This window comes from Roseovarius tolerans (assembly GCF_900109855.1).
In the GTDB taxonomy this organism is placed as follows: domain Bacteria; phylum Pseudomonadota; class Alphaproteobacteria; order Rhodobacterales; family Rhodobacteraceae; genus Roseovarius; species Roseovarius tolerans.
Window position 1 is genome coordinate 1 of sequence record NZ_FOBO01000003.1, and the last position, 57671, is coordinate 57671.

Here is a 57671-nt window from a genome sequence, read left to right on the forward strand (position 1 = left end):
ACCTTGCCAATCCCGGTCATAACCTCGCGCTCCGGCAGAAACCCGTGGCGCACCAAACGCTGGCGGCCCTCGTCGTCCAAAAGGTGCGCGTGACCGCCCATGAATTCGGACACCTCCGCGCGCACCGCAGTAGCCAGAAGTTCCTGCGCACCTGCTCGCAGAAGATCCGTCAGCGGATCAGGTGAAAAATCGCTTGGTTTTGCGAAGTCGATAACTGTATTCTTGGTCATGTGGCATATCCTTTTCTCAATGAGAATTGCGGCGCTTCAACAACGCCATGATATGCCGCCCATTCGGGCCGTCACCAACTTTCGGTTATAACTCAGTTAGCCTTCCTCTCCCCATTACTCTTTCATTTCATAACGAATATGTTGAACGAACTGCGTTCAACATGTCGTATACTTTTCTCAACAAAATCGTTATGCAGCTCAAGAATTTTGTCACTTCCTGCAGCGACTAGGGCCTTCTGTGGCTGCCGTCCGTAGTGCAAGTAGCTTTTGACCCGATTGGCATGTGATCGAATGCAGTCTTCTGTAAGGCCTTTCAACGCGGCGCTATCAGAAGCCGCTGGCAGATATGGTGATCCACGGAACGGGTCCAAATCTGTAGAGGGAGCTTTGAGCTCGTAGGCCCTATCTGGTTTTCCCATCCCGGTTCCGGTCTTCGTGACCACTATTCAATAGGTGTGTGTTGTTTGGCCTCTCAGCGCCGACAACAACCGCCATCTGTGATGATTTATATCTCAGACATAAGCACGTACTTAAGGCTATCATTAAGCCTTCCTGATCAGGCCAAGGTGTCCGGTCGAAATGGGCGCCAGTTCACAAACTACCTCACGACCCTGTGAGCCATAGAATTGACTTCTATACCTCAAACGCGGTCTATTAGTGAGTTATAGAAAAGGATTCTATAACTCATGGCATGGAACTGGCAGATATCCGGTTGGCCGGAATTCCGGTATGACGAGGCCGCACTGGCACCGCTCGAGCAGCGCTTCCTGATGTCGTCGGGCGAAGTCCTGGGGGCCCTCCACCATGTGAACCCGTCCGAGCGTGATCAACTCTGCATCGACCTTCTGAGCGATGAAGCCATGAAGACCAGTGCCATCGAGGGCGAGATGCTGGACCGGCGCAGCGTGCAATCCTCACTCCGTCGGCACCTTGGATTGGAACCTGACAGCTATCCGAACAAACCTCGCGAGCAGGGTGTGGCCGAGATGATGGTCGATGTTTACTCAACCTATGCGGAGCCGCTCGAGCATGGCACGCTTTTTCGGTGGCATGAGATGCTTCTGGCCTTCGACAAGAGCCTGGAGGCCATCGGGTCATACCGGCAGCACGAGGATGCCATGCAGATCGTCTCTGGCCGTCTTGATCGTCCGGTTGTACATTTTGAGGCCCCGCCATCCGCGCAGGTTCCAGATGAGATGGACCGGTATGTTGACTGGTTCAATCGGACAGGGCCGGGTGCCGTAGAGCCCTTGCTGGCACTGACGCGTGCGGGTCTCAGCCATCTCTACTTTGAGAGCATTCATCCGTTTGAAGATGGGAATGGTCGCTTGGGTCGGGCCTTGGCCGAAAAATCCCTGGCTCAGAATATCGGCCAACCTAGCCTGATCTCGCTCGCCTTCACCATCGAGCGAAAGCGGAAGGACTATTACGATCAGCTTGAGTGGCACCAGAAAACACTGGATGTCACGCCTTGGCTGGTGTGGTTTGCAGAGATCGTTCTGGAAGCGCAGCAGGTCACCCTGGACCGCGTGGGCTTCTTCATTGCCAAGGCACATTTTTATGACAGGCATCGTGAGCACCTAAACGTCAGGCAGTCCAAGGTGATCGAGCGAATGTTCCGCGAAGGGCCAGATGGCTTCAAGGGTGGACTAAGCGCCGAGAACTATATCTCGATCACGGGGACATCGCGCGCGACGGCAACCCGAGATCTTCAGGGTCTTGTTGAAATCGGTGCTCTCACACGCACCGGCGAACGCCGATATACGCGTTACTGGCTGATGCTAGATGGACCGGGTGGGTAGTGCATCGTCGGCGGGGAGGGCGTATTTTGTTCTCTAATCTGTCAATGCGCTTTTCGATTTCCGTCGATGTCTGAGGTTTCCTTCGTTCACTTCGAGCTCATTGGCTCACGATGGGGTTGGCTGGAAGCAGGTCGGCAAGGTTGAAACCGCAATCTGGCCGAAGCCGCTGCTACAGAATAAGGCTATCCTTAAACCGCGCGGCTGCTGCGCCGTGCGAATGCCCTTCCTCCACAAACGCGACGACCCTCTCACGAAGTGCCATAGGATGTGGCTTACAGTCAGCGCGATACGCAGCCAGCCAAAGCAGTGCTTTTTCGTTTTCTGCCAAGGCAATCATAATTTTGGGGTTTTTGTGGAGATGCCACCAAAAAATTTTGGGATGAAAAATAGCAGGACAGGTAACGGGTAGCATCTCCTTATTGAACCGTATCAAAAGAGACACTTTCGATATACAGGCACTTTAGAAAAAGCCTGTCGCAAAATGGGCAATAATGTGGCTGAATTCGGCCCGCAATTTTCGTCTTGTTACTTGAGTGACAGTTGTAACTGTATGACCGTCTGAGCGCCTGGAGGACAAAGCGTGACTAACAAGATCGACCGTCGCTGCGCCTCGGGCGCGCGCCGCAAACGGAGTGGAATACCCTCGAAGAAGGCGAAAATGGCAACATCGATCCTCCCTTGGAATCGCGAGTGGTTCTGTCTCGAATAGATCAAGGACGGAACTGCGACTCGTGCCGCGATCCAGGCTGGGTATTCGGAAAAAACCGCTTATTCTGAGGGTCACCGTCTGTTCAGAAATGTTGAAATCCGGTCTCGCATTGGGGAGTTGCAGCGCGAGACCGCCGAGGAGCTCAAAATCGAGCACCACGACGTCCTGAAGCGTCTGTGGGATACTGCGACCGGCGAAGTGAACGATCTGGTCCGCATCGAGCGCCGCTGCTGCCGTGGCCGAGTATTGCTCCGCCGATTACAACTAAAGGGAATAGTTGTATTTGATGCGTTCGCCGACACGCAACGCGTTGCCTTCCACGAGATTTGCCACATGTTCGACCATCTCGGGCGTCGCTCCGGGAAGAGACGAGATGCGTTTGGTTGCTTCGACGCGATTTGCCACCATACCATCGATGATCTCGCTTACCCTACGGCGAAGGGCGGCGGCGTTCAGTCCGGCGCTTCGGGCAATCTCGTCCCAGTGGCGCGGAGCGACATCGGCTGGCTTGCGCCGTTTACCAGCGATCTTCTGGGCGTGATACTGATTAACGTGATCCCAGTGGAATACCGAGGAGACGTCATAAAGCGGAGCCATGGAGGTCTCATTGCCAATGAGAATGGAGTAGTTCTTGGCGTGTGCGTCAGTATTGGCGATGAGGATGTTGAAGATCACCTGGTCATGGAGTGCGAGAGCGTCGGCCGGTGGCAGGTGGTCACCTGTCAGCAGGAGGCCTGCCATGTCGAGGCCCGGAACGGTGCCCTGCTCGTATTTTTGCTCCGGATAGATGCCGTTAGCCTGAGCGAAGTCCTCTTGGTGCAGGCGGCGAAGGGTGCCATCAGAGCGCAGGGTGCGATCATAGCGGGCGACGGTCAGCGCGGTCCGGCCATCAGCCTCAAGTATGGTGCACTCAGCGACTGGCAGGCCGATCAGGCCAGCCAGCGTCAAGCAATATGCCTCGTTTTCCACGATGCCGGGCAAGCGGGGATTGTCGGGCTTTATGATGATGGTTGAGGGCGCTCCATTTTTCGGGATCGCGAGAAGATCTCTCGGTTGCGGTAGGCCGAGCCTTGGCTTCCCCTCCTCGTCGAGTGCGGCCAGTGCGGTTTTCTTCTGACCGCCAGCGAGTGACAGGCGCACCCCATCTTCACCAGCCAAAAATGGTCGCTTTCCGAGATCCTCGAAGTGGCGTGCCAGTGCTTCGCTTTCCGTGGTCTGACTGTAGTGATCCTGCAAGCTCGCGTAGCTCCAGTCCTTCCGGATACTCGGCTCACCAATCGAGATTGCGCCTGCGGTATCTCCGCCGATCTCGCGCAGGATGGCGAGCGCATCTGATGTCGCAAGCCCTAAGGCACGTGACAATGAGACCAGTTGCTCTTCCTCGGGCAGCAAGTTCGCCAACCAGGGCGTGATGATCTTGTGGGCAAAAAGGCCAGGTTGAAGCGGAAGCGTTAACGACAGTGGGAAGTTGCCGCGAGTCCTGAGCCATCGAGAATCATATTCGAAGGAGAGCTCTCCGCTTGCAGAGAGATTAATGCTCCCGATGGCAAATTTCTCGTAGAAGACGATGATGGTTTCGCTCCCTGCCATCAGTCATCTTCCAAGTCATAGCCGTCCTGCCCAGGATCAGGCGAAGTCGTCTTGGCGGGCGAGAGCGTGTCGGCCTGGAAGAGAGTTGGAAGCTCGGTCCTGAGCGCAAGCGAAAGAGACACCAGAGTAGATAGTTTAAGGTCTCGTGTGCCGCGCTCAATGTGCGAGAGCGTCGGCACGGTGGAGCCAGAGAGGCGCGACAAATCCTCCAAGCTCAGGCCGAGGCTTCTTCGCCGCGACCTGATATGTGCCCCGATTTTTTCTGCCCATGCCAGGGTTTCAGTCGACTGCTTCATGTGGCCCTCCTTATCATGCGGGATAAATAGGAGGCCATTCGGGCGATATCAAGACCATTTTATCGCGCAGGATAAAAACGCTGCTCCTGCGTCTATTATGTGTGAAATTTATCCTTGAGGATAAAAAGACCTTTTCACACGCCCGGCACATCCGCCGTTCGAGAGTACGGCGGATGCCGGTGCCAAGCGCGGGGTGACAGCGAAGAAGTTCCTCGTAAACCGCGATTGGCCGTAAGCGCTGTTCTTGTGGCCCTGCAACAATCCGACCGAGATTTCCGAATGCAAAGTGAAGTTCATCAAGGCGCCGTTGTCTAATCGACGCCTTCGACGAAGGTTTCCACAAAGGATTTGATCTTTTCAATTACCCAGTGGGCTACGGTCTTGCGTTCACGTAGGGCACCCTAGGGACGCGATCACTTTCTGCAAGGGCATCCTATTCTGGAGCAAGCGCCTGACCGAGGGGCTCCAGGTTATAGGTGCATGCAGCGGTTGATTGGGCAAGGCCAATAGCAGCGATTTCACACCGATGCAGTACTGGAAATCCGCGAAGTTCTGATGTAGATAATGTCGTCATGGCACATCTGAAGACGATACCAGCCACCAGATAATCGCCCCCAGGTAACTGCGGGCGACTGGTGTTCGTCTGCTTGTGTCACATTCCCAAATAGCCAACGTTCACGCTGTCGCTCGCCTTGTTTTTAAGGAGAAATCGACATGCGACGAAACGAGTTACACAAAAAAAAGTGGTACTGCGCGGATCCTCACTTTGGCCATGATGCCATTGTCGAGTTTTGCAATCGGCCATTCAAAAATGCTGACGAAGCGGATGAAATCATCCTGAGAAACCTTCATGAGCGGGTCGGACCTGAAGACCAATTGTGGTTGTTGGGAGATTTCGCCCTTGGCCACAAAAAGCTGGATAAAAAGTGGCTGCGGGAGATGTTTGATCGACTACCGGGAGCTGAACAGCACCTGATTGTCGGCAACCATGATGACGAAATCATCCAATCTCTGCCGTGGGCAAGCGTTTCACATATCGCCGAGGTTCGGGACGGAGCACAGCGGCAGTTCAACACGCTTTTTCATTATCCCATGCACACATGGAACCATGCGAGGAGAGGAGCGTACTGCTTGTTTGGCCATGTGCACGACAACTTTCTAGGCACGCGAAACTGCGTCAACGTCGGGCTCGATGTCTGGGATTTCTACCCCGCATCATTCGATGAGATCGAGAGACGTTCCAAGAAGCTCCCCGTGAACAAACACTGGCACGAGGTCGAGCCAGGGACGACCATTTTCGGCGAACAGATTGACTATTACTGAAGGTGTGTGAGGGCAGAAGTCATGGGAAGAAGCAAGAAATCAGATGTCCTAAAAATCGAAGAGCTGCTCGACGAACGGACCAAGGACTGGTCTGTCTGGGGCGTATATGGGCTACTCGAATCGCGGATGCGAGAACTCGGTGAAGACCTGCAGGACTTTAATACCAGCGTCGGTCGCAAAGGCTTTGAGGATCGGAACCTGTTGATTTCGTTGCTCGCCGACCGCATGTCGATGTCAGACGTCATCTTGGCTTGCCCGACCCGCGACGAGCGCGAGAAACGCGTAGAACGGAGTTTTAAACAGCATGCTCTGAAGTATCTGGAAGAGAATGCGGGGCATGTCGACCTCATGGAAATTTACGATATCATCAACGCACGGCTGGAGAGCCGAGGTGAGAAACCGTTGCCGGATCCTGATGCTGGGGCGGACCTCTTGCTGCGCAATGAGTGCTACAAAATCATTGTGCACAGCTTAAATCTTAAAGAGATCAAGGAGCGATTTCCCGAAGAAAATACTGAAGACGCTCGGAATGATGTCTCCAGTCTTCAAAAAGAATTGGAAGACCTTGACGATAAAGGCAACCAGGGCGCTGAACGGCACGAGTTCAGTTTCCTGACGGACCCGACAGTTGCGAAACGGCTGCCCTCAACAGTTAAAAAGAACCTCAATGACCGGCAGAAAAGGGTTATTGATGTCCCTTTGCCTGCGGTTGGCCTTTATGATCTCAAAAAGCTGGATGCCGTTCAGGAAACGCTGTCAGATAAGTATCCGCATGCGGTCAATGTGGTCGATGGCATTCTTGGGGGTGTCCGTCGAGGTTTCCGGTTCGGTCAAAGCAAGATCACGATTCGGCCGATCCTGTTGGTGGGGAAGCCTGGAACAGGGAAGAGCACGCTTGCTGCAGATCTCATGAAATCGCTTGGGCTTCCAGTAACCCGCGCGAGTGCCGCCGGGGTTGCTGACATTACATTTTTCGGGACATCCGCCGGGTATTCGAGTGCAATGCCGTCGTTGATTACGACAGCGATTGTGAATGGAACAATCATCAATCCGGGGATTGTCTTGGACGAAGTGGATAAGGCTACCCAGGGTAGCTCTAACGGCGATCTGGTTGATGGCTTGTTATCTGTATTGGAGCCCGTTGAGGCACGTGCATGGCATGAGAAGTTCTTCCAAGCCGAAGTCGATGCTTCTCATCTAAATTGGATCCTGACTGCAAACGACATTGATCGCGTTCCAGCACCCTTGGTGTCGCGCTGTACCGTTTATCGTGTACCAGCGCCTGATGTCGCGCATGTCGGCGCGCTGGTTGCATCCGTTGTGGATGACTATGCCGCCGAACTTGGTGTTGATCCAAGGTTCTTCAGTATCACTGCAGGTGATCTAGAGTATCTACGGGAAACGATGCCAAAACATCGCTCAACTCGCGTTCTCAAAGAGCTTGTTCGCTTGATCCTTGATGAGCATGAAAGCGACTGTTTTCATGCGTGACGACTTCTGGGGTGGGTGGAGCTTGCCACACGGATATGTATGTGTGTGGCAAGCGCCGAAAGTCTAAAAAAGTGTTCAAAATAAATTCACTAACGGATTGAGCCTGGCATTAACGATTTGTCGGCAGATCTTTGCTCAGAGCAGGGGTGCAATTCAATGACAGGCAAAAACCCCCAGTCACGCCTACTTCACCCAGCCGGTGCCCGAAGCGGCAGCGGCATAGAGCCTTCGTTCCATAAAAGACCAAGAATTTTCAGGTTTGAGGGCTAGGAGATAGAAAGCAGTCATTAGCTGCGGCGAGCACTAAGGCCCGGTCAGCGGGACGGAGCCGCCGTCCCGGCATCTTCTGCTTACGGGACCCGCCGCCTGTTCTAACCGCGCTGTCAGCCCCCAGCTTCACCGAAAGGGAGGAGAAGAAAACTACATCCACCAGTCAATACCGTCCCCGCGCTGCATAAGACTGCACTGCGCCGGCTTCAGCAAGGCTCGTCTGACAGGGCCTGGTATGGAAATTCTCAGCGAGATTTCGGCTTTCAGGTTCGGATACAGGCCAATCGCATGTGCTAGGGGTCACTTTCTAATTTTCTAGCCGATCTACCAATTCCACCCGCCGATTGAGCTGTCGGCCGGCATCGTTGTCATTAGGGGCCAGAGGCGCAAGTGGGCCGACGCCAGCCGCCCGAAGGCGGTTTGGATCAATGCCGTATTCCGTGACGAGCGCCAGAACAATGGCTTCAGCGCGTTCGTTCGACAGGCGCATGTTCATCTCAAAGCCGCCTGAGTCGTCCGTATGACCGACGACGTAGAAGCGACCCTCGCGTGTGCTTAGCACATCGGCGATTGTCTCGAGCGATCCGGCCGATGACGGGCGGATTACGGCGCTGCCCGTGTCGAACTGCACGCCGTAGAGGATGGCTTTGCCCGCCTCCTCGATCTCGGCATTGAGGGCCTCGGCGTTGATCTCAACGGTGCCCTCCTCCATTGCAGCGGTGGTCGCCTCTTCGGTCATGTAGGTGTTTCTGTCACCAATGGTCAGCGTGAATACCGTCTGCCGACCCTCCTGGGTCCGGGTCGCCGCGATGTAGTAATCCGGCGGGCTGACAGTGACCTGCTGCAGCGCGAGGTTGAAGCCGCGTTCGCCCAGACGGTTCGCCTCCTGCACGTCTCTCAGGGCAAGATATTCAGGAGGATGACCCATCGCGCCCGGCATATCGGCGCTGACGAGAACGTCGAAACCTGCCTCCTCCAGCGCCCGCTCGAAACTGCGCTGGATCTCGATCCTGTTCTTGCTTTCCGGCCAGCGATAGAGGCTCGACAGAAGCTGGCCTTCGATCTCCTCTGTTTCGATTGCGCCTTCCTCGAGACTGGTGATGTACCGCAAGACATCAAAGTCCGTTGCATACTGACTTCCTATTGCTTCGGAACCCGCAAAGGGCTGAACAACGGTTGGTTCCTGTGAAGCAGCGGTCAGCGGGACCGTGATAAAAAGGACTAGGGCGGCAAAGCGGCTTCGCAGTGACATTCGTTTCTGTCCTTTCTGTTCCCGACAACAGAGGATCTCCAATGATGACCGACTATTACCACAGCAGGGGGGGCGCGCGCCAGCTTGTGCCGGTGTCCCTCCAACGGAAAGACTATATGCGGACTGGCCTGAGGTTTGCCTGTCGCCCGCCCGAACGGAAGGTTGGAGTCAAATAGGCGCTGTAGCCTCACCAGGAATGATACGCACGGTAAGACGATTGAGCGCAAGGCAACTAGCGACGGGCGCTCGCTCAAGTTCGATATAACCGTATGGATCGGTTCTCGAGATCCCGGCGAACCTTTACCAGCAAACGGTTCAGGGGGAGAATGACCCGGCCTTGCGCCGCGCATTGGCTGACTTGGTAGGGACTGCAACCGGGGCCTCCCCTCGACGGCTACGATGCGCGTTCTTGAAGGGGCCTTGACGCCAGATGAAACCTCAGCGGCTGAAATACTTTTCGGCTCCAACCCGCTAACCAGATGAGGGCTGTTTCACTGATCTGTCCCAGTTCGCTTTTGGCGAAGTAATGAGTCTTCTTCAGATGGCAGTTGTGGTTGCACAAAAGCGCGCGGTAGGGAATTGACAGCAATCCCGCCGCGCGTTCCTAGCCGTTCTCTCCCCATTACTCCTACATTGCATAACGGAAATGTTGAAAAGCCCGTGTTCAACACTTTGTATATTTTTCTCAACAAAATCGTTATGAAACTCAATCAACTTGCCACTGCCTAAGGTGATGAGGGCACGATAGGTTTTAGAAAGTAAGCCCTCGCTTGGTCCGTCAGACCATAGCGCTCGATGTATTCGGCGAGGACCGCCATCAGCTTTTCATTCTCCTCCCTACAGGCAACTAAAGCCTCCGCGTTGGTCATGTTTGCCTCCCGGAAAGTAGCAGTTGATTCGCGAAATTTGTTGCATTCGTCCCTATGACGCGCAATCATAGATAGAGCAGTAATCAATAATAACATGCGAGAGGCAACATGTTCGCAACGCTTATGGTGAATGCGTACAGTCAGGTTCAAGGTTTGATCGTTGAGGCACACGAGGACGGGCAAGTCAGCGTGAATGTCGGGGACCGCATTTTCAAAGGCTGGCCGGTGTCCAGACCCGAGAATGCGGCTCAGTATGACAGGAAGCCGGAACCGGAGCACGCCTGACCAAGGGGAGAACCTGGCGGTGAGTTGGCTGGTCAAAGCTTTCGTGCTGGCCGTAATGTGCTGGCTGCCTGCAGTAGCGGGCGCTGCAGGCTCAATGTCTGCCGTGCCTTGGGCTTCTCCATCCGCACCAGAAACCTACGTGCAAAAGCTACTCGACGTCACCAGCAACAGAGAGAGCCATTACTTCAATGCGGCATGCTGCAAGATTTGCCGGAAAGGCAAGGCGTGCGGGAACTCGTGCATAAATCGCAGTTACACTTGCCGGAAAGGCAAAGGCTGCGCCTGTGATGGGTGAGGATTAACGGCAGTACCCGTGTTGCGGCAGGCGACGGCTCTCCTGCGTTTCAAGCTGTAGATACTTACCGCCGGAATAACGAGGGCAGTCTCGCGCCTGCCCGGCCTGGATAGCAAGCGCGCCGATATCCTCATCTGAAGATGTGTAGCAAGTGCCGACCCAGCGGTCATATGTCTTGTCTCCGGTCAACCAGCACTTCACCGGCTTACGCAGTATCAGCTTCTGCATCCAACGCTTTGCAGCCAGTCCCCCGCGCTCATCAAGTTCCGGGCCATCAACGCCATTGAGCCTAACCGGAAGGTTGCTGACTTCGATTGTGTCAACATCGCGGACGTGAGTTACGCTTCCCTCGATCCATTGGCCTGCGAGAACTTCTGAGGCCATTCCTATAACGGCGCACGCCCAAGCTATGAGGATAGGAACGCGAATACGTGTCACAAGGCTAGTCCAGTTCTGTAATTGAAATCAGAGTCCCGGCAAGTTTTGCTGAAAAGCGCTTTGATTCCGCGAAGCAATAAATGGTGAACTTTTTGCTCAACTCCTTCAGCCGCTTGTTATTTTCTTCGGCGTCACCTTTTACGAATCCTTCGTGAGTGAATGGCGCTGTAAAACTTGAAGTGCCTTCGTAAAAATCCAGCAGTTGACCATCTCGATAGCCAGCGGACCGGCGAAGTTTTTCGATTAGGGCTCTGCACACCGGCTCAGAGTATCCTTCGCTATCAAAGCTAATCAGTGTTATCGAAATCTCATCTTCGTCCCATGAATAGCTAACAGGGACAAAACGGTCCAACTCACGCTCTAGTCGTTTTTCAAGTCTGTATATTCCGAAATCTAACAGAGTAGGTGAGGTGTTCATAAAGTATTCGGTGGTCTTGTCTGGGCCAGCTACAGCCGCCGTGGGTAGCCAAAGGACCCAAATAACGAACGCGATTGTGCGACCTGTGAATTTATTCCGAAACATACCAGAGATTTATCAGGGCAACTTGGGGCAGTACATCATTCATTTGACTCATTTCGTTTTGGCTTCATGGTGATTCCCGGACCACTAGCAACTTGGCAGCCATCAATGAACTGGATGCGATTTGCTTCTATGGTTTTTCGTATCGCCTCGGCGCTGGCATGCTTGAGACCGCCCCGACCTCTTGGACATGCGGCAAGCAACGGATCTTCTGATGCTCGATGCGCGCGATATGCGGATTGCTGCCCGCGTGCCCAGGCCGGGTTATGCCGACCGATACCCCTATCAATTCACGATCCGCTCACGCGTCCCAAGCGGCGCGGAGACAGAACTTTCCAAGATAGTGAACGGCAAAGGTGACTGGCTGTTCTACGGCCACGCTGACGCCTCTCAGACGGCGATTGAAAGCTGGTACCTGATCGACCTTAACGCATTCCGGGCTGCGCTGATCCGGCAAGGGGCTCAAGGCCTATCGTGGGGCAACAAATGCAATCCCGATGGAACGCGGTTTACGTGGGTTGATATTCGCAGCTTTCCGGATGATCCGGCGCTTGTGGTGGCGAGGTCACCTTGAGATAGTGACAACTGGGTTCTGAGCTAAGGGCAAAAAAGAAGCTCTGAGCTCCAAGTTCCTAAAAAAATTGAATCTATTTACAACGTGTTACCGATCAACATGCATTATTATTGTTGCGAATATTTCGAATAAATCTCATATCTTAGTAAAACGGAGGGAGAACAATGACTGCTATGAAAGCCTTTGACGAGCGTCTACCTAGTGAAATAGACATCAAAAGTGCCGACAATTTGCGTGAGATAATCGCCGGTGCTCTTGATGCAGGCACTGACGGAGCGAAGATCAAGTTTGCCAATCAAGAGGGAAAGCTGGCCGAAGTTGTTTTGACACCAAGCATCGCTGAAACTTTTATCAAGGTGCTTCGGCTAATCTCAAATGGACAAGGTTTCCATGTGATCCCATACAAGGCCGAACTCACCACACAAGAAGCCGCTGATTTTCTGAATGTATCGAGACCATTTCTCATCAAGCTCCTCGAGCAACATGATATCGCGTATGACAGGGTTGGTCGGCATCGGCGGATCAAAGCTGAAGACTTGTTTGAATACAAACATAAGCGAGACCAAAGTCGCGCGCGGGCTCTAGAAGAACTTGCGAAAGAAGACGCCAGCTTAGGGCAGATTTGAGTTTTGATCGCAAATCGCTTCACGGTCATCTTGGATACGAATGTGTTGTTCGGTGGCCTGCACCGCAATATTGCCCTGTCGTTAGCCGAGGGTGGGTTTTACCGCCCTCGGTGGTCAACGAAGATTCTGGAAGAATTTGAGCGACACCTCGCAGTAAGGCTTAACGATTCAGACAAGGCTCAACTTCAGCGAAAGCGGGTAGAAACTGCTTTCCCAGAGGGTGAGGTGGAAATCTCTGCTGAAGCGGAAGCTAGACTAACCCTTCCGGATGATGGAGATAATCACGTGCTTGCCGCGGCGATAAAGGCTCGTGCCGCTCAGATTGTCACGGATAACTTGCAAGATTTTCCTTCTGAGCTTCTCGAGCCCTACGAGATAGAAGCTATCTCAGCGGATCATTTCTTTTCGAACACAATCTCGCTGTCTGAAACAGCGGCGGTTTACCAACTGCGTCTTATGAGGGAGAGGCTGTAAGATCCAAAATACTCATCCGAAGCGTTGCTACTTCGGTGCGAACAAGTTGGACTTCCGGAAACTGCCAGTATCTTGAATGAGTATATCGCATTTCTTTGAGAACAACTGACCTATAGCGCGATTCAATTGTGATGACCGCCAAGCACATTTCGCGAGTTGCTTTTACATATGAAGGTGGACAGAAAGGTGGATTGAAAAATCACACAATTAATCAATCTACTGATTTTATTATGTTTTATTGGAGAGAGTGGTGCCCAGGAGAGGACTCGAACCTCCACGGCCTTGCGGCCACTGGCACCTGAAGCCAGCGCGTCTACCATTCCGCCACCTGGGCAGGTGTCGTGAGGCAGGCGTTTAGACGTCGACCGATCCGGTGTCAACGGCGATTTTGGGCGATCTGTCGCAACTGCCTTATCATCTTGTCCAGCGCGGTGTTGGGGGATAGGAAAGGGAGTGAAAGCGCGCATTCCGGAGGCCCCACATGTCCAAGCTTGTCACCATCTATGGCGGATCAGGTTTCGTCGGCCGCTACATCGCCCGCCGCATGGCGCAGGCGGGATGGCGGGTGCGGGTCGCGGTGCGACGGCCCAACGAGGCGATGCACGTGAAACCCTATGGCAATGTCGGCCAGGTCGAGCCGGTATTCTGCAACATCCGTGACGATGACAGCGTGCGTGCGGTGATGCACGGGGCAGATGCGGTGGTGAACTGCGTGGGCACATTTGACCGCAAGGGGCGCAACAATTTCCAGGCCGTGCAGGCCGAGGGTGCCACGCGCATCGCGCGTCTTGCCGCAGAGGAGGGGGTGAGCCAACTCGTGCATCTGTCGGCCATCGGGGCAGACGCGCAATCGGACAGTGAATATGCGCAAAGCAAGGCGGCCGGGGAGGCCGGAATTCTCGAGCATTTCCCGCAGGCCGTGATCCTGCGCCCGTCGGTCATCTTTGGCCCCGAGGATCAGTTCTTCAATCGCTTCGCGGCGATGACGCGCTTTGGCCCAGTGTTGCCCGTGGTGGGCGGCGACACGAAGTTTCAGCCGGTCTATGCCGATGACGTGGCCCATGCCGCGGCATTGGGTGCCGAGGGCCGTGCCGGCCCGGGCATCTACGAGCTTGGTGGGCCGGAGGTGGCGACGTTCCGCGACCTGATGAAGGTGATGCTGAAGATCATCCGTAGGCGCCGCCTGATCTTGAATATTCCTTTTGGCATCGCCGCCGCGATGGCCTGGGTGATGGAACTGGTGCAAACGGTGACATTTGGCCTGATCCCGCCACAGATCACTCGTGACCAGGTGCGCAGCCTGCGGGTGGATAACGTGGCGAGCGAGGGGGCCAAGGGTTTCGCTGATCTGGGCATCGAGCCTGCGGCGATCGAGGCGGTGCTGCCCGATTACCTCTGGCGGTTTCGACCTGCCGGGCAATACGAGGCGATCAAGGAATCGGCCAAGAACCTTCGGGTTCTCTGACCATCAGCTATAGGCAATTCCCAGCAGGATCACGCCAAGCACCAGCCGGTAGATTACATACGGTGTGAAGCTGACGCTTTGCAAAAGGCGCATCATCAGGCCAAGCGCGGCGAGGGCTGCCAGAAATGCGAATGTGGCGGCGGTCGCGGCGCTGATGAGGACGGTGGATTCGGCCTCCAGCGCTGCTTCGGCGCCAAGCAGAATACCGCTTGCGGCAATGGTGGGAATCGACATCAGCATTGAGATGCGTGCGGCCTCTTGCCGTCGATATCCCAGAAAGCGCGCGCCGGTGATGGTGATGCCCGAGCGCGACGTGCCCGGGATGAGCGCGATGGCCTGCCAGAGGCCAATGATGATCGCGTCCGTAATCGTCCAGTTCTGGGTGGTTTTAGTGCGTCTGCCGATCTGGTCGGACCAATAAAGAAGCAGGCCGAAGATGATGGTTGTCCAGCCGATCACCGTGATGGAGCGCATGTTCTCGTCATAGCCCGAGAGTTTGAGCAAGAGACCGCAGGCCACGACCGGAATCGTCGCGATCAGCAGGAGGAGCGCCAAACGCGCGCCGGGGGTGTCAGCCCGGCCCGAAAGCGCCCGTGGCAGGCCGATCAAAGCGCTCCGGACGTCAGACCAGAAATAGAGGATCACGGCGAAGAGCGTGCCGACATGGACGGCCACGTCGATGACCAGACCCTGATCGGCCATGCCGGTGAGTTTCGGCAAAAGGATGAGATGACCGGAGGAGGAGATCGGCAGAAACTCGGTGATTCCCTGAATGATGGCGACGAGGAAGATATGAAATAGCGTCATTCTTGGAGGCCTTACTTACTACGCGTGCAGCTATAAACCTTTGTGTTTGTGGCGCAATCGGCAATACGGGTCCGAATCGGACCTAGTATTCATGAAGTTTTTACTTTTATCAAAACTGTCCGGCGAATAATTTGCATATAGGTCATATGTTCTGACTTTTAATCCCATGAGCGTTGGAGTAGAGACATGCGGTGCAAAGACTTCGGGAGGGCACGTAGTGGCTAAGCAACCCATGCTGAAATTCGTGAGTGTCGGGCGGGACATGCCTGAAAAGCGGACGGCAGAGGCACGTCGGCAGGATTTCCATGAGATCTATGCCGAGTATGCCGATGCCAAGGCCAAGGAACAGGCCGGGCGGTGCAGTCAGTGTGGCGTGCCCTATTGTCAGACCCATTGCCCGCTGCACAACAATATCCCTGACTGGTTGCGTCTCACTGCTGAAGGGCGGCTTAAGGAAGCCTATGAAATCAGTCAGTTGACCAATACCTTCCCCGAGATTTGCGGGCGTATTTGCCCGCAGGACCGGCTGTGCGAGGGTAATTGCGTGATCGAGCAATCGGGGCATGGGACGGTCACGATTGGCGCGGTGGAGAAGTACATCACCGACACGGCCTGGGAAGAAGGCTGGGTCGAGCCGATCAAGCCGGCGGCGGAACGTGTTGAATCCGTTGGGATAATCGGTGCCGGTCCGGGCGGCCTTGCGGCTGCTGACGTGCTGCGGCGCGCGGGTGTTCAGGTCACGGTCTATGACCGCTATGACCGGGGTGGCGGGCTGATGACCTATGGCATTCCCGGCTTCAAGCTGGAGAAGGACGTGGTCATGCGCCGTGTCGAGCAGCTGGCGCAGGGTGGCGTCGAATTCGTGCTAAACTGTGACGTTGGCACGGACATCACGTTCGAGGAAATTCGTAACAAACACAACGCGGTAATGATCGCGACCGGGGTCTACAAGAGCCGTGATCTGCAAGGGCCGGGATCGGGTGCGAACGGCATCGTGCGGGCGATCGACTACCTGACGGCGAGCAATCGTGTCGGCTTTGGTGACAGCGTGCCGGAATATGACAGCGGCGAGTTGAACGCGACCGGCAAGCGAATTGTTGTGGTCGGTGGTGGCGATACCGCAATGGATTGTGTGCGCACGGCCATTCGGCAGGGGGCCAAATCGGTGACATGCCTCTATCGCCGCGACCGTGAGAACATGCCCGGCAGCCAGCGTGAGGTGGCCAATGCCGAGGAAGAAGGCGTTAAGTTTGAATGGCTTAGCGCGCCGATTGGCTTTGCTGGTGACCCGGTGGCGAGCGTGAAGGTGCAGAAGATGCGCCTCGGCGCGCCGGATGCGACGGGCCGCCAAAGCCCGGAGCCCATCGAAGGCGCTGAGCATGACGAACCTGCCGATCTGGTGATCAAGGCGCTTGGCTTTGAGGCCGAAGACCTGCCAGCCCTATGGGATCAAAAGGAATTGGAGGTCACCCGCTGGGGCACCGTCAAGGCGGAGTTCACCACCGGGCAGACCACGATGGAGGGTGTTTACGCCGTTGGCGACATCGTGCGGGGGGCATCCCTTGTGGTGTGGGCGATCCGTGACGGGCGCGATTCCGCGGCAGCGATTCTCGACTATCTCGGCGATGCGCAGGCGGTTGCGGCGGAATAGCGGTAAAGCGTCGGTATTCCGGCGGTTCCCCGGCGGAACGCTTTGAGGCGATAAGACAGACAATCTGACCCACCGGGTAAAGGAAGGGTGAAGACCAATGACGGGACAACTGACAGGACATTGCCTGTGCGGCGCGGTGAGACTCACCGTGCTGTCGCATGCCGGTGCCGTCAGTGCCTGTCACTGTGCTATGTGTCGCCGCTGGAGCGGTGCCGCGATGTGGGTTCTGGAGGCTCCTGCGGAATCGGTCGAGGTCGCAGGGCCCGTGCAGCACTATCGTTCATCGTCTTTTGCCGAACGCGCCTGGTGCTCTGCGTGTGGCACGCAACTTTGGATCAAGGATGATGACGGTCCATATGAATTGATGCCGGGGCTGTTCGACGACGCGCGGGGCCTGCCCCTGTCGCACGAGATTTACATCGACCAAGCATTTACCAGCGTAACGCTGGCGGGCGGACACAAGCGCGTGACGCGGGTCGACTACGAGGCGTCCGAGCGCGCCGTGCCGAACCGGTTGTGATGAGGAATAAAACGGATGCGCTGCGGCGCAGGATGAGGAGTGATCGCGATGTCAAACTTCGATAGCACATGGGCAGCACGTGAGGCGGCCAAGCGCGACTGGATGGCCGAGAATGGCATGTATGCCCATGAGGAAGAGCATTCCTCTTGCGGTGTCGGCCTTGTCGTGTCGGTGGATGGCAAGCCGTCGCGCCGGGTGGTTGAGGCGGGGATCAATGCGCTCAAGGCGATCTGGCACCGGGGTGCTGTCGATGCCGATGGCAAGACCGGCGATGGCGCGGGTATCCATGTGCAGATCCCGGTGTCGTTCATCTATGATCAGATCCGCCGCACCGGGCACGAGCCGGATGAAAGCCGTCTGGTCGCGGTCGGGCAGGTGTTTCTGCCGCGCACCAATTTCGGCGCGCAGGAGCAGTGCCGGACCATCGTGGAAACCGAAGTGCTGCGCATGGGGCACACGATCTATGGCTGGCGGCACGTGCCGGTCGATATCACCTGCCTGGGCGAAAAGGCCAATGCGACCCGGCCCGAGATTGAGCAGATCCTGATTTCCGATGCGAAGGGGATGGAGGAAGAGGAGTTCGAGCGCGAGCTTTACGTGATCCGCCGCCGGATCGAAAAGGCCGTGATGGCCGCCGGGATCAACGGTCTCTATATCGCGAGCCTGTCGTGCCGGAGCATCATCTACAAGGGCATGATGCTGGCCGAGCAGGTGGCGGTCTTTTACCCCGACCTGATGGACGAGCGGTTCAAGAGCGCATTCGCGATCTATCACCAGCGCTATTCGACCAACACATTCCCGCAATGGTGGCTGGCGCAGCCGTTCCGGATGCTGGCGCATAACGGTGAGATCAACACGCTCAAGGGCAACACCAACTGGATGAAGAGCCACGAGATCCGCATGGCGTCGTCGGCGTTTGGCGAGCGGGCCGAGGATATCAAGCCGATCATCCCGCAAGGTTCCTCGGACAGTGCAGCACTCGACGCAGTGTTCGAGGTGCTGGTGCGCGCCGGGCGCAATGCGCCGATGGCGAAAACCATGCTGGTGCCGGAATCGTGGTCGAAGCAGCGCGAGGAACTGCCGCAGGCATGGCGCGACATGTATTCCTATTGCAACTCAGTGATGGAGCCGTGGGATGGCCCCGCAGCCCTTGCCATGACCGATGGCCGCTGGGTCTGTGCGGGCCTCGACCGGAACGGGCTGCGCCCGATGCGCTATGTGGTGACGGGTGACGGGCTTCTGATTGCCGGGTCTGAGGCCGGAATGGTGCCGATTGACGAGACCAAGGTGAAGGAAAAGGGCGCGCTTGGCCCCGGTCAGTTGCTGGCCGTGGATATGAAAGAAGGAAAGCTCTATCACGACGCCGAAATGAAGGACAAACTGGCCAATGCGCAGCCGTTCGGCGAGTGGGTCGGCAAGATCAACGAGCTGGATGAAAAGCTGGCCGCCGTGACCGAAGCCCCGATCTACAAGGCGGGAGAGTTGCGCAAGCGTCAGATCGCCGCCGGGTATACCATCGAGGAGCTGGAGCAGATCCTTGCCCCGATGGCCGAGGACGCTAAGGAGGCGATTGCCAGCATGGGCGACGACACGCCGAGTGCCGTGCTCTCCAAGCAGTATCGCCCGCTGAGCCATTATTTCCGGCAGAATTTCAGCCAGGTGACGAACCCGCCGATTGATTCCTTGCGCGAGTACCGGGTGATGAGCCTCAAGACGCGGTTCGGCAACCTCAAGAACGTGCTGGACGAGTCGAGCGCGCAGACCGAGATTCTGGTGCTGGAAAGCCCGTTTGTCGGCAATGCGCAATGGGACGAGATGATCCGGCAGTTCAACGCCGATGTGGCGGTGATCGACTGCACTTTTGGCGCGGGCAAGAACGCGCTGCAAAAGGGGCTGGAGCGGATCCGGGCCGAGGCGGAGGATGCCGTGCGTTCGGGCACCGGGCATCTGATCCTGACTGATCAGAACCTTGGCGAAGCCCGTGTCGGCATGCCGATGATTCTGGCGACGAGTGCGGTGCATAGTCACCTGACGCAGAAGGGGCTGCGGACTTTCTGTTCGCTGAACGTGCGCTCGGCGGAGTGCATCGACCCGCATTATTTCGCCGTGCTGATCGGCGCGGGGGCGACCGTGGTCAACGCCTATCTGGCCGAGGACAGCATCAGTGACCGGATCGACCGGGGGCTGATCGACGGCAGCCTGACCGAGGCGGTGGCGCGCTATCGCTCGGCGATTGATCAGGGTCTCTTGAAGATCATGTCGAAGATGGGGATCTCGGTGATTTCGTCCTATCGCGGCGGATTGAATTTCGAGGCGGTGGGGCTGTCTCGCGCCATGTGCGCCGAGTACTTCCCGGGCCTGACCAGTCGGATCAGCGGAATCGGTGTGTCGGGCATTCAGGCCAAGCTGGAAGAGGTGCATGGCCGGGCCTTCAAGGGCGGGCAGGATATCCTGCCGATCGGTGGCTTTTACAAGGCGCGCAAATCGGGCGAGACCCATGCTTGGGGCGCGCAGACCATGCATATGATGCAGATGGCCTGCAACAAGGCGAGTTACGAGCTGTGGAAGCGCTATTCGGCGGCGATGCAGAACAACCCGCCGACGCATTTGCGCGACCTGATGGCGATCAAGCCGATGGGCGAGGCGGTGCCGCTGGAAGAGGTGGAAAGCGTGACCGCGATCCGCAAGCGGTTCGTGACGCCGGGGATGTCGCTGGGGGCGCTGAGCCCCGAGGCGCACAAGACGCTCAATGTGGCGATGAACCGGATCGGCGCGCGCTCGGATAGTGGCGAGGGCGGCGAAGACCCGGCGCATTTCACGCCCGAGGCGAATGGCGATAACCCGTCTGCCAAGATCAAGCAGGTCGCCTCTGGCCGGTTTGGTGTGACGGCGGAATATCTGAACCATTGCGAGGAGTTGGAGATCAAGGTGGCGCAGGGCGCCAAGCCCGGTGAGGGCGGGCAGTTGCCGGGGATGAAGGTAACCAAGCTGATCGCGCGGCTTCGGCATTCGACGGAGGGTGTCACGCTGATTTCTCCGCCGCCGCATCACGATATCTACAGCATCGAGGACCTGGCGCAGCTGATCTATGACCTCAAGCAGATCAACCCCACCGTGAAGGTGACGGTCAAGCTGGTGGCGCAGTCGGGGGTCGGCACGATTGCCGCCGGTGTGGCCAAGGCCAAGGCGGATGTGATCCTGATCTCGGGGCATAACGGCGGCACCGGGGCCTCGCCCGCCACCTCGATCAAATATGCCGGGCTGCCGTGGGAGATGGGCCTCACCGAGGCGCATCAGGTGCTGAGCATGAACAACCTGCGCGAGCGGATCACCCTGCGCACCGATGGCGGGCTGCGCACCGGGCGCGATATCGTCATGGCGGCGATGATGGGCGCCGAGGAATACGGCATCGGCACCGCCGCGCTGATTTCCATGGGCTGCATCATGGTGCGGCAGTGTCAGAGCAACACCTGCCCCGTCGGTGTCTGCACGCAGGACGAGGATTTGCGCGCCAAGTTCACCGGCAATGCCGAGAAGGTGGTGAACCTCATCACATTCTACGCGCAGGAGGTGCGGGAATTGCTGGCGAGCATCGGGGCGCGCAGTCTTGATGAGGTGATCGGGCGGGCGGATCTGCTGACGCAGGTCAGCCGTGGCTCGGCGCATCTCGATGATCTTGATCTTAACCCGATGCTGATCACCGTGGATGGTGCGAAGGACATTCGCTATGACCGCAACCGCCCGCGCAACGAGGTGCCCGACACGCTGGACGCGGAAATCGTGCGTGATGCGCAGCGGTTCCTGAATGACGGCGAGAAGATGCAGCTGCATTATGCGGTGCAGAACACCGATCGGACGGTGGGCACGCGGGTCTCGAGCCATATCGTGAGGAAATTCGGGATGCGCAATTCGCTGCAACCCGATCACCTGACGGTGAAGCTGAGCGGCAGTGCCGGGCAGTCGCTGGGCGCGTTCGCAGCACCGGGGCTGAAGATCGAGGTCAGTGGCGACGCCAACGACTATGTCGGCAAGGGCCTGTCGGGCGGCACAATCGTGGTACGCCCGCCAATGGCGAGCCCGCTGGTGGCGGCCGAGAACACGATCATCGGCAATACGGTGCTCTATGGGGCGACAGCGGGCTATCTCTTTGCCGCCGGGCGTGCCGGGGAGCGGTTCGCGGTGCGCAACTCGGGCGCGCATGTGGTGATCGAGGGCTGCGGCTCCAACGGCTGTGAATACATGACCGGGGGGGCTGCGGTGATCCTGGGCGAGATCGGGGCCAATTTCGGCGCGGGCATGACCGGCGGCATGGCCTATGTCTATGATCCTGACGACCGCGCGGAAACGCTGGTCAATGGCGAGACATTGGTGAGTTGCCCCGTATCAGAGCCGCATTGGGAGGCCGAACTCAAGGGTCTGATCGAGCGGCACGTGGCCGAGACCGGATCGCAGCGCGGGCAGGATATCCTGCAATACTGGGATCTCGAAAAGGACCGCTTCGTGCAGTTCTGCCCGAAGGAAATGCTCGACAAGCTGGAGCATCCGCTGGGCACGCGTCCGGAGGCCGTTCCGGCGGAATGAGGCGGAGGCGTTGCGCCTGACAGGCAGGGGCGGGTTTTCCGTCCTTGCCTGCTGCGTTACTCTTGGCGAGGCGGGCACGTGCCGGGGCTGATCCGCCCCGTCTTATCGTGCCGCGCCTAGCCGAGAGGAGAACGATCCCGTGTCTGACCTGCTGATCATTGCCTTCGAGACATCCGACGGGGCCTTCGAGCTTGACGCGCATCTGCGTGGATTGCGCCGCCTGCAAAAGCTGGAGACGCAAGACATAAAGGTGGCGACCCGTGACGAGACCGGCGCGGTAGAGCTTAACGGGCCTGCCAATGTGCCCGCGATGCAGGTGGTCGGCGGCACGATCTGGGGTCTGGTCCTCGGGGCAGCCTTTCTTGTGCCTGTTGCCGGCGCTGTGGCCGGGGCCGCGACGGGCGCGGTGGTGGGACAGTTTCGCGATCCCGGCGTGGACAGCGCATTCCTGAAAGAGATCGCCGAGAAATTGCCAAAGGGAGGATCGGCCCTCTGCCTGCTGGTGCGCGACATGGATAAAGATGCTCTGCTGGAGGAGATTGCCGCCTTTCCCCAAAAGGGTCATTTGATCCAGTCGCCGCTTGAGGGGGCACATGAGGACCGGCTCCGGGGTTTGATTGAGACCGGTAAAACGGAGTGATGAAGATCAAATGGGCACGCGCCCGGAAGCTGTTCAGGCGGAATAGGGTCTGATTAGGGCCGGATCCTTTCAAAGGGTCCGGTTCGTTTTCTTTTCAAGAAAACGGGCCTGAGCGTGCCAAAGCTGTTTTGCCGCGCGCATCGGGCGGCTATAGCTAGGCCATGGCACGGGCGCGCACATCATCCCGATCAACGCGAAAGGATCGCATCCGACCGCTGCGCTGGCTGCGGCGGTGGCTGATGTATTACGTGCTGCTCTCGGCGCTGATCGTGACCGGGGTAATCGCGGCGCATCGGGTGCTCGAGCCGCCGCGCACTTACTTCATGGGACAGGAAGAGCGGCGGTTGGGGGAGATCGGCCATGAGTGGGTGCCGATGGCGCGGATCGCGCCGGTGATGGCACGCTCGCTGGTGGCGGCGGAGGATGCCAATTTCTGCCAGCACTGGGGCTTTGACATGGGGGCCATTCGCACCGCGATTGCCGAAGGGTCGGGGCGCGGCGCCTCGACGCTGAGCCAGCAAGTGGTGAAGAATGTCTATCTCTGGCACGGGCGCAACTGGGCGCGCAAGGCGCTGGAGGCGGTGCTGACCCCGGTGGTCGAGACGCTGTGGCCGAAGCGGCGGATCGTCGAGGTTTATCTGAACGTGGCCGAGTTTGACGCGGGCGTGTTCGGCGTCGAGGCGGCGGCGCGGCATTACTTTGGCGTCAGCGCCGCCGATCTGAGCGCGGTGCAGGCGGCACGCCTGGCCGCCGTGCTGCCCGACCCCAAGGACCGCTCGGCCAAATCGCCCGGCCCGGGGCTGCGCAAGCGGGCGGCCAGCATCATGGACGGTGCGGCGACGATTGACCGGGACGGGCGCGCGGCCTGTTTCGAGGATTGAAAATCCGGTCCAAAGGGGGCATTGAGGGGCGGTTCCCGTTTTCCAAGGTAGTCTGACGATGGCCAAGCTCTATCACGTCCCGCTCTCACCGTTTTGCCGCAAGGTGCGGCTGAGCCTTGCGGAGAAGAAGATCGAATGCGAACTGGCCGAGGAACGCTATTGGGAACAGGACCCAGATTTCCTGCGGCGCAATCCGGCGGGCAAGGTGCCGGTGCTGAAGATCGACGGCAAGACCATGGCCGAAAGCGCGGCGATCTGCGAATATCTAGAAGAGAAATATCCCGAACCGGCGCTGATGCCGAAAAGCGCCGAATCGCGCTACGAGGTGCGGCGGCTGGTGGCGTGGTTCGATGACAAGTTTCATCACGAGGTGACCTCAAAGCTGCTCTATGAGCGGGTCAACAAGAAGGTGATGAAACAGGGTTTTCCCGACAGTCGCAACGTCAAGGACGGGGCGCGGGCCATCAAGTATCACCTCGATTACATGGCGTGGCTGCTGGATCACAGGCGCTGGCTGGCCGGAGATGTGATGACGCTGGCGGATTTCGCCGCCGCCGCGCATCTGTCGGCGCTGGATTATATCTCGGATGTGGACTGGCATCGCTCTGAGGCGGTCAAGGACTGGTATGCCAAGATCAAGTCGCGCCCGGCGTTTCGGGGGATTCTGGCGGATCAGGTTTCGGGGTTTCCGCCGCCGGCGCATTATGCCGATCTGGATTTCTAGTTCAGGGGCGCCGCCCCTCTTGGCCTTCGGCCAATTCACCCCGGAGTATTTGCCGGAAAGATGAAGAATGGGCTGAAACAGAGACTGGTTGCACAGGCGCGGGCCGAGGGGTTCGATGCCTGCCGGCTGTGTCGTCCGTGGGATGTGGGCCACGTGCCGGAGCGGCTGGCGGCGTTTCTGCAGAAGGGCTATCACGGGCAGATGGGCTGGCTCGAGGAGCGCGCGCATTGGCGCGGGGCGCCGGAGGTGCTCTGGCCCGAGGCGCGCACGGTGATCGTGCTGGGTGAAAGCTATACGCCCGAAGAAGACCCGCTGGCGGGGCTGGCGCAGCGGGATCGGGGCAATGTCTCGGTCTATGCGCGCGGGCGCGATTATCACGATACGGTCAAGAAGCGGCTGAAGCGGCTGGCGCGGTGGCTGATCAGTGAGGCGGGTGGCGAAGTGAAGGTGTTTGTCGATACGGCCCCTGTGCCCGAGAAGCCGTTGGGCGAGGCGGCGGGGCTTGGCTGGCAGGGCAAGCATACCAATCTGGTAAGCCGCGATCTGGGCAGTTGGTTCTTTATCGGATCGGTGTTCACGACGCTGAATTTAGAGACTGATCCGGCGGAAATCGATCATTGCGGGTCGTGTCGGGCCTGTCTCGATATCTGTCCGACGAATGCCTTTCCGGCACCCTACCAACTGGATGCGCGGCGCTGCATTTCCTATCTGACGATCGAGCATAAGGGGCCGGTCGATGAGGCGTTGCGGCCCTTGTTGGGCAACCGGATCTATGGCTGTGACGATTGCCTGGCGGTCTGCCCGTGGAACAAGTTCGCGGTGGAGGCGCGCGAGGTGAAGTATCATGCGCGCGACGATCTGGTGGCACCGGAGTTGGCGGAGTTGGCGGCGTTGGACGATGCCGGGTTTCGGGCGCGGTTTTCCGGCAGTCCGATCAAGCGGATCGGGCGCGACCGGTTTTTGCGCAATGTGCTTTATGCGATCGGCAATTCGGGGGATGCGTCCCTGTGTGCGGTGGCGCAGGGGCATTGCGAGGATCCCGACGAGGCGGTGGCGGATGCGGCGCGTTGGGCGGTCAAGCGACTGGATCGTGACGCAAACGGGCTGGAATAGCGCGGGAAACCCGGTACACCGCTGGCAAGGCGGAACGGGAGTGCGGACGCATGGCATTGGCTCTGGGCGTGGATACGGGTGGCACCTATACGGATGCCGTGCTCATTCGGGATGAGCGCGAGGTGGTGGCGAGCGCCAAGGCGCTGACCACGCGGCATGATCTGGCGGTGGGGATCGGCGCGGCGGTCGAGGCGGTGCTGGCTGCGAGCGGTGTGGATGTGGCCGAGATCGGGCTGGCGTCGCTGTCGACGACGCTGGCGACGAATGCGCTGGTCGAGGGGCAGGGCGGGCGCGCGGGGCTGGTCTATATCGGGTTTCGCGCGGCGGATTTGCAGGCGCATGGGCTGGCCGAGGCGCTGGGTGGCGATCCTGCGCTGGTGATTTCGGGCGGGCACAGCCATGCCGGGAGTGAGGCAGAAGCGCTGGATCGAGAGGCGCTTTTGGCATGGTTAGAGACTGATACAGGCGCGTCGGCCTATGCGGTGGCGTCGCTTTTTGCGACTCGCAATCCTGCGCATGAGCTGGCGGCGGCGGAGATGATCCGCGAGGTCACGGGCAAGCCGGTGAGCCTGTCGCATCACCTGTCGGCCAAGCTCAATGGGCCGAAGCGGGCGCTGACGGCGCTGCTCAATGCGCGGCTGATCGCGATGATCGCGCGGCTGATCGACCGGGCGGAGGGCAAGCTGCGCGATCTGGGTGTCACTGCACCCTTGATGGTGGTGCGCGGCGACGGGGCCTTGATTAGTGCCGATCAGGCGCGGGAACGGCCCATCGAGACGATCCTGAGCGGGCCTGCGGCGAGTATTGTGGGCGCGCGCTGGATGACCGGGGCGGATCATGCGCTGGTGTCGGATATCGGCGGCACGACGACCGATGTGGCGGTGCTGACCGGCGGGCGGCCCGCGATTGATCCGCAAGGCGCACGGGTAGGGCCGTGGCGCACGATGGTCGAGGCGGTGGCGATGCGCACCTTTGGTCTGGGCGGCGACAGCGAGGTGCATGTGCAGGATGCCGGGCTTACGGGTGGCGTGACCCTTGGCCCGCGCCGGGTGGTGCCGGTGAGCCTGATGGCGCTGGAGGCGGGCGCGGCGGTGCATGCCGCGCTGGAGGATCAGCTGCGCGCAAGTGCGCCGGGGGAGCATGACGCGCGGTTTGTGCGGGCGGTGCCGGGGATCGAGGCCGGAGGGCTGGGCGAGCGCGAAACCACGCTTTTGGGCCGTATCAGAGACGATATCATGCCAGTGGGCAAGGTGCTGCGGTCGCGGATGGACAATGCGGCGCTGGCGCGGCTGGTGCGGCGGGGGCTGGTGCAGGTGGCGGGCGTCACGCCGTCGGATGCGAGCCATGTTCTGGGGCAGCAGGCTGGCTGGGATGCCGAGGCCGCGCGGATGGCGCTGGAGGTGGTGGCGCGCAAGCGGACGGGATCGGGCAACCGGCTGGCGCAGGGGGCGGAGCAACTGGCGCGGATGATCGTGGATCGGTTGATGCATCAGACGAGTTTGGCCTTGTTAGAGACTGCTTTTGCCGAAGATGACGTGGAGTTTGGCCTGCCGCCCGAGGCCCTGGCGGCGCATGTTCTGATGCAGAAGGGGCTCGACCGGCATCACGGGCTGGTGCGGCTGAGTGCCGGGCTCGGCGTGCCGGTGGTGGGGCTGGGGGCCTCTGCCGGATGTTACTACCCGGCGGTGGGGGAACGGCTGGACTGTCAGATGATCCTGCCGGAGCATGCCGGGGTGGCCAATGCCATCGGGGCCGTTGTCGGGCGGGTGACGATCCGGCGGAGCGGCACAGTGACCTCGCCATCCGAGGGCAAATACCGTGTGCATCTGGAGAGTGGGCCGGAGGATTATGCAGGCTCTGATACGGCGATGAATGCGTTGGAGGCGGCGCTGAGCGCCGAGGCGCGGGCGGAGGCCGAGGCAGCGGGGGCGGTGGATATTCACGTCACCGCGCGGCGCGAGGTGAAAGAGGCACAGGCCGAGGCGCGGCGGGTGTTTCTGGAGGCCGAGATCGTGGTCGAAGCGAGCGGGCGGCCGCGTATCGCGGGCTGAGCGCGCGGTTCAGCCGCCCAGGCGCAGGCCGGAACGCCAGACGCGTCGGTCGAAGATGACCTTGGCGAGTGCGATCAGCGCAAGCAGGCACAGCATGGTCTTGGAGACTGTCCCCATCGTGCCCTGAATCAGCATCGCATGCACAACGGTGCCGGTCACGATTACCACCACGGTGGCCGTGTGGGCGAGCCGCCAGCTGCGCAGGCGCCAGGGCCAGCGGCGGCGGACGAGGCCCAGGAGTGCGGCGAGGAACACCATCCACATGGCGATCACGCCCCAGGCGGAGAACGGGGTGGGCGAGGTGAATGTCAGGGCATCGACGACATCGGGCGGGCTGGTGATCCAGAGGCCCGCGACATGGGCGATCACCATGATCAGGAGAAGCGTGCCGACGATGCGATGCAGGCGGCGTCGCCGGGTTTGCGAGAGGCCGGGAAGGTAGCCGCCGATCAGCAGCGGCTGGAGCAGGATGAGAACAAGGCCCACGACCCCGGCGAACCCGGCCGCGATATAGACCGGGCTGCGCCATGCCAGAAGCGGGCTCTGACCGGCGGCGATGAGCGGGATCGCGGTGGCCAGCAGAAGTGCGCCCCAGATCAGCAGGGTCCGGATATGCGGCATGCCTTGCAATCCGCCGGATCAGGCGGGTTGCAGGACGAAATGCGCCTCGAGGCTGGTGTCGCTCGCGCTTGGCATCACGGGGCGGAGGAACACCGTCTCGAAGTCGCCACTGTCATAGGCGAGATGGCCGTGCGGCTGGCCGAAGGCGGGCACGATCTGGGGCATTTCGAGCCGGAATTGGCCGTTCTCATCGGTGAGCGTCGCGCCGTGGCTGTGCGGATCGCGTTCGTGGCCTTCGGTGGTGTGGGCCCAGATCTGGATGCGCTGACCGGGCAGCGGCGCGCCGTCACCGGCGCGGCGTACGGTGCCGGTCATCCAGAAGCCGCCGCCGCCGATCCGGTCAACGATGGGTGCATCGGGGAGGTAGTTGTTGGCGCCGCCGCGCATGGTGCGGGTGGGGTCGAGCCCCGCCGCGCGGGCGGGCACGATCAGGCCGGAGGCCGCGCCCCCGGCGATGGCACATCCGGCGGCGACAAAGGCGCGGCGGGTGAAGAAACTGGTCGGCATGTCGCGTCCTTTCTTGGGTTTGAGACGTACGTGGCATGTCTGTTGCGCAATATAGTGCATCACGCGGCGATTCCGATAGGTTGTCTCACAGGGAGGCGCATGGGCGTCATTTCGCCGGAAATCTGCTCAACCTAAGGGATGTCGGGATTTTTCTGGACAGGTCTTGCGGCTGCCGCTTAGGCTGATCTTCAATGCTATTTTGAAGCCCTTTGAAAACAGCCGCTTTGTTGCTGACTGGTTGGAGCCCGTGCCTGATTTTGTGAAATCAGTCTTGTCGGAAATGGCGCGGTTCATTGCGCCGCTCAATGCTGCTGTAGAGACCGAAGAGGCGCTTGCGCAGTATCTGCTGAAATTCGGATACGATGTCGATGTCTCGGCCTTGAGTGGATCGGTGCAGAGCCTTGCCCCGCTGGCTGGATCGACCGCTGATCTGATCGCGCAGGTCGATGGCGATATCGCGCAGGGCGGTGTCGAGAGTATCGACGTTGACGCGGTCATTGCTCTGGCGCGCGACAGCTTTACCGGGCTGGATGAGTTCGGCGATGCGTTCTCAAGTTTGCAGGATCTGGCGGGCCTGCCCAACAAGACCGAGAACCTTGGCCGGTTGCCGGGGGATGTGCTGGCCGATCTGCTGACGCAATATCTGCGTGGCCGGGCGGATACGGCGCTGCGTATCCTGCAGTTTCTGGGCATTCATCAGACCGTTTCCGTGCGCGACGATACCGACCCGCGCTGGCGTGGTGCGGCGTATGACTATTACCTGCTGAACTGGGCGCGGCTGGGGCAGTTGTTTCGTGATCCGCAAGGCTGGGGTCGGGAGGTCTATGGCTGGGGGGATGATTTCGACAGCGATGCCGCGCTGTTCCGGCTGGCGGCGGTGCTGGAGACGATCACCTCTCTGACCCGGATGGAGCGGATGAGCGACGTTCAGGTGCAGTGGTTTCTTCCACGTGCGGCGGATGACGGCGATGGCCGCACCATGATCGTGGCCCCGATTGCGGCGGCGGCTGACAATGGCGGCGTGGCCGAGTTCGGCGCGGCGCTGTTCCCGGTGTCGGGCGCGGGCGCGGGGCATCCGCCGGCGGATCGGGGCATGGCGCTCGGGCCCTACTCGAAAGGCAGCTTGAGCCAGACGACAAGCCTGTTCGGCGGGCAGGGTGAGCTGTCGATTGACGGCAATGTCGGTGCGCTGGGCGGTGCGGTGCTGTCGATGCGGCCCTCGGGGTTGCGGGCCGATCTGGGGGTTGGTGCGGCGGCTTTCAACGGCGAGTTCGGGGCCGAGATGACGCTCTCGCCGCCGCAGGGCGCGCAAAAAATCGTGCTGATTGGAGAGGCCGACGGCACCCGGGTGCAGATCGACGGAGTGAGCGTGAAGGCGGGCGGGTCGGTGTCGTCGGCACAGGCGTTCGATGGCTATGTCGCGGGTGGGGTCACGCAGCTGACCATGGTGATCGACCCCGGCGATGACGGGCTGCTCAATGCGGTGCTGAGTGGACCGCTGGAGATCAATGCCGGTGATCTGGCGCTGGGCTGGCGACCGGGCAAGGGGGTGTATTTCGAAGGCGGCTCGAATCTGGGGATCGTGATCCCGGTGCAACTGAGCCTTGGGCCGGTCAATATTTATGAGTTCGGCGTCGAACTCGATTTTGACGAACCGATGACGCTGAAGCTGACCACCACGGGCGATCTGACCATCGGACCGCTGTTTGCCTATGCCGAGGATATCGGGGTGTCTGCAGCGCTGGTTGAGGCACCACAGGCCGACGGGATCTTTGGCCGTCACGATGTGGAGTTCGGGTTTGTGCCGCCCTCGGGCTATGCCCTCGCCTTGCAAAGCGACGTGGTGAGCGGCGGTGGGTTCCTGTCGATCGACGAGAGCGAATATCGCGGTGCGCTGGCGCTGAAATTCCAGACCTTCGGGTTTTCTGCCTTTGCGATCCTCAACACCGAGTTGCCCGACGAGCCGGGCAAGTTCAGCTTTGCCGCGTCGATCTTTGGTGAATTCAACGTGCCGCTGGCCTTCGGCTTTTTCCTGACCGGGGTTGGTGGGTTCATCGGGGTCAACCGCACCATCAACAGCGAAGAATTGCGCAGCGTGCTGTATGAGGGGCGGCTGGATAACCTGATCTTTCCAGCGGACCCGATCGAGAACGCGGCCCGCATTCTGGAGGATATGGCCAATGTGATGCCGCCGCAAAGCGGGCAGCATATCATCGGGCCGGTGGTCCGGATCGGCTGGGGTCAGCCGGCGCTGGTCGAGATCAAGCTGGGGGTGATCCTCGAGGTTGGCGCGGAGGTGCGCATCATCATCCTGGGCGGGCTGGGCATGGCACTGCCGACCAAGGAGGCGGCGATTGTCGAAATCAGCATCACCTTCTTTGGCGAGATTGATTTCAGTGCCCGCACGATCAGCTTTGACGCGACGCTGCTGAATTCGCGGATCCTGACCTACACGATCTCGGGGGATGCGGCGGTGCGCACCGGCTGGGCGCCGCGGCTGGAGCATGTGGCGTCCTTCGGGGGGCTGCACCCGTCCTTCCCGAAGCCGTCGAACCTGCCGGACCTGCGGGCGATCACGCTCGCCTTTGGCAGCGACAACCCGCGCGTCACGATTTCGGGCTATACCGCGATCACTTCGAACTCGCTGCAGTTCGGGGCGCGGGCCGATCTTTATGCGAGGGGCCCTGACCTTTGGATCATCGGGCAATTGGCGGCGGAGGGATATGTCTATCTCGATGCGCTGGTCTATTTCGATCCGTTCCAGTTTGATGTGGCGCTGGGCGGTGGGCTGAGCCTGTTGCGCAATGGCAATGTGGCGCTGAGTCTTGGCTTTGATCTGCGGCTAAAGGGGCCGAATACCTTTTACATCTCTGGCAATGTCTGGGCGACGATCCTGCGCAAGGATATCAAGTTCGGCATCACCCATCGCTGGGGATCGCAGCAGAGCCTGCCTGTGCCGACGGCAGACCCGGTGGCGCTGTTGCGGCAGGCGCTGGAAAAGGCACGCGGGTTCGAGCCGGTGGCACCGGTCAACCGCACCGGCGGGGTCAGTTTCGTACAGGCCGACGAGAGCGAGAGCCTGATCGATCCGTTGGGCGGGGCGCGGCTGGTGCAGACGGCGGTGCCGCTGGATATCACCATCGAGAAGGTCGGCGAAGGCCAGATCGCTGGCGGTTCGGCCAGGATGGATCTGGCGGTGTTCGACGCCAATGGCCAGGCGGTGCAGGCGCAGGCGGCCGAGCAGAGTTTCGTGCATGGCCATTTCTTCAACCTGTCCGATGCCGAACGCCTGCGCGCAACGGTGTTCGAGGATCACAAGGCCGGTGTCGAGATTGCCGGACCGGGGCTGAGCGGGGCCACGGAGGCGGCTATCGAGAGCGATTACGCCTACGAATATGTGGAAATCCCGGTGCAGACGGATGCGCCGCCGCTGGCCGCGCGGGTCACGCCGCAGCGGCCCGATGTTCTGGGCGACGTGCTGCGCCGGTTCAACGCACGGGAACTGGAGTTGCGGGCGCAGGCAACGCGCATGGATCTGCTGGTGCAGCCCGACACCCCGGCTCCGGCACCGGTGCCTGATATCTTCGTGTCCGAAAGCGCGTTCGAAGAGGCGGGCCGGTTCTTTGACACGCTGCCGCCTGCGCCGGATCTGGCCGGGGCTGGCATTCGTGACGAATTGCTGACGGCGGGGCTGGCCAATGGCTCGTTCGCGCAGGCCGCGCATCAGGTGCAGCCGCTGGGCCAACCGCCGGTGGACATGCTGCACGAGGTCAATCCGGTGATGACCGATTACATCTTTGCCGCCGGGCGGCTCTAGGAAGGGGAGGACGCGATGCCAGAGAAATTCACCCTTCTGCCGCATGCGCAATCGGGCATGTCGGCGCTGGCGCGGCCGCCCGCTGCGGGCGAGGCGCGGCTGTCGCTGAGCTATGAGTTCGCGATCGAGAAGGATGGGACGACACAGGGCGCGCGCGTGCCGGTCAGATCCGCGCTGCGGGGGCCGGGGGATATCAAGTCGATCGACCGCGCCGCCATTTCGCGGATCGAGCCGCGCCCCGGCCTGCGCGGCTTCGAGCCGAATTACTTTCCGTTGCTGGAGTTTGCCGATGCGGATTTTCCGTGGCGGTTTTCGCTCGATACCGGGAGCGGCGCGCGCAAGATGCCGTGGCTGGCGCTGATCGTGCTGGAGGCGGGCGAGTTTTCCTTTGTGCAGGGCGGGCGTTCGACGCTGCGGCGGATTCAGGTGGGTGATGCGGCGCAATCGCTGCCGGATCCCGCGCAGCTATGGGCCAGCGCCCATGTGCAGGCCAATATCCCGGATGATGCCACGGGAACGGCGGCACAGAACGCCGAAGCGGTCTTGCAAAGCGATGCCGACGCCAATTTTTCCCGGCTGATGTGTCTGCGCAAGCTCAAGCCGGTGACGAGCTATTTCGGGTTTCTCGTGCCGGTCTATGAGGCCGGACGGCTGGCGGGGTTGGGCCAAGGCGGCGCGGCCACGCCGCATGATGCCTTCGCCTGGTCACAGACTGCCGGGCCGGTCGATCTTCCGGTCTATTTCGACTGGCGCTTTACCACCGATGCGCAGGAGGATGTCGAGCTTTTGCTGCGGCGGCTCAGGGCGCTGGATCTGGACGATCTGGAGGACCTGATCGGGGATGTGGGTGTCTCTGCCGAGACACCGGGATATTACGACAAGACGTTTCCGGGGGCGGGTTTTGCCCGGCAATCGGCGATGCAGGTGCCGCGCAGCGGCCACCCCGACCTCGATACCCCGGCGGGTCTGATCGGACCGATGACCGGCACGCTGACCGAGGTGATGACCGGCGAGACCCATGTGGGCGACGAGGACGAGGACCCGCTTGTGGCGTTTCCGCCCTATGGCTTTCGCTACAAGCCGGAAACCGAGATTTCCGAGCAGCGGGCCAGGCGGGGGGCGTGGTTCGATCAGATCAACCTTGACCTGAAGTTCCGGCAGGTGGCAGGGCTGGGCGCGCGGGTGGTGCAGCGCAATCAGGAGATGTTCGCGCATCTGGCCTGGACCCAGTATGAAGAGATCGTCGAGGCCAATGAACGGCTGGCGCGGTTGCAGGCGGCCAAGCGCATGGCCGAACGACTGACGGCGCGGCATTTCGAGACCTTGCCGAGCGATGTTTCGCTGGCTTTGTCGCAGGGGCTGCATGGCGCGGTCGAAGTGTCTAAGGGCATGACCGTGGCGCAGCGACTGTCGCAAAACGGTGTCCCGCTGAGCACTGCGGCGCGCAGCCTGCGCCATGTCGCGGCCAAGCGCAGCGTGCCGGTGTCGCGGCGTGCCGACATCGCGCAGGATGTGGTGCCGATGCCCGCGGCGCTGGGCGACATGTCGCGCGCGGCGGAGCGGGGGATCACGGATCGGCGCGCGTCCTTGCGGTTGTCACCGGAGATAGTCGAGGGTCTGGCCCCGCTCTTTGACCTTAAGCGGATAGACGGGATCAGACCGGCCAAGGTGCCGACGGTCACGGTGCGCACCTATTCAAGCGACGATCTGGTTGCGCCGCTGGCGCGCACCCTTGCGCGGCTGCCTGTCTACAAATCGCTGGTCAGCGTGCGCGGCCTGAAAGAGACCGAGCGTGCCCAAGTCAAGCCGGTCTGGCGCGCGCCCGAGATCGCCTATCCGATGAGCGCGATGCTGAGGCAGGTCAGCGAAACCGCGCTGTTCGCCGGGGCCGAAAAGCTGCCCGACAACAGCGTCGCGGTGGTCGAGGAAAACCGGCCCTTTGTCGAGGCGTTCCTGCTGGGCATGAACCACGAGATGAACCGTGAACTGCGCTGGCGCGAGTTTCCCACAGACATGCGCGGCACGATCTTTCGGCGGTTCTGGGACAGGGGCCACCCGAAGGGCGACCCGGCGGGCGACGATATCGGCCCGATCCACGAATGGGACGCGCGGCTGGGCCGCAACGTGCCGGACGCGGCCAGCAATGCGAAAGAAAACCTGATCGTGGTGATCCGAGGCGACATCGTGCGCAAGCTGGGCGATCCCATCCTTGCGATCAACATCGCCGGGGATGATGCCGGGTTCACTGCGGGCGCGGGGCGCGATCTTGCGCCTGCGTTCATCGGCAAGATCGGCGGCGATACCAGTTATTACGGGTTCGAGATATCGCGCGAGGAGGTGCTGGACCCGGCGTTGCGCGACCGGGTCTTCTTCGTGATCTACGAGCCCGCCGGGCGGTTGCGCTTCGGGCTCGATGTGGGCTCGCTCGCGGTGCGGCAGGCGCGGCGGGACGAGACGATGATGACCTATGGGTTCAAGATGGAGAGCCTGACGGCGCGCCCCTACCGGCCGAAACTGCCGTTTGAAGGACGGGCGCGGCAGGTGCAGACCGACGCGCCGCCGCTGTCACAGATCACCGGCTGGGATCAGCTGTCATGGTCGCATCTGGTGCCGGGCGCCTCGGGGTATATCGACGTCTCGGCGAGCAGGATTGTGCCGCTTTCGCCCAATCACCTTGGCGGGTCGCGCACATCGGCGTCGCTGGCGCGGGCATTCTGGCAAAAGCCTGTTGCCGGTGTGCTGCCGCTCAGGAGGGTGTTGTAATGGGGCGTCGGCCAAAGACACCTCGTGTCGGGCGCAGGGCCGCGACCCGGCGGCGTATCGGGATCAGGGGGGCGCCCGACCGGATCGAGGTGCCGGATATCGGTCTGACGCCGGAGGTGCGGGACCGGATCGCCGATTTTCTGAAGAGGCGCGCGGTGCCGCTGGCGCTATTGCCGCTGGCGCTGGAATACCGGTTCATGAAGGTCAACGTGCCGGTCAAGATCAAGGATACCGGGGATATCCGCGAGGCGATCAAGCCATTCGAGGCCGCGCGCGGCCTGAAATCGCTTGCCAAGCGGCAGGAGGCGGCGGCGAAAAAGGCCGCGACGCTGGACCGGTTTGCAAAGCGGTCGGCAAAGTTCGAGACGCGAAAATTCGAGCAGGCCGAGCAGCTTTGGGTGCGGTGGTATCCCGATGAAGGCTTTGCCGAGGAGGGCATCGCCCCGATGAGCGAAGACGAGGCCGCTGCGAAGCGCGCCTTCGAGGAGGCGATTGGCGGCAGGCCTTGGTGGGACATGTCCGATGCCGAGGTCAGCGCGCAGTGGCAGCATTTCGTCAGCGGAGTGGGGGCTTGCCGCGCGGTGCATCTGATGCGCGCGGGCGATGCGGCGGGGGACGCGGACTATCAGGCGCGGATCGGGCGCATCGCTGCGCTGCCGGGCAAGGTGGCGCTTTACGGGGTGATCGAGGGCACGGTCGAGTATCTGGCGGAGGGTGGCAAGATTCCGGCCAATACCAAGGCTGCCGCTAGCGTGGTCTCTTACACGCCCGAGGCGGCCGATCCGGGTGGGTGGCTGGTGGATTTCGAAACCGCCGTCAACCACGGCATGGGCGTCAGGATAGACGATCCCGAGACGATCAAGCGGGCACGGGCGGCGGACTGGATCATCGCTGTCGGGCTTGCGGGCAGTGGCGCGCGCGATGAGATCGAAGCGTTGCTGCGCAGCCATGTGGCAACCGGCGCGTTCGGGGTCATTCCGCAGGACAGTGCGACCAACAATTCGCCCGATGGCCTGTCCTATCTCAACCGGCCCGAGGCGGATCTGGCCGGGTTCACCCCGCGCGCCACCGCGCTGGAGGGGGGCGGCTATGGCAGTGGCAAGACCCATGCCGCAGACCTGTTGGCGGAGGCGTTCGACCTGCCGCAGGCGGAGTTGCGCAAGGCGGTCGACGGGGATGATACCGGCTTCGAGGATGCGAGGGCGATGTTGCGGGTGATCGGCCCGGCCTTGCTGGACAGTGCGCTTGACGGTGTCAGCCAGGTGCCCGGTGTCACCGAGGACGCGTTCATCGAGATCATGGCGGCGTCGATTGCTGCGCGCGGGGCGCTGCCTGCCATTCGGGTCGGGCGCAATGCCATGGGCGTGCTGCCGATGACCGAGATCGGCGCATTCAAGCCCGATGCGCCGGGTCAGGATGACGCGACGAAAAAGGTGCATGATTTCCTGACGCGCTATTCGCAATTCAACCGGGCCTTTCTGCCGCCGCAGGCCGATGCCAGCGTGCCGGTGATCAAGCCCGGCGATCCGGAAAGCGCCGACACGCTGTTCGATATCCTGTCAACGACGCGGGTGTCCAAGCGCATCGACGTGTCGGGCGTGGGCGCGAACGCGGATGACATCAAGGGGCTTGGCTGCCCCTATGTGGATGGCGGGCAGGCGAAATACCGGGCGTCCAGCTATCTGGTGGCGCTGCGCGAGACGCCGTTGGCGGATTTGCCGGACCCGGACCTGCGCAATCGCCGCTGGCCGCTGCTCTATCGGCTGGCGCGGCTGACGCTGGAGCGCAATATCAAGTCATGGGTTCTGAAGGATGTTTTCGAGACGTCCGACAGCGGTTCAGGGCCGGGTGGCGGACGCCCGCATATTCTTGATCTGGAACTGAACACGGTCACAGACCTCAAGCTGCGGCGGCAGTTGCAGGTGATCGACAAGACGATGTCAGGGTTCAGTGCCGGGTCGGCGGGTCGGCTGGGACCGGGTGGCATCGGCCTTGAGGCCATCGACAGCCGTGTGATCGAGAAGGTGTCGCGGCTCAATCAGGATTTTGCGGCGGCGCTGCGCCAGCTGGAGAGCATTGCCCGGCGTCCGCAGGGGCGCGCGCATCTGGAGGTGCTCTTGTGCGAGGTGATCGACCTGTTCCAGCACCGGGTGGATGCCTTTGCCACTGGGCTCGCCTATGCGCGGCTGAAGGCCGACCGGCAGGCCGGGCAGACCGGGCTGGCCGGGGGGTATTACGGGTTTATCGGCAAGCTGCGCCCCGAAAGTGCGACCGGCGGGAGCGACGGATACATTCAGGCCCCGTCGGTGCCGCAGGCGCAAACGGCGGCGCTGTTGCGCTCGGCCTATCTGCGGCACCGGGGCGGCGGCGCGTTCAGCATCGACCTCGGATCAGGGCGCACCCGGCGGGCGCTGCGGCTGATGGACCTGATCGGCAAGGGCCACGACCTGCAGGAAGGGCTGGGCCTGCGCGGGGAACGCTGGCTGCATGACATGAAGCATGATGCGCTGATCCTGCAGCTGCGCGCGCGCTATCCGCTGGAGGGCGAGCGCGAGGACGGGATCACCGCGCGCCGCGTGTTCAACGGGCTTGCCTTTGTCGACGATCCGCAAACGCAGGGCCCGCTCAAGGCGTTGCAGGCGGTGCTGGCGGATGATCTCGATGCGCTTGCGGATATCGTGATGGCCGAGGCGGTGCATCGCCGCGCCCTCGGGCAGGGGGATGCCGCCAATGCCTGGTTGCAGGTGTTGTCGGGCCATCCGCCGCCGGGGCAGCCGCTGTTCCTCAAGACGCAGCGGCTGGGGCAGGGGTCGTCCTACCGGGTGAGCCTGATGCTGGACGAGGTTGCGCCCGAACCCAAGGCCCGCCCGCGCGAGATTGCCGAGCCGGGGCTGGCGGGTTTTGCCGCGCAGGTGTTCGACGGGTTCGGCGAGGCGCGGCTCGAGATGTCGCTGAGCGCGCCCGCGTCCACGGCGGGCGGGCCGGGGCCCACCTCCACGGTCTCGCTGCGTTTGGCCGAAGATCTGGGGATGGCACCGATTGATCTGGTGATCGGCGGTGCCAGCGAAGTGCAGGTCAGGGCCAAGGCGGCCATCGCACGGCAGCTGATGCAACAGCCGGCCCTGCTGGCGCAATTGGGCGATGTGCAACCCGGCGACGGGCTGGCCTTTGACGTGAACCTGAGCGCCGGGCAGCCGTCTCTCGAAGAGTTGCTGCAGCGGGCCGAGCTGATCCGCAAGACGGCCAAGAACGGCCGCAGTCTGGATCATGCGGACCTGAATGCCAGTGCTGATATCCGCAACGGAGAGTTGCCCGAGGCGGAGGCGATCATGGCGGTCGCCTACGGGATTTCGGCGTTGCGAGAGCGTATCAAGCTTTTACATGCGCGGATGAAGGCGGTGCTCGATGCCGCCAATAACGCCATTTCGGTGTTTGAAACCGAGGTGCTGGAGGCCCTTCGGGTGATCGACAGCGGGGTCGGTCAGCCCGAGATCGACCGGGCGATGGAGCGCGTCGAGCAGCATCGCGCGGTCCTGCTTGGCCGGTTTCTGGAACCGCTGGCGGATTACGGCATGCCCGGTGCCCTGCGTCATTTCACCAGTGCAGAGGCGGTCGAAGATCCAGAGGCCGTGATCGGGCGGTTGCGGGACATGACCGCGCGGATGGAGACGCAGAAGGCGCGGCTGGCGGCGGCATTGCGCGATCCTGCGGCGACGGGGCACGCGTCGCTGGCCGATGCCAAGGGTGATTTGCAGGGCTGCGTGGCGGCATTGCAGCAGGCGCTGGATGGCGAGGCGATGATCATCCTGCCGCCGGTGCCGCGCAATCTGCCTGCGTTGCAGCCTGTCGTGGATGCAGCGGCCGGGGTGTCCGAGGCGCTTGATCCCTGGGGCGCGCGTCGTCCCAATACCGGGCGGGCGGCACAATTGGCATCCCTTGCCGGACGCAGCGGGTTCAGGTCGCGCCGTGAGGCGACGATTGATCCGGATGACCTGCAGGCCGATCCGCGCCCGGTCGAGGAGGCCCCGCAAGTGCGCCACCACGGAATGTTCCTGAGCGGTGACACCTTGATGGAGAGAAAGATGCCGGTCTGTGGCATTGTCTGCGATGAATGGAGCCTGCAACGCCCGAGCCAGACCCAGCCTGCGGGGATCGCCATCAACTATGACAGTCCGCAAAGCGAGGCGCCGCATGCGATCCTGCTGGGGGTGGCACCGCATGACGGGGTGCGCAACTGGACCGGCCTTCGCGCCGCACGGCTGGTGTTCGAGACCATCAACTGGATGAAAATCCGTGCGCTTTCGAGCCATGAGCGGGCGTTTCCGGGCGCGGCATTGCCGGGGGCCAACGTGATCGCCCACAAGACCGACGGAGATCAGGACCGCGCCCGCATTCCGCAATTCCGGCTGCGCAATACCGGGCTGGCGCTGGGCACCGGGGGGCTGGCGTTCCGGCTGGTTGACGGGCTTGACGATCTGCTGCGTCTCGGTACCTCTGCCAATGCGCTGGCCGTGGCCGAACGGCGCGGCTTTGGCGTGGTGAAGGAGTAGACCGATGGCAGGAGACAAGAAGCAGCAGCTGCATGGCTCGAACCGCTCGGTCAACATTGCCGAGGCGCTGTCGGCGCGCGTCAAGGATCCGTTGTGGTTTCTGGCGCGGCAATGGCAGACCGGTGAGTTTGAGGCGGAAAACGGCGGCGCGCTGGCAAGCGTCGATCTGGAGAGCCGCCATTTTCCGGTGGCTCGGTTGCAGCGCGGGGAAGAGATGCTGGAGCTTGACCCCAAGGAGCCGCTGGAGCCGTTCATCGAGGCCGAGGCCGAGAGCGCGGGCCGTGACGAGGCCGCCGCCTGGCGCAGTGAGGCGCTGGAATACGCGTTCGGATTGGAGACCACCGGGCATCGGTTGCGGGCCAGCGACTACACCGGGTTTCAACTTGATTGGTATCAGTTCGACCTTGAAAAAGAATTCGACGGTGACGGCGCGGAGGAGGATGCGCCGCGCAGCTATGTGCCGACGCAGATCAGCTTTCCCGGGGCACCCGATCCACGCTGGTGGCGGCTGGAGGAGGCAGGGGCATATTTCGATGCCCCGCGCGAGGCAGAGCCCAATATCCTCTCCACCCTGCTGCCGGAGTTCTTTTATACCGATATCAACAACTGGTACATGATCCCCGCGCCGATGCCTGCGGGCGCGGTTCGGGACATCCTTTCGCTGCGCGTGACCGACAGTTTCGGGGTGATGACCGAGCTGGAGCCGGTGGAGGAGGAGGGCTGGAGGGTGTTTGCCGTCGATCCGCTGCCCGATGCAGGGCGTGGCATTTCGGGCCGGCAACTCTATGCCCCCAATGTCGCGATCGACGTGCTTTACAATGACGTTCTGGAGGATGTCCGCTTCGTGCGGGACGAGCAGGCCAATCTGGTCTGGGCGTGGGAGCATGTCTATACCACCGAAACCGGCGAGACCGTGATGAACGGCGATGCGCGCGAGGCCGAAACGCAAGACAGCAGCGATGCGCCGGAACCTGCTGGGTTTCGCCTGATGTCGGATGTGCCCCGGAACTGGATTCCGTATCTGCCGGTGCAGATCGACCTGACCCCGACCGATGGCGAGGTGTTCCTGCGGCGGGGCCGGACTGACCCGGAGGCGAGCCGCGACACTCCGCAATACCGCTCGACCGTGGTGGCCGAGGCGGTGCGCCTGATGGAAGAGGAAGTGCCGCGCACCGGGTTGCGCGTACGGCGCATCGCCAAGTTTGCCAGCGGTGCGGGCGAGGACAGCAATCATTTCTGGGTGGGTCGCCACAAGGATGCCGGGCGCGGCCATGCCGGGCCAGGATTGCGCTTTGATTATGTAGAGGGCGACGATTAAAGCGTGTCGAAGATGATGTCGGCAGCGTTGGGGTCCGGCGGCAGGGGGGGCTGCCCGAAGTCGGGGCGCGACAGGACGCCTGCCTCAAACGCCTCGACGGCGAGGATGCCTCCGGCGTTCCACGTCTTGATATGGTCCGGCACCAGATCGAAAAAATCCGTGACGGCATGCTGATAGGCCGTGCCGTGGTCGTTCCTGTCGCCGTCCGTCATGGCACCGGGTATCTGGTTGAGAAGGTCCGGATTGGTGGCGGCGATTTTCATGAAGGTCTTTTGCTGCACGCCGTTGCCGTCAACATGGCCGTGTTTGAAGGTCTCGACGTAGAACGGTTCGGCGGGCAGCATCGGGTAATACATTTCGCCGCTCGCGCTGGTGAAGACATTGGCCTGGCCGTATCGCAGGCTGGCACCGGTCGATGTTGACGGCGTGATCGCGGAAATCGCCGAATTTCCCAGCCTGTTGACCCAGAACATCACCCATTTCGGTGATTTCGTGCGGGCCAGCTCGAAAACGATATCCTTGAAGAAGGAGCGGTTGCTCTCGGGCCAGGCTGCATCGGTCTTGTAGGCACCGTAGAGCTTGCCCGTGTTGGCGGTCCTGATGCTGACTTCGGTCAGGGCGTGCTCCCAGTTGAGGCCGTACTGTGCGTTTACCGCGTTCACTTTAGCGATGACATGCTGATATTCGGCGATCAGGTTCGAGTCTGCCGGGACTTTTACCCAATCCTCGTAATGATCGAGCCCAAGCACCGAGATGGTGTTCAGAAAACTCGAAAACGCTGCCGTGGGTGCGGTGGCGTTACCTGTGGGGAAGTAGCGATCCAGATCATCACTAAATTCGGTATCGGTTGGTTTTCCGTTGATGCAGAACACGAACTTGATCCGCGGGTGTCGGCTTTGGTCGACCTCGGCGCGGATGGCATTGACCATGAGGTTCCACAGGGCAATGAAATTGTCCATGTAGGGGGCGGCGGTGTTTCCGCCTGCCTCACCCCACCAGAAATAGCTGATATTGGGTTCGTGGAACAGGCGGACATAGATGTCCTTGCCGTCGGCCATGGGGTGGGACAGCAGATCTTCGAGGAAGGCACCCATTTCGCGCCCGCCGCGGGTGACGGTGGCGCTTTGAGAGGTGAATTCTGATTGGAAGTTCGCGGAACCCAGATGTGTGTCGGTTTCGCCGGTGTGATACTTCAGCGGATCAAGGGCGCTTTGGGCAGGCGTGATAAACGGGTTGAGCATGTGATAGCTGAGGCAGATTTCGCCGCCCTTGGCATAGCATGACAGCATCAGATCCTTCATCATCGCCTTTTCGGACGGGATGCTGCCTGTGCCGCTGCGCTGGTTCTGGGGCTTGCTGGTTAGCAGAACCTTGTCGTTGCCCTGATAAAAGATATCCGCGACACGCCCGTAGTCGAAGCCGTAGAGCCTGGGCCGCAGGCTGGTGGCGCATTCGATATCGGTGATCCAGGCATCGGCATAGCCCTCAAGGCTGACGGCGCTATAGGTGCTGGGCGGATTGGCGATGTTCACCATGCTTTCGCCGGGAAACACGAGTTTGTTTGCCGACACTTGCGACGTGTAGTCCTTTGGGACTTTCAGGTGCCAGAGCAGGCTTTCATACAAGACTTCCTGCGCACCGAGCCAGGGCTTCATGAGGACCTCTTTATTCAAATGCGATTTCGAAGAATTTGAAGAAAGGGTGCCAGCCGGAGGTGCGGAAATCAAGAAATTCGCACGTCAGGCCGTCGGAGTGGCGATATCGCGCCGCGCCGTGAGCAGATGCCGTCCCTTTGCCGGGGAGTCACGGCAAGGGCGGTCATTCGCTGCTCTTTCATGGCCAATCTACGCCAGAACCTGTCTGAAAATTGGGGAGTAGCTCCGTGATATGATTAGGTGCAGGTCCAATCCATCCCTCAGCGCAGGCACTGGTCTTGCCCTGTATCGTCACACTGTTCATGCTCAAGTTCTTGATCTAATGCATGAAACTTTCCCTGTTCGAGGCGAGGGTCCGCCACATTGATGACAAGACTCGACATGAAAAGTTGAAATGTTAACAATTAGCTATGTCATTCGGAGGTTAATATGAAGATGATACGGCTATTCACTATCTTTCTTAGTAGTACGCTTCTCGCTAGCCATGGTTTCGCGGGAACTCCTCTCCCGCCGCCGGCGGTCAATTCTGCCGGCAGCAATGACGATACATCGCTCTTTGTTGGTCTGAACTGAGGTATTGGCTCCCGCGCCACACTCGAAGGCATTGTTGGCGTGGTTCACAGCAGTGTTGATAGAGATGGCGACGTGGAAGGCGGCCGCCTGTCCGTGCATTTCGATTTGCTCGGTCGTGACGTTGCTCCGAATGTACGCCTGACTGGCATTCTCGGCGACGATGACATTGCCGCAGAGGCTGGGCTTGGCCTTGGCTTTGATGGCACCCCGTTCGGCATTCTGGGCGGTATCGGAAACTACTACAACTTTGGTGGGACGTTAGGCTTCGACGGAACTGTTGGCGGCTACATTGGGACGCATTCCTACGGCGAGTTTTACGACAAACCGGATGCTCCGGCTCCGCTATTGCCACCTCCGACATGACCTGACTCGGCTCATCAGCCGGTCGCGGCATAGAGGTCCGCTGCATCAGAATTTCGTCTGCTACGGCACAAGGCGGCTTTAACGAACTATGAACAGCAAACGCGCGCCTGACAACCAATCTGCGCCTCTCTCGAAGAGCGCATTGGCCGTAAGCCGTAGAGACGCGATTTTGCGACTGGCATCTGGCTGCCTGGTGTCGCTGGTGTCTTCGCCGGCGGTCGGACAAACTGCAACAATCGAACGCAAGACCCTGGATGCCGTGATCGACACTCTCTTGCCAGCGGATGACCTGACGCCGTCGGCCACGGAGCTTGGCGTGAGCGACGAGCTCATGTTGCTTGCATCAAAGGGCAGCTCGCTGCACCGTCTATTCGCGCTTGGGACGACATGGCTCGACACACTGGATGCACGTAGCTTTGCAGAGTTGCCCTCTGAAACGCGTCAAGATGTTCTCAGATACATGGAGCGCGCAGATTACAACGAAGTTCCGGGGCGCTTCTTTCAATTGCTGCGCCAGATGACTGTAGAAATATACTACGCCCAGCCGCAGACTTATGCCGGGCTTTCACTCAACCCGGCCCCACAGCCGGAGGGGTACCCTCCGCCGTGGAAATGAGCGGTGAGGTATATGATGTCGTGATTGTCGGCTCGGGGGCTGGCGGAGCCGCATCGGCATGGGCCCATACAACAGCCGGGCTGAAGGTCCTTCTTCTCGAGGCAGGTCCGCGTTTTGACCCGTCGCAAGACTATCCCTTAACAGAGCCGGGATGGGAGCGCCGAACCTTTCCGGTCAAGTCTGGCAGTCGCGCGCGAATCCTCTACGGCGATCTCGGGCGGCTCGATCCTGCAAACGCGGACCTACAGAGCTGGAACGCCGTTCAGGGCAAGCGCCCCCTGAATGCCCGTCGCCAGCCCAGTCGGTCAGGCTATTCGCACGTGATGGGCGTCGGCGGCTCCACGCTTCACTACGTCGGTGAGGCGCACAGACTGCATCCGAAGAGCTTCAAACTCGCACGCGACCACGGGATTGGGGCAGACTGGCCATTGGAGTATCAAGAGCTGGAGCCCTACTACACGACAGCCGAATACCTGATCGGCGTTGCCGGACCAGAGGCTGACGGTGCGCGATGGCGTTCTGCCCCCTATCCGCAATCGGCCCACCCGCTCAGTCCAGCCGCCCGACGTCTGTCAGAGGCTGGTCAGCGCATCGGTCTGCCATTCGAGCCGAATGCCCGCGCGGCGCTGTCACAGCCATTTTATGGACGGCCTGGCTGCAATTATTGCGGGCAATGTAGCCGCGGTTGTCCCTTGGGCGACAAGGGGTCTACCGATGTCACGTTTCTAAGGCACGCAGAGGTGACCGGACGCCTCAAGCTGATACCCGAGGCCCGGGTAATAAACATCGAGGCCGCGCGCGACGGCCGGATTGCCGCAGTGCATTATGTCCACGAGAAACGTCGCATACGACAGGAAACCCCACAGTTGATCCTCGCCTGCGGAGCGGTGCAGACACCTCGGCTCCTGCTTGCCTCGCATAGCACGCAAACGCCTGACGGGCTTGCCAACGGGTCGGGTCAGGTCGGGCGCAATTTTATGGAAACCCTGTCCTGGCATAGCACTGCGCTGCTGCCTGGACTGCGCAACAGCCACATGGGTCTTCCCGCCGATGCGATCGCATGGTCGCAAAGCGCTCCGGACGGCGCACCCGGCGCCTTGGGTGGCTGTCGCTATACCTCGGCTGTTCAAGAGATAGGGCTGACCGGTCCGGTCGCCTATGCATCGCGGCTTCTCTCCGGCTTTGGCGCGGCGTTCAAAACGCGACTGCGCTCCAGTTTCGGCTCTGCCATTACAGTCGGCGCAACAGGCGCGGTCATCCCCGACGCGCGCAGTTACATCGCCTTGTCCGACAATGAAAACGACAGCGATGGCTTGCCCCTTCCCGTAATCAATTCGGTCTTGAGCTCAAACAGCCTGAAGTTATTGCAAAACATGGCGAGCAATGCGCGCGAGTTGTTGCGCCAGACCGGAACTGAAATGATTGTAGAAGAGTTCGGGTCTTGGGATGAATTCACGGCGACCCATGTTTTTGGCACTGCCCGCATGGGTGCCGACAGTGCCACCTCGGTGACGGATCGCTTTGGTCGCAGCCACGATCATCCGAATCTCTGGATAGCCGATGCAAGCGTGTTTCCATCTTCCGGTGGAGGCGAAGGCCCATCGCTTACGATCCAGGCCCTTGCCTTGCGCCAAGCTGAGCGCATCACCGGTTGACCGAAGTGCCAGAAACCGGTCGAAATTTCTGATAGAAGACGTCTCGCGGCGCAACAAATATGCGTGCCGCGAAGAAATATGGGCTCACCTGCAATGCGATCAGGCGTCGAGGTTCTCGACGTTGAGGGCGTTGGCTTGGATGAACTCGCGGCGCGGCTCAACCACGTCGCCCATTAGCTTGGTAAAGAGATCATCGGCCTCGGCCACGTCGTCGATCTTGACCTGCAGAAGCGTGCGCGCGTCCGGGTCGAGCGTGGTTTCCCAAAGCTGATTGGGGTTCATTTCGCCCAGGCCCTTGTAGCGTTGCAGCGTCAGGCCCTTTTCGCCCTCTTTCAGGATCGCGTCGAGCAGGTCGAGCGGGCCGAAGATGGGCTGTGAGCGGTCCTTGCGCAGCAATGTCGCGCGTTCGCGGTAGACGGCGCGCAGCTGTTCGGTCTGCTGGGCGAGGCGGCGGGCGTCGCCACCGCGCAGCACCGGGCCGTCAAGCGTGCGCATTTCCTCGACACCGCGCACCACGCGGGTCAGGCGGAGGCCCTGATCCTGCGTCGGGCGGCCCTGCCAGCCGCGCTCGTATTCGTTGGAAATCATATCGAGCCGGGCGGCGATGGTATCGGCGACGCCTTGCAGGTCACTGTCAACGCGCCCGGGCAGGAATGCCTCGGCGATGGCCGCCTGTTCGAGGATGTGGCGGGGGTAATGGGTCGGGAAGGCCTCGAGGCTGCGCTTGGCCTGGCGCGCCTCTTCGACCACGCGCACCAGATCGGGACCGGCTATTTCCTCGCCCGAGCCGAGGCGCAGCGCGGCATCGGAGGTGCCCTGGTCGATCAGGTAATCCTCGAGCGAGGGGTGGTCCTTGAGATAGACTTCGGACTTGCCGCGCATCACTTTGTAGAGCGGCGGCTGCGCGATATAGAGATATCCGCCCTCGATCAGCTCGGGCATCTGCCGGTAGAAGAAAGTGAGCAGCAGCGTGCGGATATGCGCGCCGTCGACATCGGCATCGGTCATGATGACGATCTTGTGGTACCGCAGTTTCGAGATGTCGAATTCGTCGCGGCCAATGCCGGTGCCAAGCGCCATCACGAGGTTGCCGATTTCCTGTGACCCAAGCATTCGATCAAAGCGCGCCCGCTCGACGTTTAGGATCTTGCCGCGCAGGGGCAGCACCGCCTGCGTGCCCCGGTCGCGCCCGGTCTGGGCAGAGCCGCCGGCGCTGTCACCCTCGACGAGGAACAGTTCGGTCTTGGAGGGGTCCTTGCTTGAGCAATCCTTGAGCTTGCCAGCAAGGAAATTGACATCCATCGGGTTCTTGCGCCGGGTGAGTTCGCGGGCCTTGCGCGCGGCCTCGCGGGCGTGGGCGGCCTCGATGATCTTGGAGACGATGACCTTGGCGACCTGCGGGTTTTCCTCGAACCATTCGGCGAGTTTTTCGTTCATCAGCCCCTCGACCGCCGGGCGCACCTCGGAGCTGACGAGCTTGTCCTTGGTCTGACTGGAGAATTTCGGATCGGGCACCTTGACCGAGAGCACGCAAGTGAGCCCCTCGCGAGCGTCGTCGCCGGTGAAGCTGACCTTTTCCTTCTTGGCGATGCCGGTGGTCTGGGCATAGGCGTTGATGGTGCGGGTCAGCGCGCCGCGAAAGCCCGCCATATGGGTGCCGCCATCGCGCTGCGGGATGTTGTTGGTGAAGGGCAGCACCGTCTCGTGATAGCTGTCGTTCCACCACATCGCCACCTCGATGCCGATCTCGTCCCGCTCGCCGGTGATAAAGATCGGCTCGGGCATGGCCGGGGTCTTGTGACGGTCGAGATACTTGACGAATTCCTTGACCCCGCCTTCGTAGAACAGCTCTGATTCAAGGTGTTCGGCGGGACGCTCGTCACGCAGGATGATGCGCACGCCGGAATTGAGGAAGGCCAGTTCGCGCAGGCGCTTTTCCAGCGTCTCGAAGCTGTATTCAAGGTTCGAGAAGGTCTCAAGCGAGGCGAGAAAGCGCACCTCGGTGCCCTTGTGCCCGTTGGCATCACCCACGACGCGCAGCGGCTCGGTGGTAAAGCCGCCCTCAAAGCGGGCGACGTGTTCCTTGCCGTTGCGCCAGATCCGCAATTCGAGCCATTCCGACAGCGCGTTGACGACAGACACGCCGACGCCATGCAGACCGCCCGAGACCTTGTAGGAATTGCTGTCGAATTTGCCGCCCGCATGCAGCTGGGTCATAATGACCTCGGCTGCCGAGACGCCTTCGCCCTCATGCATGTCCACCGGGATGCCACGGCCATTGTCGCTGACCGAGACGCTCGAATCGGCGTGGATCGTGACGTTGACCGCGTCGGCGTGACCGGCGAGTGCCTCGTCGATGCCGTTATCCACGACCTCGTAGACCATGTGATGCAGACCGGAGCCGTCGTCGGTATCCCCGATATACATTCCGGGGCGTTTGCGGACAGCCTCCAACCCTTTGAGAACCTTGATGGAATCGGCCCCGTATTCTTCGGGCGCGACGGCGGGTTCGGACATGCGTGTGTTCCTTCGTATTTTTGTGATTTTATACGTTTTATTGGGGGGAATGTCACGCCCAACCGCTATATTTTGCGTATGTCATGGGATCACGTGAACGGGATCACGAGCCCCACCAGAATCAGCAGCATGCCAGAGCCGAAATTGAGCCGGGCAATCGCCTTGGGGCTCTGCAAGAGACGGCGCGCGCGGTCGAGAAAGAAGGCCAGTGCGAGGTTGCCCAGCATCGGCACGATGGCCGAAACCGCGAGGATCGCGGCGATGTCGGGCACGGTGACGGTGGAGAGATCGAAGAAGCCCGGCAGGAAACCCATGTAGAAGAGGATCGCCTTGGGATTGCCGATCACCGCCGCCATGCCGACCGAGAACCCGGCCCAGAGGCCGGGACGGGTCATGCGGCTGTCGGCGCTTGGCGGACGCGAGGGCGCGCGGATCAGCAAGAGCCCCATCACGATGAACACCCCCGCCGCGATCCAGCGTAGCAGTTCCAGCGCGTCGCCATAGACCGACAGCACCCACGCAAGCCCGAGGATCGCGCAGAGCGGCCAGATCAGATCGCCCAATGCGACGCCCACCGCCAGCGGCCAGGCTCCGGCCATGCCCCCGGAAAGCGACCGCGCGGTCAGCGCCACCCAGACCGGGCCGGGAACAGCCCAGAGCCCCGCCATGGCGGCGGCGTAAAGCATCAGATCGAAAAGGCTGACGATCATGGGGCGTCGGGTAAGGTGAGGCTGCCATCGGGGGAGAGCGGCCAGAACGGGTTCATCGCCAGCTCCCAGACATGGCCGTCGGGATCGGAGAAATAGCCCGAATAGCCGCCCCAGAACACCTTTTCCGGGGCTTTGAGCGCGGTCGCCCCGGCGGCAAGGGCTGTGGCATAGGCGCTATCCACCTCGGCCTCGGTCATGAAATTCTGCGCCAGCGTCATTGCGCCGGTGCCGAGCGTGGCATTCGGGCGGCCCTGATCGGCCGCGAGGTCGGATGTGCCGAACAGCCCCAGAACCAGCCCGTTCATCTGGTAGAAGGCAACCTTGTCCAGCGATTCTGCCGGGGTCCAGCCTAGGGCGGCGTAAAAGCTGCGTGCACGGTCGAGATCTGCGACGCCAAGGGTGATGAGGGTGACGCGTTGCGGGGTCATGGGGCCTCTGATGTGATCCGGCTGGTGCCGTCGGTGTCGGTGACGTGAACATGCTGCGCCCGCGGGCCCAGTTCGGTGAAGAGTTCCGGCCCGGTGCCGGTCATCCAAGCCTGAGCGCCGAGGCCGCAGATTTCGTCATAGAGCGCCGCGCGGCGGGTGGCGTCAAGATGGGCCGCGACCTCATCCAGCAACAATATCGGCGGCGCGCCGAAATCGCGGGCGAGCGCGCGGGCATTGGCAAGGATGAGCGAGACCAGAAGCGCCTTCTGCTCGCCGGTGGAACAGTCGGCGGCGGGCACGCCCTTGGCGGCATAGACCCCGTAGAGATCGGCGCGGTGCGGGCCAACGAGGGTGCGCCCGGCGATCAGATCGCGAAACCGGCTCTCGGCCAGTGCCTCGCGCAGGTCGTCCGCCCCCTCGGGCATCTCACCCTCGGTCTGAGTCAGCTCCAGTTCGGCGGTGGGAAAAGCGGTTTCGGCCTGCATCTGCGCCCCCGCGATGAGCGCAAGCGCGTGCTTGCGATTGGCGTGGATCTGCGCACCCGCCTCGGCCATCTGACGCTCCAGCGCCAGATACCAATGCGCGTCGCGCACCTGGTCCTTGAGCAGGCGGTTGCGTTCGCGCATCGCCTTTTCATAGGCCAGCGCCGCATCGCCGTGATCGGGCAGGAAGCTCATCGTCATCCGATCGAGAAAGCGCCTGCGCCCCTCCGTTCCTTCGATCCAGAGCCGGTCCATCGACGGGATCAGCCAGAGGACACGGGCGATCCGGCCAAGCGCCAGTTGGGTGGCGGATTTCTCGTCAATGCGCACCTGCCGCGCCGCGCCTTCTTCCGACAGGATTTCGACCTCGTGGACACGTTGCAGCGAGTGCAGGAGGCCGGTGATTTTCCAGCCGAGGGATTCAGGGCGGCGCGCCATGTCCTGCGCCGCAGCGCGCCGCAGCCCGCGCCCGGGCGACAGGAGCGAGACTGCCTCGATCAGGTTGGTCTTGCCCGCGCCATTGGGGCCGTGGATGGCCACCGGGCGCGCATCAAGCGCCAGCCGCCCGGATTTATGCGAGCGGAAATGCGAAAGGGTCAATTCCGACAGGTAAAGGCCGGGCATTCACCGCCCTTTCATCTTTCCGAAAATACTCCCGCCGGAGGCTCCGACAGATGTCACACCCGCATCGGCATGACGACATAGACCGCCGTCGTGTCATTGCCTTCGCGCATCAGCGTGGGATCGCCCGAGGAGTTGAACAGGAACACGGCGTTCTCGCGGTCGACCTGGCTGGCGATTTCCAGCAGGTACTTGGCGTTGAAGCCGATTTCCAGGCGTTCGTCGCCGTAAGCCACGGCAAGCTCTTCCTCGGCGGCGCCGCTGTCGGGGGCGTTGACCGAGAGGATCAGCCGATCCTCGTCGAGCGCCAGTTTCACCGCGCGCGAGCGTTCGGAACTGACGGTCGCGACGCGGTCCACGGCCTGCGCGAATTCGGCAGCGTCCACCTCCATCCGGCGGGTGTTGCCCTGCGGGATGACGCGGGTGTAGTCGGGGAAGGTGCCGTCGATTACCTTGGATGTGAGCGTGATGTCGGGGGTGGCGAAGCGGATCTTGGTCTCGGAGACCGAGACGGCGATCTTCATCTCGTCGTCTTCCAGCAGCTTGCGCAATTCGCCCACCGTCTTGCGCGGCACGATCACGCCGGGCATGTCGGCGGCCCCTTCGGGCAGGTCGGCGTCGATCCGGGCAAGGCGGTGGCCGTCGGTGGCGACGCAGCGCAGAACCTTGCCGCCATCAACCTCGGAGACATGCATGTAGACGCCGTTGAGGTAATAGCGGGTTTCCTCGGTGGAAATGGCGAATTTCGACTTGTCGAAGAGCCGCCGCAGCACCGGCGCGGGGGCCGAGAAGTTGCTGGCATATTCCGATGAGGCCATCACCGGGAAGTCTTCCTTGGGCAGAGTCGCGAGGTTGAAGTTCGACCGGCCAGCCTGAACCGTGAGGCGACCGGCGCTGCCGTCATCGGCCAGCGTGACGAGCGCGCCATCGGGCAGTTTGCGCACGATTTCATGCAGCATCACCGCCGAGACGGTGGTGGCACCGGCGCGTTCGACCTGTGCGGTGGCCTTGTCGACCACCTCGATGTCGAGATCGGTGGCACGGAAATGCACTGCGTCGCCTTCGGCCTCGATCAGCACATTGGCGAGGATCGGGATGGTGTTGCGCCGCTCGACCACGGATTGTGCCTGCGCCACGGCCTTGAGCAACGTGCCGCGTTCGATGCTGAGTTTCATGCCCTCGCTCCTGTCAGGTGCCGGTCTTGCGCCGGGAGGGGCACGGTAGCAATATTCCCCTGCGGCTCAAGCGCTTTATCGTGTTTTCGGCTGGAAATCTGGCAGCGTCAAGGGCCACAGGCCCCGCGGCATGCCGCGCGGGGGGCGTTTGCGGCGGTAAAGCTGCGCTCAGCCTTCGAGCGTGCGGCGCAAAAGCTCCAGATCGTCGGCGATCTGGGCGTCCTGAATGCGCAACTCCTCGACGCGCTTGACCCCGTGCATAACGGTGGTGTGGTCGCGCCCGCCGAACCGGCGACCGATCTCGGGCAGTGAGCGCGAGGTCATCTGCTTGCACAGGTACATCGCCACTTGGCGCGGGCGGGCGAAGGCGCGCAGGCGCTTGGGCCCGATCATGTCCGAAAGGCGGATGTTGTAGTGATCGGAAACCTTGCGCTGAATCTCCTCGACCGAGACCTTGCGCTCGGAGGCGCGCAGCACGTCGGCAAGGCAGTCCTGCGTCAGTTCCAGGGTGATCGGCTGGCGCACCAGCGAGGCAAAGGCGAAAAGCCGGGTCAGCGCGCCTTCGAGCACGCGGACATTGGTGCTGATCCGGTGGGCGAGGAATTCGAGCACGCCGTCGTTGAGCATGAGGTCGGGATATTGCTCGCGGTGGCGGTCCAGCTTGGATTGCAGGATGCCGAGGCGCAGTTCGTAATCGGTAGGATGCAGATCGACGACCAGGCCGCATTGCAGGCGCGACTTGATCCGGTCTTCGAGATTGGCGATCTCGCCGGGGGCGCAATCGGCGGAAATCACGATCTGCTTATTCTGATCGACCAGCGCGTTGAAGGTGTGAAAGAATTCCTCCTGCGTGCTGTCCTTGCCGGCGATGAACTGCACGTCATCGACCATCAGCACGTCGACCGAGCGGAACATCTCCTTGAAATCCATCATCTTGCGATCGCGCAGGGCCTGCACGAAACGATACATGAACTGTTCCGCGGAGAGATAGAGCACGTTCATGTCGGGGCGCGCGGTGGTCAGGTCCCAGGCGATGGCATGCATCAGGTGGGTCTTGCCCAGTCCGACACCGCCATAGAGAAACAGCGGGTTGAAGGTGGTGGGCCCGCCTTCGGCGACGCGCTTGGCGGCGGCATGGGCCAGCTCATTGGGCTTGCCGACGACGAAGGTGTCGAAGCGGAACCGATCGTCCAGCGGGGCGGAGGGCAGGGCACCGTCGGTCCGGACTGGCTGCACGGCGGCGGCGGTCCTTGGCGCGTCGGGCTGTGACGGGCGGGCCGCGCAATTGGCGGCGACACGGAAATTCAGGCGGCGCACCTTCGGGTCGATGCTGGAGATCTGATAGAGGATCAGATCACCGTAATGCTGCGAGACATAATTGCCGAGAAAGCTGGTGGGCACCTGAAACGTCGCAATGCCGCCTGACACTTCGGCCAGTTCCAGTGGTTCGATCCAGTTTCGGTAATTGCTCTGCCCGACAGAGTCCTGGATTTTCTGTTTCAGTCGGCCCCATTGTTCTTGCGTCATGATACCCCGTTCCGCTGCTCTCTCGTATCCTCCAGACGGCTGATCCGCTGGCAGGCTCACTCGTGTTCGCGATCGACGTATAGGGCAAAGGACGGACTGACCCGTTGCGCATGGCAACAGCCGCAGGATCCTCGGACAGATCATCGTATATTCCGAAAGACGCGGAACGCGACGGCCTGTCCCAAGAGGCCGTTGTGTCTTACGACTTTCAAAATACGTTTATATGGACAAAGCCAAAGCAGTAATGCTCGTTTCAGAAGCGCGTCGGATCAATCGTGTCTGATCCTGCCTCTGTGCAGCCTGTCCCCCCAAGCGTGAATCGCAGGTCCGAAATTAGCAACGTCGCTGCCGTCTGGGCAACTGATCAATGCGCTTGACAGCGGCTTTGACAGAAAAGAATCTATCCGCCCCCGAAGGGTGCTGGAAAAACAAAAAGGCACCGCGCGTGGCGGTGCCTTTATCCTTCAACGACTTAGCCGAAAGCGTTAGCCGAGCGTCTTGACCCGCGATGCCAGGCGCGAAACCTTGCGCGATGCGGTGTTCTTGTGGAAGACGCCCTTGGTGACGCCGCGCATCAGCTCTGGTTGGGCGGCACGAAGTGCGGCAACTGCGGCATCTTTGTCACCCGAGGCAATCGCCTCTTCGACTTTGCGCAGGTAGGTGCGAATCCGCGAACGGCGGGCTTTGTTGACTTCAAAGCGCTTTTCGTTCTGGCGTGCGCGCTTCTTGGACTGGGGTGTGTTGGCCATGTGAATCAGACCCTTTCAAGGTTCGGTATCTAGGTGTGACGCACGGATACCCAACCGGGCCCCCGATCTCCGGGGTGATGATTCTTGCCTAAGCGGGCATCACGCGCATGTATGGCGGGCCTTTTACGCCGTTTGGCGCGGAATGCAAGCCCCCGGCTATTCGCCCAGCTTGGCGTGGACTTCTTCGAGGTCGATCTCGCCCTTCGGCATCTTGTTGGCAGGATTTTCGAAGTCGTATTTGAAGACCTCGAAATCGCGTTTGTAGATCTCGTAGACTAGATGCATCGACAGGTCGTCGAAATAGTCCTCGACCGGGTGGGCGCGCTTGGGTCCGTGGCCTTCGGATTCGTTGAAGCGCGGGATCGTCTTGAGGTTCACCTTGTGCGGCGTCTTGATGGATTTGAGCACATCGCCCATGCCGTCGTTGAACGCCTCGGTCCAGAAGATCTTGTCATAGGTGCCGCCATTGACGATGAAGGTCGAGACGTGGCCTGCCTGCGCCGACCAGTGGATATCGGGCTCCATCGGGCGTTTGAAGCGGATCGAGTCGCGCGCGAACAGCAGGAAGCGGCGAAAGCTCTTGATCTGGTCGAACTCCTGCTTGCCGTCCTCGCCGCCGACCTCGATGCCGTATTTCTGGATCAGCATCGGCACCAGCTTGCCGCGGTAGCGTTTGCCGTTGCGCTGGATGCCGCAGATCTTGTCGAAGAAGGACGACAGGATGCGGGTATAGGGATTGCGCACGCAGGTGAAGGCATAGGAGGTATGGGTGCGCACATTGGCGTTGATCAGTTTCTGGCTGTCCTCGCGCGCCCATTTATGCAGTCCGGTGGTGGCATCGTGGATGTCGCCGTCGAAGAACTCACCGTGATCGGAGTAGTACATGATCTGCCCGATGGTCGAGCAGGCGCATTTCGGCACCACGCGGTAAACCACGCTCTCGCTCTCGGTCATCCATGTCCCTGGAAAGCCCATTTGTCGCTGCCTCCGCGCGTCCCGGCCCGATTTTTATGGGCTCCATGCTTTGTAACCTGTTCAAAAAACCAAAGAAAGCCTGTTTATTCAAACGGTCTTCAAGGGTATTGCTATACACAATATCTGAAAAAAGGGTTGCACAGTTTCTGATATGGCAAAAATCGCGTTCATCCTGCTGTGCCATAAAGACCCCGAGGCGATCATCCGTCAGGCCGAGATGCTGACGGCTGCCGGGGATTACATGTCGATCCATTTCGACGCCCGCGCCAAGCCCGAGGCGTTCCGACAGATTCGCGAGGCGCTGGCGGACAACCCCAACGTGACCTTCGCGAAAAAGCGCATCAAGTGTGGCTGGGGTGAATGGTCATTGGTGCAGGCGACGCTCCATGCCGTTGAGGCCGCCGTCGACCAGTTTCCGCGCGCCACGCATTTCTACATGCTGTCGGGCGATTGCGCGCCGATCAAATCCGCCCGCTTCGCGCATGACTTCCTCGATGCGCGCGATGTCGATTATGTCGAGAGCTTTGATTATTTCGAAAGCGACTGGATCAAGACCGGGATGAAGGAAGAGCGGCTGATCTACCGCCATTTCTTTAACGAGCGGACACAGCCCAAGCGGTTCTATGCCGCGTTCGAGGCGCAGAAGCGTCTGCGGCTGACCCGCGAGATCCCGCATGACATCCAGATTCAGATCGGCAGCCAGTGGTGGTGCCTGCGCCGCCGCACGGTGGAGTGGATCATTGATTTCACACGGCGGCGGCGTGACGTGATGCGGTTTTTCCGCACCACCTGGATCCCCGACGAGACGTTCTTTCAGACGCTGGTGCGCCATCTCGTGCCCGAGACCGAGATCGAGACGCGCACGCTGACGTTTCTGATGTTCACCGATTACGGCATGCCGGTCACGTTCTACAACGACCACTATGACCTGTTGCTCAGCCAGGACTATCTCTTTGCCCGCAAGATCAGCCCCGAGTCGCTGGAACTCAAGCGCCGTCTCGGTGCGCTGTACAATAACACCGAGGCCGCGTTCCAGATTTCGAACGAGGGGCGCAGCCTGTTCAAGTTCCTGACCGGGCGCGGGCGCGAAGGGCGGCGGTTTGCGCAACGCTTCTGGGAGAACGAGAGCACGCTGGGCCGCGAGCGCGAGCTCATGATCGTGGTGTGCAAGAAATGGCATGTTGCCAAGCGCCTGCTCGACCGGATCCGGCAAGTCACCAACCTGCCCGCGATCGAGTATCTCTTCAACGAGGAAGGCGCCGCGCTGCCTGATCTGGGCGGTATCCAGGGCACCTTGGCCAAGCGCACCCGGCATCGCCGCGCGCTGATGCGAATGCTGTTCGACTATTACGAGACCGACCGCCTGATCGTCTGCATGGACCCGGGCAGCATCGACCTGTTGCAGGATTTCTGTGGCGACCGGTCAGTGACCAAGCTGCTGGAGATCCAGTGCCATTTCACCGATTCCTATCTCAGCGGTCACGCCATGCGCGTCGGCCTTGCCGGAGAACAGACCCCGGCCGAGACGCTCGAACGCCTGCTGCCCACGATCCGGGGCGACATGACCCATGAAAGCGACCAGATCCGCGATTCCGAATTCGAGAACCACCTGATCCTGCGCGAAAATGACGATGCCGCGCGCTATCCCGATCTTTTGTCCCGGTTCCTTGATATTCCGCCTGAAAAGGCGCAGGAAATCGTCGCACTCGACCATCTTTTTGCAGATTGAGGACGCGCCATGTCTTATGCCTATGACGACCAGAACATCTTTGCCAAGATCCTGCGCGGCGAGATCCCGAACAAGACCGTGCTGGAGACCGAGCACACCCTTGCCTTCGAGGATATCCAGCCGCAGGCCCCGGTGCATGTGCTGGTGATCCCCAAGGGGGCCTATGTCAGCTACGATCATTTCGCGGCTGAGGCCAGCGATGCCGAGATCGTCGATTTCAACCGCGCCGTGGCGGAGATATGTCGTCAGACCGGCGTGCAATTGGGCAATGGCGGGTTCCGTGCGATCACCAATGCCGGCGAGAACGGCGTGCAGGAGGTGCCGCATTTCCACCTGCATATCATGGGCGGGCGTCCGTTGGGGCGAATGCTGCAAAAGATGTAGGCAGGCCGCTCTCGCTTGCGGTGCCGCAGTGCAGCGCCCATATCACCCGCGATTGCAGCGCGAACCCACAGGCAGGCCATGACATTTCGAAACCGTATCGGTGCCATTCTCGACACGTCGCTTTTCCAGAACGCCATCCTTGGCGTGATCCTGTTCAACGCGGTGATCCTCGGGATGGAAACCTCCGGGCCGCTCATGGATCGCGCGGGCGGGGTGATCACCCTGCTCGACAAGCTGTGCCTGTCGGTCTTCGTGGTCGAGATCGTGGCCAAGCTCTATGCGCGCGGCGTTGCCGGGTTCTTCCGGCGCGGCTGGAACATCTTCGATTTCATCATCGTCGGCATATCGCTGGTGCCAGCGACGCAAGGATTGTCGGTGCTGCGCGCGCTGCGCATCCTGCGTCTGTTGCGGGTGGTGTCGGTCGCGCCGTCGCTGCGCCGGGTGGTCGAGGGGCTGGTG

At 61.0% G+C, this 57671-nt stretch carries 43 protein-coding genes, 1 tRNA gene and 2 pseudogenes (1 of these 46 running past the window's edge); 26 read left to right on the forward strand and 20 right to left on the reverse strand.

Features of this window, described 5'->3' with window-relative positions:
• Positions 1-230 (reverse strand): annotated as a pseudogene (locus tag BMX04_RS03215) (IS256 family transposase); the annotation flags it as partial.
• A gap of 686 nt (positions 231-916) precedes the next feature.
• Here BMX04_RS03215 and BMX04_RS03220 point away from each other — a divergent pair.
• A complete protein-coding gene (locus tag BMX04_RS03220) occupies positions 917-2032 on the forward strand; it encodes a Fic family protein (RefSeq protein WP_074784985.1) in 1116 nt (371 codons plus the stop codon).
• Between the two features lie 739 nt (positions 2033-2771).
• Positions 2772-2987, forward strand: a pseudogene (locus BMX04_RS19830) (terminase small subunit); the annotation flags it as partial.
• An 18-nt stretch (positions 2988-3005) separates the two neighbouring features.
• Here BMX04_RS19830 and BMX04_RS03230 read toward each other — a convergent pair.
• Both BMX04_RS03230 and BMX04_RS03235 read right to left on the reverse strand, forming a co-directional pair.
• Positions 3006-4331 carry a type II toxin-antitoxin system HipA family toxin gene (locus BMX04_RS03230; protein WP_074784986.1) on the reverse strand — a complete coding sequence of 442 codons (1326 nt, stop codon included), beginning with the start codon at positions 4329-4331 and terminating at the stop codon, positions 3006-3008.
• Complete coding sequence (locus BMX04_RS03235) at positions 4331-4627, reverse strand: helix-turn-helix domain-containing protein (protein WP_074784987.1); 297 nt, start codon at positions 4625-4627, stop codon at positions 4331-4333. The genes BMX04_RS03230 and BMX04_RS03235 overlap by 1 nt, the downstream gene beginning before the upstream one ends.
• 714 nt (positions 4628-5341) lie before the next feature.
• Between BMX04_RS03235 and BMX04_RS03240 the strand changes: the two genes are divergently transcribed.
• The gene (locus BMX04_RS03240; RefSeq protein WP_074784988.1) at positions 5342-5950 is read left to right on the forward strand and encodes a metallophosphoesterase; all 609 of its coding nucleotides are present in this window, start codon (positions 5342-5344) and stop codon (positions 5948-5950) included.
• A 21-nt stretch (positions 5951-5971) separates the two neighbouring features.
• Complete coding sequence (locus BMX04_RS03245) at positions 5972-7441, forward strand: AAA family ATPase (protein WP_074784989.1); 1470 nt, start codon at positions 5972-5974, stop codon at positions 7439-7441.
• A 577-nt stretch (positions 7442-8018) separates the two neighbouring features.
• Here BMX04_RS03245 and BMX04_RS03250 read toward each other — a convergent pair.
• The 4 genes from BMX04_RS03250 to BMX04_RS18995 all read right to left on the reverse strand — a co-directional run bounded on the left by BMX04_RS03250 (position 8019) and on the right by BMX04_RS18995 (position 11268).
• Entirely contained in the window at positions 8019-8963 is a 945-nt protein-coding gene (locus tag BMX04_RS03250) for an OmpA family protein (protein WP_083398068.1), read from the reverse strand.
• A 725-nt stretch (positions 8964-9688) separates the two neighbouring features.
• Entirely contained in the window at positions 9689-9832 is a 144-nt protein-coding gene (locus BMX04_RS19320; RefSeq protein ID WP_175477316.1) for a hypothetical protein, read from the reverse strand.
• A gap of 583 nt (positions 9833-10415) precedes the next feature.
• Positions 10416-10796, reverse strand: a complete 381-nt coding sequence (locus tag BMX04_RS03255) for a thermonuclease family protein (RefSeq protein WP_074784991.1) — start codon at positions 10794-10796, stop codon at positions 10416-10418.
• Between the two features lie 58 nt (positions 10797-10854).
• Positions 10855-11268 carry a hypothetical protein gene (locus tag BMX04_RS18995; RefSeq protein ID WP_175477317.1) on the reverse strand — a complete coding sequence of 138 codons (414 nt, stop codon included), beginning with the start codon at positions 11266-11268 and terminating at the stop codon, positions 10855-10857.
• 316 nt (positions 11269-11584) lie between these two features.
• Between BMX04_RS18995 and BMX04_RS03260 the strand changes: the two genes are divergently transcribed.
• The 3 genes from BMX04_RS03260 (at position 11585) to BMX04_RS03270 (ending at position 13044) form a co-directional block, all read left to right on the forward strand.
• Positions 11585-11944, forward strand: coding sequence for a hypothetical protein (locus BMX04_RS03260; RefSeq protein WP_217644433.1), 360 nt, complete (start codon positions 11585-11587; stop codon positions 11942-11944).
• Between the two features lie 164 nt (positions 11945-12108).
• The gene (locus BMX04_RS03265; protein WP_074784992.1) at positions 12109-12570 is read left to right on the forward strand and encodes a helix-turn-helix domain-containing protein; all 462 of its coding nucleotides are present in this window, start codon (positions 12109-12111) and stop codon (positions 12568-12570) included.
• A gap of 30 nt (positions 12571-12600) precedes the next feature.
• Positions 12601-13044 (forward strand): PIN domain-containing protein, encoded by a 444-nt coding sequence (locus BMX04_RS03270; protein ID WP_217644434.1) that lies wholly within the window; start codon positions 12601-12603, stop codon positions 13042-13044.
• A 248-nt stretch (positions 13045-13292) separates the two neighbouring features.
• On the opposite strand, the gene BMX04_RS03275 is transcribed toward BMX04_RS03270, so the two are convergent.
• Positions 13293-13378, reverse strand: a tRNA-Leu gene (locus tag BMX04_RS03275).
• 147 nt (positions 13379-13525) lie between these two features.
• Between BMX04_RS03275 and BMX04_RS03280 the strand changes: the two genes are divergently transcribed.
• The gene (locus BMX04_RS03280; protein ID WP_050661302.1) at positions 13526-14509 is read left to right on the forward strand and encodes a complex I NDUFA9 subunit family protein; all 984 of its coding nucleotides are present in this window, start codon (positions 13526-13528) and stop codon (positions 14507-14509) included.
• A 3-nt stretch (positions 14510-14512) separates the two neighbouring features.
• Here the strand turns inward: BMX04_RS03280 and BMX04_RS03285 are convergent, their stop codons facing one another.
• Positions 14513-15316 (reverse strand): undecaprenyl-diphosphate phosphatase, encoded by an 804-nt coding sequence (locus tag BMX04_RS03285; RefSeq protein ID WP_074784993.1) that lies wholly within the window; start codon positions 15314-15316, stop codon positions 14513-14515.
• 217 nt (positions 15317-15533) lie between these two features.
• Between BMX04_RS03285 and BMX04_RS03290 the strand changes: the two genes are divergently transcribed.
• From BMX04_RS03290 to BMX04_RS03325, 8 genes are all read left to right on the forward strand, one after another.
• Complete coding sequence (locus tag BMX04_RS03290) at positions 15534-16967, forward strand: NAD(P)-dependent oxidoreductase (protein ID WP_074784994.1); 1434 nt, start codon at positions 15534-15536, stop codon at positions 16965-16967.
• Between the two features lie 97 nt (positions 16968-17064).
• Positions 17065-17487 (forward strand): GFA family protein, encoded by a 423-nt coding sequence (locus tag BMX04_RS03295; RefSeq protein WP_074784995.1) that lies wholly within the window; start codon positions 17065-17067, stop codon positions 17485-17487.
• Between the two features lie 48 nt (positions 17488-17535).
• Entirely contained in the window at positions 17536-22068 is a 4533-nt protein-coding gene (gene gltB / locus BMX04_RS03300) for a glutamate synthase large subunit (RefSeq protein ID WP_074785201.1), read from the forward strand.
• Positions 22069-22207: 139 nt separating this feature from the next.
• Positions 22208-22708 (forward strand): DUF1269 domain-containing protein, encoded by a 501-nt coding sequence (locus BMX04_RS03305; protein ID WP_074784996.1) that lies wholly within the window; start codon positions 22208-22210, stop codon positions 22706-22708.
• A 161-nt stretch (positions 22709-22869) separates the two neighbouring features.
• Positions 22870-23589: a monofunctional biosynthetic peptidoglycan transglycosylase gene (mtgA, locus tag BMX04_RS03310; RefSeq protein ID WP_074784997.1), complete on the forward strand. Its 720-nt coding sequence runs from the start codon at positions 22870-22872 to the stop codon at positions 23587-23589.
• Between the two features lie 58 nt (positions 23590-23647).
• The gene (fzlA, locus tag BMX04_RS03315) at positions 23648-24313 is read left to right on the forward strand and encodes an FtsZ-binding protein FzlA (protein WP_074784998.1); all 666 of its coding nucleotides are present in this window, start codon (positions 23648-23650) and stop codon (positions 24311-24313) included.
• A 60-nt stretch (positions 24314-24373) separates the two neighbouring features.
• Positions 24374-25426: a tRNA epoxyqueuosine(34) reductase QueG gene (gene queG / locus BMX04_RS03320; RefSeq protein WP_074784999.1), complete on the forward strand. Its 1053-nt coding sequence runs from the start codon at positions 24374-24376 to the stop codon at positions 25424-25426.
• Positions 25427-25476: 50 nt separating this feature from the next.
• Positions 25477-27477, forward strand: coding sequence for a hydantoinase/oxoprolinase N-terminal domain-containing protein (locus BMX04_RS03325; protein WP_074785000.1), 2001 nt, complete (start codon positions 25477-25479; stop codon positions 27475-27477).
• Between the two features lie 9 nt (positions 27478-27486).
• Here the strand turns inward: BMX04_RS03325 and BMX04_RS03330 are convergent, their stop codons facing one another.
• Both BMX04_RS03330 and BMX04_RS03335 read right to left on the reverse strand, forming a co-directional pair.
• Entirely contained in the window at positions 27487-28098 is a 612-nt protein-coding gene (locus BMX04_RS03330) for a ferric reductase-like transmembrane domain-containing protein (RefSeq protein WP_074785001.1), read from the reverse strand.
• 18 nt (positions 28099-28116) lie between these two features.
• Complete coding sequence (locus BMX04_RS03335) at positions 28117-28605, reverse strand: peptidase associated/transthyretin-like domain-containing protein (RefSeq protein WP_074785002.1); 489 nt, start codon at positions 28603-28605, stop codon at positions 28117-28119.
• 259 nt (positions 28606-28864) lie between these two features.
• On the opposite strand from BMX04_RS03335, the gene BMX04_RS03340 reads away from it, so the two are divergent.
• The 4 genes from BMX04_RS03340 to BMX04_RS03355 are packed head-to-tail and all read left to right on the forward strand — an operon-like array spanning position 28865 to position 41053.
• Positions 28865-32422, forward strand: coding sequence for a DUF6603 domain-containing protein (locus tag BMX04_RS03340; protein WP_175477319.1), 3558 nt, complete (start codon positions 28865-28867; stop codon positions 32420-32422).
• A 15-nt stretch (positions 32423-32437) separates the two neighbouring features.
• Positions 32438-35185, forward strand: coding sequence for a hypothetical protein (locus BMX04_RS03345; protein ID WP_074785004.1), 2748 nt, complete (start codon positions 32438-32440; stop codon positions 35183-35185).
• A complete protein-coding gene (locus BMX04_RS03350; RefSeq protein ID WP_074785005.1) occupies positions 35185-39735 on the forward strand; it encodes a hypothetical protein in 4551 nt (1516 codons plus the stop codon). Before BMX04_RS03345 ends, BMX04_RS03350 begins: the two co-directional genes overlap by 1 nt.
• Before the next feature lie 4 nt (positions 39736-39739).
• Positions 39740-41053 carry a hypothetical protein gene (locus BMX04_RS03355; protein ID WP_074785006.1) on the forward strand — a complete coding sequence of 438 codons (1314 nt, stop codon included), beginning with the start codon at positions 39740-39742 and terminating at the stop codon, positions 41051-41053.
• Here BMX04_RS03355 and BMX04_RS03360 read toward each other — a convergent pair.
• Positions 41050-42780, reverse strand: a complete 1731-nt coding sequence (locus BMX04_RS03360) for a glycoside hydrolase family 26 protein (RefSeq protein WP_139194487.1) — start codon at positions 42778-42780, stop codon at positions 41050-41052. The two genes, BMX04_RS03355 and BMX04_RS03360, sit on opposite strands and share 4 nt — an antisense overlap.
• 540 nt (positions 42781-43320) lie before the next feature.
• Here BMX04_RS03360 and BMX04_RS03365 point away from each other — a divergent pair.
• From BMX04_RS03365 to BMX04_RS03375, 3 genes are all read left to right on the forward strand, one after another.
• The gene (locus BMX04_RS03365; protein ID WP_074785008.1) at positions 43321-43644 is read left to right on the forward strand and encodes a hypothetical protein; all 324 of its coding nucleotides are present in this window, start codon (positions 43321-43323) and stop codon (positions 43642-43644) included.
• Positions 43645-43732: 88 nt separating this feature from the next.
• The gene (locus BMX04_RS03370) at positions 43733-44260 is read left to right on the forward strand and encodes a gluconate 2-dehydrogenase subunit 3 family protein (RefSeq protein WP_074785009.1); all 528 of its coding nucleotides are present in this window, start codon (positions 43733-43735) and stop codon (positions 44258-44260) included.
• Positions 44257-45915 carry a GMC family oxidoreductase gene (locus BMX04_RS03375; RefSeq protein ID WP_074785010.1) on the forward strand — a complete coding sequence of 553 codons (1659 nt, stop codon included), beginning with the start codon at positions 44257-44259 and terminating at the stop codon, positions 45913-45915. The genes BMX04_RS03370 and BMX04_RS03375 overlap by 4 nt, the downstream gene beginning before the upstream one ends.
• 99 nt (positions 45916-46014) lie before the next feature.
• Here BMX04_RS03375 and gyrB read toward each other — a convergent pair whose 3' ends face one another.
• The 8 genes from gyrB to BMX04_RS03415 all read right to left on the reverse strand — a co-directional run bounded on the left by gyrB (position 46015) and on the right by BMX04_RS03415 (position 55099).
• Positions 46015-48432 (reverse strand): DNA topoisomerase (ATP-hydrolyzing) subunit B, encoded by a 2418-nt coding sequence (gyrB, locus tag BMX04_RS03380; protein WP_074785011.1) that lies wholly within the window; start codon positions 48430-48432, stop codon positions 46015-46017.
• Positions 48433-48521: 89 nt separating this feature from the next.
• Complete coding sequence (locus tag BMX04_RS03385; RefSeq protein WP_074785012.1) at positions 48522-49142, reverse strand: LysE family translocator; 621 nt, start codon at positions 49140-49142, stop codon at positions 48522-48524.
• Positions 49139-49570: a VOC family protein gene (locus tag BMX04_RS03390; RefSeq protein ID WP_074785013.1), complete on the reverse strand. Its 432-nt coding sequence runs from the start codon at positions 49568-49570 to the stop codon at positions 49139-49141. Before BMX04_RS03390 ends, BMX04_RS03385 begins: the two co-directional genes overlap by 4 nt.
• On the reverse strand, positions 49567-50676 hold the full coding sequence (recF, locus tag BMX04_RS03395) for a DNA replication/repair protein RecF (RefSeq protein WP_074785014.1): 1110 nt from the start codon (positions 50674-50676) through the stop codon (positions 49567-49569). The genes BMX04_RS03390 and recF overlap by 4 nt, the downstream gene beginning before the upstream one ends.
• 53 nt (positions 50677-50729) lie before the next feature.
• Positions 50730-51848: a DNA polymerase III subunit beta gene (dnaN, locus tag BMX04_RS03400; RefSeq protein WP_074785015.1), complete on the reverse strand. Its 1119-nt coding sequence runs from the start codon at positions 51846-51848 to the stop codon at positions 50730-50732.
• 168 nt (positions 51849-52016) lie between these two features.
• Complete coding sequence (dnaA, locus tag BMX04_RS03405; protein ID WP_074785016.1) at positions 52017-53375, reverse strand: chromosomal replication initiator protein DnaA; 1359 nt, start codon at positions 53373-53375, stop codon at positions 52017-52019.
• A 485-nt stretch (positions 53376-53860) separates the two neighbouring features.
• Complete coding sequence (gene rpsT, locus BMX04_RS03410) at positions 53861-54124, reverse strand: 30S ribosomal protein S20 (RefSeq protein WP_050661325.1); 264 nt, start codon at positions 54122-54124, stop codon at positions 53861-53863.
• 156 nt (positions 54125-54280) lie between these two features.
• Positions 54281-55099, reverse strand: a complete 819-nt coding sequence (locus tag BMX04_RS03415; protein ID WP_050661326.1) for a sulfotransferase family protein — start codon at positions 55097-55099, stop codon at positions 54281-54283.
• A 151-nt stretch (positions 55100-55250) separates the two neighbouring features.
• Here BMX04_RS03415 and BMX04_RS03420 point away from each other — a divergent pair, with 151 nt between their 5' ends.
• From BMX04_RS03420 to BMX04_RS03430, 3 genes are all read left to right on the forward strand, one after another.
• A complete protein-coding gene (locus BMX04_RS03420; RefSeq protein ID WP_074785017.1) occupies positions 55251-56828 on the forward strand; it encodes a DUF5928 domain-containing protein in 1578 nt (525 codons plus the stop codon).
• A 9-nt stretch (positions 56829-56837) separates the two neighbouring features.
• A complete protein-coding gene (locus BMX04_RS03425) occupies positions 56838-57212 on the forward strand; it encodes an HIT domain-containing protein (RefSeq protein ID WP_074785018.1) in 375 nt (124 codons plus the stop codon).
• A gap of 78 nt (positions 57213-57290) precedes the next feature.
• On the forward strand, positions 57291-57671 hold the beginning of the coding sequence (locus BMX04_RS03430; RefSeq protein ID WP_074785019.1) for an ion transporter. Its footprint extends 411 nt past the window's final position; only the first 381 of its 792 coding nucleotides appear in the window; it begins with the start codon at positions 57291-57293; its stop codon lies beyond the right edge, outside the window.

Coding starts and splice junctions, on each gene's coding strand:
- BMX04_RS03220 (WP_074784985.1), top strand. CDS start 917: ATGGCATGGAACTGGCAGATATCCGGTTGGCCGGAATTCCGGTATGAC.
- BMX04_RS03230 (WP_074784986.1), bottom strand. CDS start 4,331: ATGGCAGGGAGCGAAACCATCATCGTCTTCTACGAGAAATTTGCCATC.
- BMX04_RS03235 (WP_074784987.1), bottom strand. CDS start 4,627: ATGAAGCAGTCGACTGAAACCCTGGCATGGGCAGAAAAAATCGGGGCA.
- BMX04_RS03240 (WP_074784988.1), top strand. CDS start 5,342: ATGCGACGAAACGAGTTACACAAAAAAAAGTGGTACTGCGCGGATCCT.
- BMX04_RS03245 (WP_074784989.1), top strand. CDS start 5,972: ATGGGAAGAAGCAAGAAATCAGATGTCCTAAAAATCGAAGAGCTGCTC.
- BMX04_RS03250 (WP_083398068.1), bottom strand. CDS start 8,963: ATGTCACTGCGAAGCCGCTTTGCCGCCCTAGTCCTTTTTATCACGGTC.
- BMX04_RS19320 (WP_175477316.1), bottom strand. CDS start 9,832: ATGACCAACGCGGAGGCTTTAGTTGCCTGTAGGGAGGAGAATGAAAAG.
- BMX04_RS03255 (WP_074784991.1), bottom strand. CDS start 10,796: ATGGCCTCAGAAGTTCTCGCAGGCCAATGGATCGAGGGAAGCGTAACT.
- BMX04_RS18995 (WP_175477317.1), bottom strand. CDS start 11,268: ATGAACACCTCACCTACTCTGTTAGATTTCGGAATATACAGACTTGAA.
- BMX04_RS03260 (WP_217644433.1), top strand. CDS start 11,585: ATGCTCGATGCGCGCGATATGCGGATTGCTGCCCGCGTGCCCAGGCCG.
- BMX04_RS03265 (WP_074784992.1), top strand. CDS start 12,109: ATGACTGCTATGAAAGCCTTTGACGAGCGTCTACCTAGTGAAATAGAC.
- BMX04_RS03280 (WP_050661302.1), top strand. CDS start 13,526: ATGTCCAAGCTTGTCACCATCTATGGCGGATCAGGTTTCGTCGGCCGC.
- BMX04_RS03285 (WP_074784993.1), bottom strand. CDS start 15,316: ATGACGCTATTTCATATCTTCCTCGTCGCCATCATTCAGGGAATCACC.
- BMX04_RS03295 (WP_074784995.1), top strand. CDS start 17,065: ATGACGGGACAACTGACAGGACATTGCCTGTGCGGCGCGGTGAGACTC.
- gltB (WP_074785201.1), top strand. CDS start 17,536: ATGTCAAACTTCGATAGCACATGGGCAGCACGTGAGGCGGCCAAGCGC.
- mtgA (WP_074784997.1), top strand. CDS start 22,870: ATGGCACGGGCGCGCACATCATCCCGATCAACGCGAAAGGATCGCATC.
- fzlA (WP_074784998.1), top strand. CDS start 23,648: ATGGCCAAGCTCTATCACGTCCCGCTCTCACCGTTTTGCCGCAAGGTG.
- queG (WP_074784999.1), top strand. CDS start 24,374: ATGAAGAATGGGCTGAAACAGAGACTGGTTGCACAGGCGCGGGCCGAG.
- BMX04_RS03325 (WP_074785000.1), top strand. CDS start 25,477: ATGGCATTGGCTCTGGGCGTGGATACGGGTGGCACCTATACGGATGCC.
- BMX04_RS03330 (WP_074785001.1), bottom strand. CDS start 28,098: ATGCCGCATATCCGGACCCTGCTGATCTGGGGCGCACTTCTGCTGGCC.
- BMX04_RS03335 (WP_074785002.1), bottom strand. CDS start 28,605: ATGCCGACCAGTTTCTTCACCCGCCGCGCCTTTGTCGCCGCCGGATGT.
- BMX04_RS03345 (WP_074785004.1), top strand. CDS start 32,438: ATGCCAGAGAAATTCACCCTTCTGCCGCATGCGCAATCGGGCATGTCG.
- BMX04_RS03350 (WP_074785005.1), top strand. CDS start 35,185: ATGGGGCGTCGGCCAAAGACACCTCGTGTCGGGCGCAGGGCCGCGACC.
- BMX04_RS03355 (WP_074785006.1), top strand. CDS start 39,740: ATGGCAGGAGACAAGAAGCAGCAGCTGCATGGCTCGAACCGCTCGGTC.
- BMX04_RS03370 (WP_074785009.1), top strand. CDS start 43,733: ATGAACAGCAAACGCGCGCCTGACAACCAATCTGCGCCTCTCTCGAAG.
- BMX04_RS03375 (WP_074785010.1), top strand. CDS start 44,257: ATGAGCGGTGAGGTATATGATGTCGTGATTGTCGGCTCGGGGGCTGGC.
- gyrB (WP_074785011.1), bottom strand. CDS start 48,432: ATGTCCGAACCCGCCGTCGCGCCCGAAGAATACGGGGCCGATTCCATC.
- BMX04_RS03385 (WP_074785012.1), bottom strand. CDS start 49,142: ATGATCGTCAGCCTTTTCGATCTGATGCTTTACGCCGCCGCCATGGCG.
- BMX04_RS03390 (WP_074785013.1), bottom strand. CDS start 49,570: ATGACCCCGCAACGCGTCACCCTCATCACCCTTGGCGTCGCAGATCTC.
- recF (WP_074785014.1), bottom strand. CDS start 50,676: ATGCCCGGCCTTTACCTGTCGGAATTGACCCTTTCGCATTTCCGCTCG.
- dnaN (WP_074785015.1), bottom strand. CDS start 51,848: ATGAAACTCAGCATCGAACGCGGCACGTTGCTCAAGGCCGTGGCGCAG.
- dnaA (WP_074785016.1), bottom strand. CDS start 53,375: ATGACGCAAGAACAATGGGGCCGACTGAAACAGAAAATCCAGGACTCT.
- rpsT (WP_050661325.1), bottom strand. CDS start 54,124: ATGGCCAACACACCCCAGTCCAAGAAGCGCGCACGCCAGAACGAAAAG.
- BMX04_RS03415 (WP_050661326.1), bottom strand. CDS start 55,099: ATGGGCTTTCCAGGGACATGGATGACCGAGAGCGAGAGCGTGGTTTAC.
- BMX04_RS03420 (WP_074785017.1), top strand. CDS start 55,251: ATGGCAAAAATCGCGTTCATCCTGCTGTGCCATAAAGACCCCGAGGCG.
- BMX04_RS03425 (WP_074785018.1), top strand. CDS start 56,838: ATGTCTTATGCCTATGACGACCAGAACATCTTTGCCAAGATCCTGCGC.